This is a genomic window from Gordonia sp. CPCC 206044 (assembly GCF_048537895.1).
Taxonomy (GTDB): domain Bacteria; phylum Actinomycetota; class Actinomycetes; order Mycobacteriales; family Mycobacteriaceae; genus Gordonia.
On the sequence record NZ_JBCLVL010000022.1, the window covers coordinates 1 to 55,817 of the forward strand.

At 66.4% G+C, this 55,817-nt stretch carries 56 protein-coding genes (1 of these 56 running past the window's edge); 37 read left to right on the top strand and 19 right to left on the bottom strand.

The window, feature by feature from the left end:
• Nucleotides 1-1,770, bottom strand: a 1,770-nt coding sequence (locus tag AAFP35_RS24455; RefSeq protein WP_419224279.1) for an MFS transporter, incomplete at its 3' end; no start/stop codon positions are given.
• A gap of 99 nt (nucleotides 1,771-1,869) precedes the next feature.
• Here AAFP35_RS24455 and AAFP35_RS24460 point away from each other — a divergent pair.
• Both AAFP35_RS24460 and AAFP35_RS24465 read left to right on the top strand, forming a co-directional pair.
• Nucleotides 1,870-2,349, top strand: coding sequence for a MarR family winged helix-turn-helix transcriptional regulator (locus AAFP35_RS24460; protein ID WP_419224280.1), 480 nt, complete (start codon nucleotides 1,870-1,872; stop codon nucleotides 2,347-2,349).
• A gap of 94 nt (nucleotides 2,350-2,443) precedes the next feature.
• Nucleotides 2,444-3,304 (top strand): SDR family oxidoreductase, encoded by an 861-nt coding sequence (locus AAFP35_RS24465; RefSeq protein WP_419224281.1) that lies wholly within the window; start codon nucleotides 2,444-2,446, stop codon nucleotides 3,302-3,304.
• 338 nt (nucleotides 3,305-3,642) lie between these two features.
• On the opposite strand, the gene AAFP35_RS24470 is transcribed toward AAFP35_RS24465, so the two are convergent.
• Together AAFP35_RS24470 and AAFP35_RS24475 are read right to left on the bottom strand one after the other, a co-directional pair.
• Complete coding sequence (locus AAFP35_RS24470; protein WP_419224282.1) at nucleotides 3,643-4,296, bottom strand: O-methyltransferase; 654 nt, start codon at nucleotides 4,294-4,296, stop codon at nucleotides 3,643-3,645.
• Between the two features lie 9 nt (nucleotides 4,297-4,305).
• Complete coding sequence (locus tag AAFP35_RS24475) at nucleotides 4,306-6,351, bottom strand: alkaline phosphatase family protein (RefSeq protein WP_419224283.1); 2,046 nt, start codon at nucleotides 6,349-6,351, stop codon at nucleotides 4,306-4,308.
• Between the two features lie 34 nt (nucleotides 6,352-6,385).
• Here AAFP35_RS24475 and AAFP35_RS24480 point away from each other — a divergent pair, with 34 nt between their 5' ends.
• The 3 genes from AAFP35_RS24480 to AAFP35_RS24490 all read left to right on the top strand — a co-directional run bounded on the left by AAFP35_RS24480 (nucleotide 6,386) and on the right by AAFP35_RS24490 (nucleotide 8,998).
• A complete protein-coding gene (locus AAFP35_RS24480) occupies nucleotides 6,386-7,213 on the top strand; it encodes an MBL fold metallo-hydrolase (RefSeq protein WP_419224284.1) in 828 nt (275 codons plus the stop codon).
• A 118-nt stretch (nucleotides 7,214-7,331) separates the two neighbouring features.
• Nucleotides 7,332-8,162 carry a sulfurtransferase gene (locus tag AAFP35_RS24485; RefSeq protein WP_419224285.1) on the top strand — a complete coding sequence of 277 codons (831 nt, stop codon included), beginning with the start codon at nucleotides 7,332-7,334 and terminating at the stop codon, nucleotides 8,160-8,162.
• Nucleotides 8,163-8,287: 125 nt separating this feature from the next.
• Nucleotides 8,288-8,998, top strand: a complete 711-nt coding sequence (locus AAFP35_RS24490; RefSeq protein ID WP_419224286.1) for a type 1 glutamine amidotransferase domain-containing protein — start codon at nucleotides 8,288-8,290, stop codon at nucleotides 8,996-8,998.
• A 94-nt stretch (nucleotides 8,999-9,092) separates the two neighbouring features.
• Here the strand turns inward: AAFP35_RS24490 and AAFP35_RS24495 are convergent, their stop codons facing one another.
• Nucleotides 9,093-9,815, bottom strand: a complete 723-nt coding sequence (locus AAFP35_RS24495) for a hypothetical protein (RefSeq protein WP_419224287.1) — start codon at nucleotides 9,813-9,815, stop codon at nucleotides 9,093-9,095.
• Between the two features lie 216 nt (nucleotides 9,816-10,031).
• On the opposite strand from AAFP35_RS24495, the gene AAFP35_RS24500 reads away from it, so the two are divergent.
• Both AAFP35_RS24500 and AAFP35_RS24505 read left to right on the top strand, forming a co-directional pair.
• Complete coding sequence (locus AAFP35_RS24500; protein WP_419224288.1) at nucleotides 10,032-10,265, top strand: hypothetical protein; 234 nt, start codon at nucleotides 10,032-10,034, stop codon at nucleotides 10,263-10,265.
• A gap of 260 nt (nucleotides 10,266-10,525) precedes the next feature.
• A complete protein-coding gene (locus tag AAFP35_RS24505) occupies nucleotides 10,526-10,948 on the top strand; it encodes a PPOX class F420-dependent oxidoreductase (protein WP_419224289.1) in 423 nt (140 codons plus the stop codon).
• A gap of 28 nt (nucleotides 10,949-10,976) precedes the next feature.
• On the opposite strand, the gene AAFP35_RS24510 is transcribed toward AAFP35_RS24505, so the two are convergent.
• Both AAFP35_RS24510 and AAFP35_RS24515 read right to left on the bottom strand, forming a co-directional pair.
• Entirely contained in the window at nucleotides 10,977-11,855 is an 879-nt protein-coding gene (locus tag AAFP35_RS24510) for a siderophore-interacting protein (protein WP_419224290.1), read from the bottom strand.
• A gap of 92 nt (nucleotides 11,856-11,947) precedes the next feature.
• Complete coding sequence (locus AAFP35_RS24515) at nucleotides 11,948-13,021, bottom strand: GlxA family transcriptional regulator (protein ID WP_419224291.1); 1,074 nt, start codon at nucleotides 13,019-13,021, stop codon at nucleotides 11,948-11,950.
• A gap of 37 nt (nucleotides 13,022-13,058) precedes the next feature.
• On the opposite strand from AAFP35_RS24515, the gene AAFP35_RS24520 reads away from it, so the two are divergent.
• From AAFP35_RS24520 to AAFP35_RS24550, 7 genes are all read left to right on the top strand, one after another.
• On the top strand, nucleotides 13,059-14,390 hold the full coding sequence (locus AAFP35_RS24520; RefSeq protein WP_419224292.1) for a DJ-1/PfpI family protein: 1,332 nt from the start codon (nucleotides 13,059-13,061) through the stop codon (nucleotides 14,388-14,390).
• Between the two features lie 155 nt (nucleotides 14,391-14,545).
• A complete protein-coding gene (locus tag AAFP35_RS24525) occupies nucleotides 14,546-15,334 on the top strand; it encodes a hydroxyethylthiazole kinase (RefSeq protein WP_419224293.1) in 789 nt (262 codons plus the stop codon).
• A gap of 11 nt (nucleotides 15,335-15,345) precedes the next feature.
• Entirely contained in the window at nucleotides 15,346-16,698 is a 1,353-nt protein-coding gene (locus AAFP35_RS24530) for an LLM class flavin-dependent oxidoreductase (RefSeq protein ID WP_419224294.1), read from the top strand.
• Nucleotides 16,695-17,564 carry a sulfurtransferase gene (locus AAFP35_RS24535; RefSeq protein WP_419224295.1) on the top strand — a complete coding sequence of 290 codons (870 nt, stop codon included), beginning with the start codon at nucleotides 16,695-16,697 and terminating at the stop codon, nucleotides 17,562-17,564. The genes AAFP35_RS24530 and AAFP35_RS24535 overlap by 4 nt, the downstream gene beginning before the upstream one ends.
• A complete protein-coding gene (locus AAFP35_RS24540; protein WP_419224296.1) occupies nucleotides 17,507-18,193 on the top strand; it encodes a GntR family transcriptional regulator in 687 nt (228 codons plus the stop codon). Before AAFP35_RS24535 ends, AAFP35_RS24540 begins: the two co-directional genes overlap by 58 nt.
• Before the next feature lie 84 nt (nucleotides 18,194-18,277).
• Nucleotides 18,278-18,529 (top strand): DUF3263 domain-containing protein, encoded by a 252-nt coding sequence (locus AAFP35_RS24545; RefSeq protein WP_419224297.1) that lies wholly within the window; start codon nucleotides 18,278-18,280, stop codon nucleotides 18,527-18,529.
• Nucleotides 18,526-18,828: a WhiB family transcriptional regulator gene (locus tag AAFP35_RS24550; RefSeq protein ID WP_419224298.1), complete on the top strand. Its 303-nt coding sequence runs from the start codon at nucleotides 18,526-18,528 to the stop codon at nucleotides 18,826-18,828. Before AAFP35_RS24545 ends, AAFP35_RS24550 begins: the two co-directional genes overlap by 4 nt.
• Before the next feature lie 443 nt (nucleotides 18,829-19,271).
• Here AAFP35_RS24550 and AAFP35_RS24555 read toward each other — a convergent pair whose 3' ends face one another.
• Complete coding sequence (locus AAFP35_RS24555) at nucleotides 19,272-20,528, bottom strand: DUF222 domain-containing protein (protein ID WP_419224299.1); 1,257 nt, start codon at nucleotides 20,526-20,528, stop codon at nucleotides 19,272-19,274.
• Between the two features lie 677 nt (nucleotides 20,529-21,205).
• Here AAFP35_RS24555 and AAFP35_RS24560 point away from each other — a divergent pair.
• The 10 genes from AAFP35_RS24560 to AAFP35_RS24605 all read left to right on the top strand — a co-directional run bounded on the left by AAFP35_RS24560 (nucleotide 21,206) and on the right by AAFP35_RS24605 (nucleotide 31,968).
• Nucleotides 21,206-22,600 carry an NtaA/DmoA family FMN-dependent monooxygenase gene (locus AAFP35_RS24560; protein ID WP_419224300.1) on the top strand — a complete coding sequence of 465 codons (1,395 nt, stop codon included), beginning with the start codon at nucleotides 21,206-21,208 and terminating at the stop codon, nucleotides 22,598-22,600.
• A 5-nt stretch (nucleotides 22,601-22,605) separates the two neighbouring features.
• Nucleotides 22,606-23,826: an acyl-CoA dehydrogenase family protein gene (locus AAFP35_RS24565; RefSeq protein WP_419224301.1), complete on the top strand. Its 1,221-nt coding sequence runs from the start codon at nucleotides 22,606-22,608 to the stop codon at nucleotides 23,824-23,826.
• Nucleotides 23,823-25,763, top strand: coding sequence for an ABC transporter permease (locus AAFP35_RS24570; RefSeq protein WP_419224302.1), 1,941 nt, complete (start codon nucleotides 23,823-23,825; stop codon nucleotides 25,761-25,763). The genes AAFP35_RS24565 and AAFP35_RS24570 overlap by 4 nt, the downstream gene beginning before the upstream one ends.
• A complete protein-coding gene (locus tag AAFP35_RS24575; protein WP_419224303.1) occupies nucleotides 25,750-26,541 on the top strand; it encodes an ABC transporter ATP-binding protein in 792 nt (263 codons plus the stop codon). The genes AAFP35_RS24570 and AAFP35_RS24575 overlap by 14 nt, the downstream gene beginning before the upstream one ends.
• Nucleotides 26,538-27,263, top strand: a complete 726-nt coding sequence (locus tag AAFP35_RS24580) for an ABC transporter ATP-binding protein (protein ID WP_419224304.1) — start codon at nucleotides 26,538-26,540, stop codon at nucleotides 27,261-27,263. Before AAFP35_RS24575 ends, AAFP35_RS24580 begins: the two co-directional genes overlap by 4 nt.
• Before the next feature lie 44 nt (nucleotides 27,264-27,307).
• Nucleotides 27,308-28,501 (top strand): ABC transporter substrate-binding protein, encoded by a 1,194-nt coding sequence (locus AAFP35_RS24585; RefSeq protein ID WP_419224305.1) that lies wholly within the window; start codon nucleotides 27,308-27,310, stop codon nucleotides 28,499-28,501.
• Between the two features lie 89 nt (nucleotides 28,502-28,590).
• Entirely contained in the window at nucleotides 28,591-29,775 is a 1,185-nt protein-coding gene (locus AAFP35_RS24590; protein WP_419224306.1) for an SfnB family sulfur acquisition oxidoreductase, read from the top strand.
• A gap of 38 nt (nucleotides 29,776-29,813) precedes the next feature.
• Nucleotides 29,814-30,980 carry an LLM class flavin-dependent oxidoreductase gene (locus AAFP35_RS24595; protein WP_419224307.1) on the top strand — a complete coding sequence of 389 codons (1,167 nt, stop codon included), beginning with the start codon at nucleotides 29,814-29,816 and terminating at the stop codon, nucleotides 30,978-30,980.
• Nucleotides 30,977-31,474 carry an NADPH-dependent FMN reductase gene (locus AAFP35_RS24600; protein WP_419224308.1) on the top strand — a complete coding sequence of 166 codons (498 nt, stop codon included), beginning with the start codon at nucleotides 30,977-30,979 and terminating at the stop codon, nucleotides 31,472-31,474. The genes AAFP35_RS24595 and AAFP35_RS24600 overlap by 4 nt, the downstream gene beginning before the upstream one ends.
• Complete coding sequence (locus tag AAFP35_RS24605; RefSeq protein ID WP_419224309.1) at nucleotides 31,471-31,968, top strand: flavin reductase family protein; 498 nt, start codon at nucleotides 31,471-31,473, stop codon at nucleotides 31,966-31,968. The genes AAFP35_RS24600 and AAFP35_RS24605 overlap by 4 nt, the downstream gene beginning before the upstream one ends.
• A 9-nt stretch (nucleotides 31,969-31,977) precedes the next feature.
• Here the strand turns inward: AAFP35_RS24605 and AAFP35_RS24610 are convergent, their stop codons facing one another.
• The 5 genes from AAFP35_RS24610 to AAFP35_RS24630 form a co-directional block, all read right to left on the bottom strand.
• Nucleotides 31,978-32,619, bottom strand: coding sequence for an LppP/LprE family lipoprotein (locus AAFP35_RS24610; protein ID WP_419224310.1), 642 nt, complete (start codon nucleotides 32,617-32,619; stop codon nucleotides 31,978-31,980).
• Between the two features lie 112 nt (nucleotides 32,620-32,731).
• A complete protein-coding gene (locus AAFP35_RS24615) occupies nucleotides 32,732-33,775 on the bottom strand; it encodes an NAD(P)-dependent alcohol dehydrogenase (RefSeq protein ID WP_419224311.1) in 1,044 nt (347 codons plus the stop codon).
• The gene (locus tag AAFP35_RS24620) at nucleotides 33,726-35,075 is read right to left on the bottom strand and encodes an acyltransferase (protein WP_419224312.1); all 1,350 of its coding nucleotides are present in this window, start codon (nucleotides 35,073-35,075) and stop codon (nucleotides 33,726-33,728) included. Before AAFP35_RS24620 ends, AAFP35_RS24615 begins: the two co-directional genes overlap by 50 nt.
• 168 nt (nucleotides 35,076-35,243) lie before the next feature.
• Nucleotides 35,244-35,663 (bottom strand): SRPBCC family protein, encoded by a 420-nt coding sequence (locus tag AAFP35_RS24625; protein WP_419224313.1) that lies wholly within the window; start codon nucleotides 35,661-35,663, stop codon nucleotides 35,244-35,246.
• A complete protein-coding gene (locus tag AAFP35_RS24630; protein ID WP_419224314.1) occupies nucleotides 35,660-35,977 on the bottom strand; it encodes an ArsR/SmtB family transcription factor in 318 nt (105 codons plus the stop codon). Before AAFP35_RS24630 ends, AAFP35_RS24625 begins: the two co-directional genes overlap by 4 nt.
• A 131-nt stretch (nucleotides 35,978-36,108) precedes the next feature.
• On the opposite strand from AAFP35_RS24630, the gene AAFP35_RS24635 reads away from it, so the two are divergent.
• Together AAFP35_RS24635 and AAFP35_RS24640 are read left to right on the top strand one after the other, a co-directional pair.
• Nucleotides 36,109-36,627, top strand: coding sequence for a VOC family protein (locus AAFP35_RS24635; RefSeq protein WP_419224315.1), 519 nt, complete (start codon nucleotides 36,109-36,111; stop codon nucleotides 36,625-36,627).
• Nucleotides 36,628-36,923: 296 nt separating this feature from the next.
• Entirely contained in the window at nucleotides 36,924-38,507 is a 1,584-nt protein-coding gene (locus AAFP35_RS24640) for an AMP-binding protein (RefSeq protein WP_419224316.1), read from the top strand.
• A 7-nt stretch (nucleotides 38,508-38,514) separates the two neighbouring features.
• Here the strand turns inward: AAFP35_RS24640 and AAFP35_RS24645 are convergent, their stop codons facing one another.
• From AAFP35_RS24645 to AAFP35_RS24660, 4 genes are all read right to left on the bottom strand, one after another.
• Entirely contained in the window at nucleotides 38,515-39,045 is a 531-nt protein-coding gene (locus tag AAFP35_RS24645) for a hypothetical protein (RefSeq protein WP_419224317.1), read from the bottom strand.
• Between the two features lie 28 nt (nucleotides 39,046-39,073).
• A complete protein-coding gene (locus AAFP35_RS24650; RefSeq protein ID WP_419224318.1) occupies nucleotides 39,074-39,874 on the bottom strand; it encodes an ABC transporter permease in 801 nt (266 codons plus the stop codon).
• 42 nt (nucleotides 39,875-39,916) lie between these two features.
• Nucleotides 39,917-40,879, bottom strand: a complete 963-nt coding sequence (locus AAFP35_RS24655; RefSeq protein WP_419224319.1) for an ABC transporter ATP-binding protein — start codon at nucleotides 40,877-40,879, stop codon at nucleotides 39,917-39,919.
• Between the two features lie 171 nt (nucleotides 40,880-41,050).
• Nucleotides 41,051-41,740 carry a response regulator gene (locus tag AAFP35_RS24660; protein WP_419224320.1) on the bottom strand — a complete coding sequence of 230 codons (690 nt, stop codon included), beginning with the start codon at nucleotides 41,738-41,740 and terminating at the stop codon, nucleotides 41,051-41,053.
• A 79-nt stretch (nucleotides 41,741-41,819) separates the two neighbouring features.
• Between AAFP35_RS24660 and AAFP35_RS24665 the strand changes: the two genes are divergently transcribed.
• Nucleotides 41,820-42,938 carry a sensor histidine kinase gene (locus AAFP35_RS24665; RefSeq protein WP_419224321.1) on the top strand — a complete coding sequence of 373 codons (1,119 nt, stop codon included), beginning with the start codon at nucleotides 41,820-41,822 and terminating at the stop codon, nucleotides 42,936-42,938.
• A gap of 377 nt (nucleotides 42,939-43,315) precedes the next feature.
• Here the strand turns inward: AAFP35_RS24665 and AAFP35_RS24670 are convergent, their stop codons facing one another.
• Nucleotides 43,316-43,816 carry a VOC family protein gene (locus tag AAFP35_RS24670; protein ID WP_419224322.1) on the bottom strand — a complete coding sequence of 167 codons (501 nt, stop codon included), beginning with the start codon at nucleotides 43,814-43,816 and terminating at the stop codon, nucleotides 43,316-43,318.
• A gap of 252 nt (nucleotides 43,817-44,068) precedes the next feature.
• On the opposite strand from AAFP35_RS24670, the gene AAFP35_RS24675 reads away from it, so the two are divergent.
• On the top strand, nucleotides 44,069-44,533 hold the full coding sequence (locus AAFP35_RS24675) for a hypothetical protein (protein ID WP_419224323.1): 465 nt from the start codon (nucleotides 44,069-44,071) through the stop codon (nucleotides 44,531-44,533).
• 60 nt (nucleotides 44,534-44,593) lie between these two features.
• Here the strand turns inward: AAFP35_RS24675 and AAFP35_RS24680 are convergent, their stop codons facing one another.
• The gene (locus tag AAFP35_RS24680; RefSeq protein WP_419224324.1) at nucleotides 44,594-45,139 is read right to left on the bottom strand and encodes an AAA family ATPase; all 546 of its coding nucleotides are present in this window, start codon (nucleotides 45,137-45,139) and stop codon (nucleotides 44,594-44,596) included.
• A gap of 189 nt (nucleotides 45,140-45,328) precedes the next feature.
• Between AAFP35_RS24680 and clpB the strand changes: the two genes are divergently transcribed.
• A complete protein-coding gene (gene clpB, locus AAFP35_RS24685) occupies nucleotides 45,329-47,881 on the top strand; it encodes an ATP-dependent chaperone ClpB (RefSeq protein WP_419224325.1) in 2,553 nt (850 codons plus the stop codon).
• A gap of 97 nt (nucleotides 47,882-47,978) precedes the next feature.
• Here clpB and AAFP35_RS24690 read toward each other — a convergent pair whose 3' ends face one another.
• A complete protein-coding gene (locus AAFP35_RS24690; RefSeq protein WP_419224326.1) occupies nucleotides 47,979-49,610 on the bottom strand; it encodes a dihydroxyacetone kinase family protein in 1,632 nt (543 codons plus the stop codon).
• Nucleotides 49,611-49,796: 186 nt separating this feature from the next.
• Here AAFP35_RS24690 and AAFP35_RS24695 point away from each other — a divergent pair, with 186 nt between their 5' ends.
• From AAFP35_RS24695 to kdpB, 8 genes are all read left to right on the top strand, one after another.
• A complete protein-coding gene (locus AAFP35_RS24695; RefSeq protein ID WP_419224327.1) occupies nucleotides 49,797-50,393 on the top strand; it encodes a DNA-3-methyladenine glycosylase I in 597 nt (198 codons plus the stop codon).
• A gap of 47 nt (nucleotides 50,394-50,440) precedes the next feature.
• Nucleotides 50,441-50,872, top strand: coding sequence for a DUF4440 domain-containing protein (locus AAFP35_RS24700; protein ID WP_419224328.1), 432 nt, complete (start codon nucleotides 50,441-50,443; stop codon nucleotides 50,870-50,872).
• On the top strand, nucleotides 50,865-51,245 hold the full coding sequence (locus AAFP35_RS24705; RefSeq protein WP_419224329.1) for a PPOX class F420-dependent oxidoreductase: 381 nt from the start codon (nucleotides 50,865-50,867) through the stop codon (nucleotides 51,243-51,245). The genes AAFP35_RS24700 and AAFP35_RS24705 overlap by 8 nt, the downstream gene beginning before the upstream one ends.
• A gap of 76 nt (nucleotides 51,246-51,321) precedes the next feature.
• Nucleotides 51,322-52,077 (top strand): Asp/Glu/hydantoin racemase, encoded by a 756-nt coding sequence (locus AAFP35_RS24710; protein WP_419224330.1) that lies wholly within the window; start codon nucleotides 51,322-51,324, stop codon nucleotides 52,075-52,077.
• A 5-nt stretch (nucleotides 52,078-52,082) separates the two neighbouring features.
• Nucleotides 52,083-52,484, top strand: coding sequence for a PPOX class F420-dependent oxidoreductase (locus AAFP35_RS24715; protein ID WP_419224331.1), 402 nt, complete (start codon nucleotides 52,083-52,085; stop codon nucleotides 52,482-52,484).
• Between the two features lie 322 nt (nucleotides 52,485-52,806).
• Nucleotides 52,807-52,905 carry a potassium-transporting ATPase subunit F gene (locus AAFP35_RS24720; RefSeq protein ID WP_419224332.1) on the top strand — a complete coding sequence of 33 codons (99 nt, stop codon included), beginning with the start codon at nucleotides 52,807-52,809 and terminating at the stop codon, nucleotides 52,903-52,905.
• Between the two features lies 1 nt (nucleotide 52,906).
• On the top strand, nucleotides 52,907-54,718 hold the full coding sequence (gene kdpA, locus AAFP35_RS24725; RefSeq protein ID WP_419224333.1) for a potassium-transporting ATPase subunit KdpA: 1,812 nt from the start codon (nucleotides 52,907-52,909) through the stop codon (nucleotides 54,716-54,718).
• A 194-nt stretch (nucleotides 54,719-54,912) separates the two neighbouring features.
• Nucleotides 54,913-55,817: the start of a potassium-transporting ATPase subunit KdpB gene (kdpB, locus tag AAFP35_RS24730; RefSeq protein ID WP_419224334.1), read on the top strand. 1,213 nt of this gene lie beyond the right edge of the window; 905 of the gene's 2,118 nt are visible here — the first part of the coding sequence; it begins with the start codon at nucleotides 54,913-54,915; the stop codon falls past the right edge of the window.

The window sequence follows — 55,817 nt, forward strand, 5'->3', positions numbered from 1 at the left end:
GCCGTCGGTGGCGACGCTGGCGGTGCCTGCTTGGTGGCCGCGGGTGTCGGTGACCGTGACGGCCGCGGTGTCGAGTACCGCGCCGTCGGGTGCGGTGATCCGACCCGCGATACGCGGGCGGTCTCCCGGGCGTTCATCGGGGACGGGCGACGTCAGCCGGTGTCGTGCACGGCCTGGGTCGGTGTCCTCGATGGCGTCCGTGATCGGTGCCGGGTCCACGCTTTCCGTCGGTGCCGAGACCGCGGCGACCTCGGCCTCGGTGGGCTGGGGTCCGGTGGGTTGGGCTTCGGTGGGTTGGGTTTCGACGGCGTTGGCGGCCCGCTTCTTTGCAACGGGGATGAACAGGGTGATCGCGACACCGACGAAGGCGGCGATCGCACCGATCAGGAAGCACCACTGGAACGCGCTGTGACTCGGCACCTCCGCCGGGCCGAAGGTCACCGTGGAACTCGTCAGGACCAGTGCCATCACGGCCGACGCGCTGGTGGTGCCGATCGAACGCATCAGGCCGTTCAGGCCGACGGCCGCGCCGGCCTCCTTCATCGGCACGGCGCCCATGATCAGCGTCGGCATCGCGGCGTAACCGATACCGACACCGGCCGAGCTGATCACCGCGGCGAGTCCCAGCTGCCAAGGGGCATTCATCAGCATGAATGCGCCGAGGTAGCCCACGCCGAGAACGGTGGCGCCGATCGCCAGGGTGAACTTGGCGCCGATCGTGTTGATCAAGGTGCCCGACACCGGAGCGAACACCAACATCATCAGTCCGCCGGGTGCCATCCACAGACCTGCGGCGAGAAGCGACTGTCCGAGACCGCCGACGGCTTCGGGCATCTCGAGCAGCTGCGGGACCACGATCATCTGCGCCATCATGCCGAAGCCGATGGCGATAGCCGCGACGTTCGTCAGCAGCACTGCGGGACGAGCGGTCGTCCGTAGATCGACGAGCGGCTCGGAATGACGCAGCTCGAAGATTCCCCAGATGATCAGCACCGCGAGCCCGCCGAACAGCACGCCGAGAGTGGTGCCTGAGCTCCACCCCCAGTCGTTGCCCTTCGAGACACCGATCAGCAGACCGGCCAGACCGATCGCCAGTCCGATGGCGCCGATGACATCGAAATGTCCGCCCGAGCTGTCGTTGACGTGGGGGACCATCAGCGCCACGAGGATCGTGACCACGACCGCGAGGCCGCCGGACACCCAGAAGAGCGCGTGCCAGTCGAACTGCTGCGCCACCCATGCGGCCAGCGGCAGCCCGATGGCGCCGCCGACGCCCATCGTCGCGCTCATCGCGGACACGGCCATCGACGTGAGGCGCGGGGGCGTGACCTCGCGCATCAGGCTGATGCCGAGTGGGATGAAGCCCATGGCCATGCCCTGGATGGCACGACCGACGATCATCGGGACCAACGACGAGCTCAGGGCGCACACCAGGCAGCCGATGATCAGCAGAATCGAGCTGGCCAGAATGACGCGTTGCTTGCCGAGCATGTCGCCGAGGCGGCCGGAGATCGGCATCGCGACGGCCGCGGCGAGCAGTGTGGCGGTCACGACCCACGATGCGTTCGACGGCGTCGTGTTCAGCAGTTCGGGCAGCTCGGGCTGGATCGGGATGATCAACGTCTGCATCAGTGATGCGACGAGGCCACCGAAACACAGCACGGCCACGACTGCCATGGCTGCGCCGGTGTGCTTGTCGTCGGTCAGTTCACTGTCCACCGGCACGGTCTGATCCGTCGCCGGGGCCTCGCCGGTTGGCGTAGTGGTCATTGGGCACCCTCCTTGGGTTATGTACCCTACATATGTATGGTGCACATGCCAACTCGAGGGTATGTTGGCCGTTGAAATCGGACATGGGAGGTCGCAGGTATGCCCGGTGCGGGGGATGAGACGTTCTGGGAGTCGCCTGTGTTCCGAGACCTGGCCGAGGAACTACTCCGGATGAGCAGGCGGCGCACGAACATCTTCACCGGCGCCCGGTTGGAGAACTCGGCCTTCAGCATTCTCTGGACGTTGTCCGACGGCCGACCGCGCACCTTGCGCGAGCTCAGCGACGAACTCGATCTCGAACAGTCGACGGTGAACCGGCAGGTGAACGCGGCGATCAAGCACGGATATCTCGAGCGTTTCGAGGTGCCGGGTCAGCTGAGTCGGCTCATCCGTCCGACCGCGGAGGGTTCCGAGGCCTTCGAGCACGACGGAATGCTGCGTGCTCAGCGACTCATCCGGGTCTTCTCCGATCTCGCGCCCGGGACGCCGGAGTCGTTGCTCCACGAATTGCGGGCGTTCAACGACGCGTACGAGCGGACCGACGCCCGCCAGCATCACCAGGAACCAGCCGCCCGCTGACGACGTCGGTGGACGTTCGCCGACCGAGGTGAGTCGGTGCCGACGATCCGGCCACATGCGGCGTCGGTGGGGGAAATCGCACGAAGGGGTGGCAATGGGTGTTCACGCGGTGACCGGGGCTGCTTCCGGCATCGGGCGCGCGGTGGCCGATCGGCTGCGGGCCGATGGGAATCGAGTGGTGACCGTCGATTTGCACGACGCGGACGTGATTGCCGACCTGTCGACTGCGACGGGGCGCCGGGCGGCGATCGAGGGAGTACTCGACAGCGCCGGCGGCCGTCTCGACGGTGTCGTGCTGGCGGCGGGTCTCGGGCCTGCCAAGGGACGTGAACGGATGATCGTCGAGGTGAACATGCTGGGCGTCACCGAGTTGTTGGAGGGATGGCGGTCGGCGTTGGCGACCGCAGGTGATGCGAAAGTGGTTGTCTTCGGATCAAATTCGACCACCACGACACCGTTCGTGCCGCGTCGCGCCATCGGCGACCTGCTCGACGGCGACGTCGACGCCGCGGTCCGCAAGGTCCGTCGTCGCGTGGGTGTGTCCGGTCCGGTCGCCTATGCCACGTCGAAAATCGCGGTGACACAGTGGAGTCGGTCGAAGGCGGTCGCCGACGAGTGGGCGGGTGCGGGTATCCGGCTGAACGTGATCGCGCCGGGCCCGGTGCTGACGCCGTTGCTGCAATCCCAGCTGGACAGCTCGACCGGCTCTCAGGTGCGCTCGTTCCCCTTGCCGAGCCGCCGCTTCGGCACACCCGAGCAACTCGCCGACTGGGTTCTGATGATGCTCTCGCCGTCGGCCGATTTCTTGGTGGGCAGCGTCATCGTCGTCGACGGTGGCACCGATGCCCTCATCCGGACCCGATCCTGGCCTCGGCCCCTGCCGGTTCGTGCGGTGCCTCGGTTCCTCTGGCAGATGTACCGGGCACCGCGAGACGGGCGTGTCGCCACGTACTGATCCGGCCTTGATCTCGATACGCGTCCTCGGCTGGCGCCTCGGTCGCTACTCGATCAGCGGGTCTTGTGCTGTCGGGTCGGTGCTTCGGTGGCTGTTCGATCAGCTGGTCTTGTGCTGGCCGAGTAGGCGAGATCTTCTGCTAGTCGAGTTGGCATCGTGCGCGGTGATGGTGCCGGTGTCTTTTGCTGATCCAGTAGGCACCGAGCGCAACTATCGCGCTGGAGTCTCTTGCTGATCGAGTAGGCACCGAGCGCGGCGGTGGCGTCGGTGTCTTTTGCTGATCGAGTAGGCACCGAGCGCAGCGAGGCGCCGTATCGAGATCTGGGGGGCGCGATCGGTCACACCCGGCAGGAGAGCTCCATCGTGTCGGCGCGTTTGCCCGGGAAGTTGATGCTCGTGTAGCCGTTGCGTGGATCGCGCACTCGATCCAGATACGGAGCGGCGGCAGGGCTTTCGGTGTTGTCGGCGACGAGGAGCGTCCCGACGGGCAGCCGTGGTTCCAGCAGTTCGAGGACCGGCAGGTACATCTCTTTCCAGCCGTCGAGGAACACGAAACCGACGTCGCCGTCGATGGTCGCGAGGGTTTCGAGGGCGTCACCCTCGAGGATGGTGACCACATCGTCGAGTCCGGCCTCGACGAACGTCGACGACGCGGCCGCGATCTTCTTGGCGCTCAACTCGGTCGTGTAGACACGTCCGAAACCGTTGTCGCGCACCGCGGCTGCCAGATGCAGTGTCGAGATGCCGTAGGACATACCGAACTCCACCACGATCTCCGGTCGGGTGGCACGGATCAGTGAGTACATCATCTGCGCACCGACCGGGCTGACAGGCATGTAGATGTCCTGCGCCTGCTCCGCTCGCTCGGCGGCCGAGCCGGTCATCGCGGGCCGAGGCTGTCCGGGCGGACGGTCGGCGAATTGTGCGGCCGCGTTGTCATAGAGGCGGGCGACGATGCCCGCGACGGGTTCGGTGTCCAGGGTGGTCGTCATGACCTCACGCTAACCAACGTGGCTGTCCGGCCGCTGTGTATCGGCTGTGTCGGCGGCCGCTGTCACCACATCGCCGTGTGCGCGGACCTGTCTCAGGTCACGCCAACCGACCAACACCCGATGGACCGCTTCGGCGCCGTGCAGCGGATCGGGTGGATCGGGCAGCGTGATCGGGTGGAGCAGGAACGGGGTGCTCTGCGGTCCGCCCATCCCGCCGTGGGAGCCGACCTGTTCCTCGAAGGCGGCGATTTCGTCGGTCTCCGGCCAGTAGGCGCCACCGACCATGATGTCGGCGACGTTGTCGAACGTGTCGGTGCGCCGGATCTTGTCGAGGGCGTCGGCACCGAAGCCGGCAAGCGGATCGACGCCGGTGACGTCGCCGGTCGCCACGTCCACCGTGCCGTCGGCGCCGAGGACCACCGAGCCGCCGTCGCGGCGTGCGACCAACAGGAAACCGATACCGGGGTGGGTGCGTAACGCGTCGAGAAGTCCGGGAAAGCTGCTTTCGATGGCGGTGACGTCGGCGCGGCCGGGGATCGTCGGAAAGCTGACGAGTCCGAGATTTCCGGAACCGAGAACCACCGGGCGGGAACCTTTTTCGACTGGCTCCTCGGTGGTGCTCGACCCGATGCTGGCCGTGGCGTACAGCCTGCCCTCCGCGTCGGCCTGGGACGTGCCTGAGGCGTCTGCCGACGGTGACGGGTCGCCGGCGAGTCGATGGACGAGCTGTCGCAGGGACTCACCGTGACGTTGTCGAAACGTCGCCCCCTGGCTTTGCCCGTGGTCGGAGAGCAGAACCACGTTGTACTCCCGATCTGCCTGCTCCACCGCAGCCAAGAGGAGGCGCACCGTCTCGTCGATCTTGGTCAGTACCGCAAGGGTTTCCGGGCGAGAGATGCCGGAATGATGGGACACCTCGTCGTAGCCGATGAGGTCGGCGTAGATCACGCTGCGGCCGTTGATCAGGTCACGGACGACGGCCGCGACGGTGACGTCGCCGGCGACGACAGTGGTGAATGCGCGGACGAACGGGTAGACGCCGCCGCGCGGGACGCGGGGTCGGATGTCGCGTCGCCGTTGTCGCCACGATTGCCGGAGCTCGCGTTGGATCTCGGCCACCATGCGCACCACGGTGCGCAGCGCGTTCGACGGGTCGAGGAAGTAGGACGAGTACCCGGCACCGCCGCCGAGCCGTGCCCCGCGCATCCTGCTCACCACGAGCACGTTGTCGTCGGCTCCGCCGGTGAAGAGGTTCCCGCGGCTCGCCCCGTCGGTCGCGAGCAGTCCGGGGATGTCGGCACGTTCGATCTCGCGCTCCTCGTTACTGCGCGGGTCGCTGAACACCGCGATGGTTCCGGTCGTCTTGTCGTACCACCGAAATGCCGGCACGTTGTGGTTGGAGCCGTGCAGGATTCCGAGTTGGGATGCCCCGGTCTGACTGCTCCAGTCGGTGTGCCACGGCGTCAAACGGTGGGTTTCGCGGACGAGTTTGGCGATGGTCGGCGTCACGCCGTCGGCGATGGCACGCCGCAGGACCTCGTGGCCGAGGCCGTCGATCTGCAGACACAGGAGTCCGGGTTCGCGGTGTACCTCCGCGAGATTTCGTCGTCGAAAGCGTTGTCGGCGCACCTGCATGAGTCGATAGGACGTGTCCGACCGGGACGCGATGGCACCGCCGACGATGGAGGTGAACAACGACAGCAGCGCCGCCATGATGAAGACGTCGACGGTGTCATGGACGGTGGCGATCGGCACCAGCCACAGCGCGAGCAACAGCAGTGCGCCACCGGAGGCGAACACCAGCCCGAACAGCACCACCGGCCCCACCCATGCGATGGTCCGCACGATCGCGGGCCACAACAGCGCATTGAGCACGCCGAACACCAACGCCACCACCAATGCCGCGGGCAGGGTGGTCGCCTGGCCGCCGACGGTCAGCGAGTCGAGGTCCACGCCGTCGAGGATCGAGTCCAGGACGAGCAACGCGAGGGCCGACGACAGCCACAACACGAGGAGCTCGATGCCGAGACCGAGGATTCTGGCTGTGCTGCGCATGGCGTCCTTCCGCTTGCCTTGGGATGGTAGTGGTATGGCACAGACATCGGGGGCGCACACGGATGGCGGCTCTCGGCTGCGCTGGCTCGGTCACGCCACCGCACAGATCACCGACCGCGGCACCACCGTGCTCACCGACCCGGTGTTGACCTCGCGGGTGGCCCACCTGCGTCGTCGCCGGGGCGCCACCCCGTCGACAGAGGTGACGCAGGAGACCGATGTGGTGGTGCTGTCGCACCTGCACGCCGACCACACGCATGTGCCGTCGTTGCGGAAGATCGGTGACGACGTACCGATCGTGGTGCCGCGGAGGGCTCCTGATGTGTTGCCCGCTTTGCGCGAGGTCGGGTCACGGCTGGTCGAGATGTCGTCGGGAGACGAGTTGCGCTTGGGCGACATCGCGATCCGTGCGGTGCCCGCAGAGCACGACGGACGCCGCTGGCGCCACGGGCCGCACGTCACGATGGCGCTCGGATATGTCGTGGTGGGGGATCGGACCACCTATTTCGCCGGTGACACCGACGTGTACCCGGAACTCGACCAGTGGGTGCATCGGCCGGATGTGGCGTTGTTGCCGGTGGGCGGCTGGGGTCCGACGCTCGGCCACGGCCACATGGATCCCGAGCGTGCGGTCACCGCAGCGCAGGTCATCGAGGCCGACTTGGCGGTGCCGATCCATTTCGGGACCCTCTGGCCGATCGGGTTGGACCGCGTGCGGCCGTCCCGCTTCCACGATCCGGGTGCGGAGTTCGTCGGACTCGCCGAGGAGCGTGGCGTCCGTGCTGTCGAGTTGTCGCCGGGCGACGGACTCGACGACAACGACGACGCAGAACACGGCGACACAGAAGACGACGACGATTGACGATGCTGGGGACGGCTGCGACAGCATCGACACGGGGGAACCACCCGGTACAGGCCCGGAGTCGGTGATGCGCAACCGCCGCGAGGTCGTCGGTGCTCGCAGATGCGATGATCGGTTGATGCTGATCACCGTCGACGAACTCACCGAGGCCATGCTGTCCGATCGTCCGCCGGTGGTTCTCGACGTCCGATGGCAGTTGGGTGACGACCGCGGTCGGGATCACTACCGAGACGGCCACATCCCGGGCGCGGTCTACGTGGATCTGGACACCGAACTCGCGGCGCCGGCATCGGCGGCTCGGGGCAGGCATCCACTGCCCGATGCGGCCGAGCTGCAAGCTGCGGCGCGACGCTGGGGGATCGACGACGGGTCGCCGGTGGTGGTCTACGACGACATCGGCAATCTCGCCTCCGCGCGCGCCTGGTGGTTGTTGCGCTGGGGAGGTCTCACCGACGTGCGCATGCTCGACGGCGGGTTGGGCGCTTGGCGGTCGGCCGGCCTACGGCTGTCCTCAGGCGACGCGACACCGCGATCGGGCTCGGTCACGCTGTCGTCCGATCGGATGCCGGTCGTCGACATCGATCAGGTCGCCGACACCACGGCAGTCGTGGTGGATGCCCGTGCGCCGGAACGATATCGGGGTGAAGTGGAGCCGGTCGATCCGCGCGCCGGGCACATCCCTGGCGCGCGCAGTGCACCCACTGCCGCCAACCTCGCCGCCGACGGCACGTTCCTGTCCCCCGATCGTCTGCGAGAACGATTCACCGAGTTGGGAATTCGAGACGGCGACGACGTGATCGCCTACTGCGGATCCGGAGTCAACGCCGCGCATGAGATCGCTGCGCTCGAACTCGCCGGGATCCCGGCCGCCTTGTTCCCGGGATCGTGGTCGCAGTGGTCGGCGGATCCGGCTCGTCCGGTGCACGTCGGGCAGGACGCGGATCGCTAGCGGCGTCCGTGCTGGGCACGCCTGTGCAGGGACCGACGCGGGCCCCCGACGTCGGAGATCTCGGTACGTTGGCAGTGCAGGGTTCAACAGCCGACCGAATGATCCCGACGAGCGAGGAGAATCCCATGCCTCACAAGGTGCTGTTCATCATGACCGGGTCCGACCACTGGACGCTGAAGGACGGAACCCGGCATCCGACCGGATTCTGGGCCGAGGAAGCGGTCGCACCGCTCGAGATCCTGAAGGACGCGGGCGTCGAGGTGACTGTCGCGACGCCGGGCGGGGTGCGACCGCCGGTCGACCAGGGCAGCCTGACGGCCGAACGCACCGGGTCCGAGGAGGCAGCCGCGCACATCCGCGAGGTGGTCGAGACGGCGCCGGAGTTCCAGGCCCCCGTCGCGCTGTCGGATGTCCGGGTCGACGACTACGACGCGATCTTCGTACCCGGCGGGCATGGCCCGATGGAAGACCTGGCCGCAGACTCCGACGCCGGCAAGGCTCTGCTGGCCGCGGACAAGGCGCACGATCCCATCGCCATCGTGTGCCACGGGCCCGCGATCCTGCTCTCGGCCGCTGATGCCGACGGTGCCAACGCCTTCGCCGGCCGCACCATCACTGCTTTCACCAACGATGAGGAGGAGCAGGGCGGTCTCGCCGACCAGGCGTCCTGGCTGCTGGAGGACCGTCTCACGGATGCCGGGCTCGACGTGGTCGTCGGGGAGCCGTGGGTGCCGCATGTGCAGGTCGACGGAAATCTGCTCACCGGGCAGAATCCCGCATCGTCGGCGCCCCTGGCGAAAGTACTTCTCGAGCGACTCGGAAAAGGCTCCGGCTGACGCTGATCTGACCCACCCCCGGTACCGACTGCTCATCGTTCGTGGTCGCCGCGCGAGCATTTCGCGGACGAGGGCTCGTTGCGAGCGACGTCACTCACTTCTTCTGCCGTCGACTACCGCCGTGCCAGTCCTCCTGCTCGCCGACATCGTCGACGTCCACACCGAAGGCCTTGAGTTGCGGCTTCTCGCGCAGGCTGCGCTTCAGCTCGGCGAACCCGGGGAAACCGGCGAGTCCGATGACGTGGTCCCACAGCCGTACCGCGTCGTCGTCATCGGGTAGTCGGCTGATCACCGGTCCGAAGAACGCCACCCCTTCGGGTGGTTGGAAGTGGATGATCGGCGTCCCGACGTCGCGTCCGGTCAAGGCGAGTGCCCCGTCTGTCTCGGCTCGGATCTCGTCGTCGAAGGACGGGTCGTCGAGCGCGGCCAGATGATTCGACGGTAGGCCCAGTTCGGCGAGAATCGGGGCGAGAAAACCCTCGGTGCCCCGGATATCGTCGTCGCCCTGCATGTAGGTGCCGGTGTGGCTGTCGAAGATACGGGTGCCGAACGCGCTGTAGAGCGCGTCGATCGGCGCGCGCCCGTGCTCGCGGCGAATGCTCGCGGCTGCTCGCAACAGCCGCAGGCCCGCCGTGTGTCCGGCCTCGTACTCCGGCGGGAAGTGGGAGCGGTAGTCGATGTGCGCGTTGAGTATTCGTAGCGAGATGAATCGCCAGTCGACGGTGTAGTCGCGCTGTGCCTGTACCTTGCGAACCCATTTGCTGGTCATCCAGGCGAACGGGCACACCGGGTCGAAGTAGAAATCGATGTCGGCCATGGCGTGACCATACGCGCCGGACGGGGTGGTCGGGCGGGATCGGGACGTGTGTGCTCGTGGTTCGAGTTGCCCAACCGTCGCTGTGACTCGTTCCACACCAACGAAATTGGCGCTGCGCGCGGCGGGTGTGGAGCCAGGTCGACGCCGCCGGTCATCGGGGCAGGCGGTAGCCTGCGGGACAACGTATGCACGACCGGTGAGGGGTCAGGGGGAGAGATGACAGGAGCCACGCTCAGCAGTCGGTACGAACTGGCTGTCTACGTCCACACGGGTACCTCGAGTGGCGACGGTGGTGATGGATTGTCGGACTGGGTGATCGGTCTCGGTGGAGCGCTCGCCCTCATCGGCGTTCTCCTCGTCATCGCGCTCTACCTGGTCAAGCGCGACAAGAAGACCGACGGAGAAGAGCTAGACACGCGCTCGCAGGCGGCGAGATCACGGGAGCGCTGATCCACGCAGCGTCCGTGTCACGCCCACGTGGGCACCGATGACCTTGCCGCGCGCCAGGTGGCGTCCACGCCTGCCGAGTAGATCGGCGGGCCATGGGAGCCGCGTTCGGCAGGCAAGTCAACTCGATGCCGTCGAACTCCCGAAGCGGTAGGGCGATGTGAGTACGGTGGGGACGTCGACAGCTCTCACCTCGGTGATCGCCCGGCAGCGGTGATCCGCAGTGGAAGCGAACCGTCGCGGCCGTACCGAAAGGACCTCTCATGTCCAAGCCACCTCTCCCCGATGCCGCGAAAGAGCTGCTCGCCAAGCCCAATCCGGCGGTCATGGCCACCGTGCGCAAGGACGGTTCGCCGGTGTCGGCGGCGACCTGGTATCTGCTCGACGGCGACCGGGTGCTGCTGAATCTGGACAACGGCCGGGCCCGCCTCGGACACTTGCGCAACGATCCGCGCGTCACGTTGACCGTCCTCGACGAGGGGAATTGGTACACGCATGTGACGCTGATCGGTCGGGTGGTGGAGTTCCGTGACGACGACGCATACGCCGACATCGATCGGCTGTCGCGACATTACGGTGGCAACGAGTACCCGGATCACGTCCGGCCGCGGACGACTGCGGTGATGGAGATCGAACGCTGGTACGGCTGGGGTGCGCTGAAGGACAACGACCAGGCATCGGGATGACCGAACGGCCTGAGTAGAGACGCGCTCGTCAGAGACCGGCTCGTTCGAGTGCTTCGTCGAACTCCTCGGCGGCTTCTTTCTCGGTTTTCCCTGCGGCGATGGCGCCCTGGTACACCGCGAACAGTTCCTCCCCGTGTTCGGCGTACCGGCGGCCCCACAGCTCGCCGTCGAATCGCCAATAGCCGATGATGTCGTAGGCGTCGCGCCCCCAGCGATGGTGGTGGCGAAGGTGTTTGCGCACGGCACGCGACTGGGCGGCCTCGGCGCCGAACCAGCAGTAGCCGTTCTCCGCCGGGAGTTCGATGTCGGCGACGGCGTCCCCGAGACGGCTCGGCCCCGTCCCGTTGCCGCTGCCGACCAGCGCGGTGACGTCGATGCCGAAGTGATCGTCGATGTAGTCGAGGTCGTCGTCGGAGACCACCTCGACGACGGCCCGCAAGCGTTCCGGGGCGGGGTGTTCCTCGACGATCCGTGCCAGCGCAGGTAGTCCGGCAAGGTCGGCGACCAACAACTCCCACGCCGTCGCGACCGGTGGTCGGTACCAGCCGCGAGCATGCGCCATGACCACCTGCGCGCCCGGCGCGGCGTGCTGGGCCCACAGGGTCGCGGGGCCGCGCGAGTGCACGACGAAATCGACGGACATCGATCGCGTGTGGTGGTCGACACGACGGACCGAGTAGTTGCGGCCCTCCGGGGCCGGGGTCACGTCGTGGTGGGCCCAGGCGCCGTTGCGGAACTGCATCGGTGGCACGGTCTGTTCGCCCGGGCGGGGAAAGTAGATGCCGACGGCTTCGTCCGGTTGGCCGGGCAAGCCGAGGTCTGGAAGATCAGGCACCTCGAAGCGCACCCGACGCAACCTCTCGTTGACGTCGACGACCTCGGTGACACGCGCATACGAAAACCCCATGACGCCGCCAGCGTACGCGGGACCCGCAGCCTCCGAAGGCGTGGTGGGTCCCGGTGAGAGGGCGCAAGCGGCAGCGGACGACGTGACCGTGGTCAGTGCGTCGCGACGCGATGGGTGGTCCGGAACCGTGTCGGTGCGGTGCCGAATCGTGCGACGAAGGATTGGCGCAGGGCCTCTGCCGAGGCGAAGCCGCAGTCATGCGCGATCGCGGTGGCCGAACGGCTCGTCTCGGCCAGCAGTCGGGCCGCCGCGTCGAGACGGATGTCGCGTACGAGTTTCGCAGGGGTGCGGCCCAGGTGTTCGGTACACAGCCGGGCAAGGTGCCGCTCGCTCACCCCGGTCACGGTCGCCAACGACGACGTGGACAGATCGTCGGACAGGTGGGTCAGGATGTGGTCGAGGACCCGTCGGGCGTGCGGTTGGTCGGTGCTCGGCAACGTCGTGTACATGCTCATCTGCGCTTGGTTCCCCGGCCGCTGCAGGTAGGTGACCATGCCCATCGCCACTCGTCGGGCCAGGTCGGCGCCGTTGTCCTCCTCGATGAAGGCCAGGGTGAGGTCGAGTGCCGAGGTGACGCCGCCGGATGTCGCGATGGAACCGTCGCGGATGTAGATGGGTGTGGGATCGACGGTGACGGCGGGGTACCTCCGGGCCAACCGGTCGGCGTAGTGCCAGTGAGTGGTGGCGCGGCGTCCGTCGAGGAGGCCGGCCGCGGCGAGAACCGTTGCGCCGGTACACACTGCGGCGACGCGACGTGCCAGCGGTGCCACCCGGCGCAGATGACCGACGAGGCGGTTGTTGTCCGCGGCATCCTCGTGACCGAGGCCGCCGGAGACCACGAGCGTGTCGAACGGTGTGGTGATGGCGTCGAGTCGGCGTTGTGCGCGCAATTCCAGACCGGAATCCGTGCGCAACGGTCTGCCGATGAGCGTGGCGACGGTGATGGCATAGGGCGGGGTGGCACCCATCCTGTTCGCCATCTCGAAACCACTGGTCACACATGCCACGTCGATCAGCTCGACTCCGTCGTAGCCGAGGACGACGACGCTCCGATCGTCCATGTCGACAAGCGTAGGACGATCCTGCTCGCGGCTGAAGGACGAGTTTCCCAGGATTCCGGACATGAACTCGTCGGGGCCGTGGCATGTGTCGGCGGCTGTGGACACGCTTGATCCATCCGGTTCGACAGAGAGGTGATCCGCCATGGCTCGGTGGAAGGCGATTCTGGTGGTGCTCGGTGTCGCGATCGTCGCCGTTGCCGTGCCGGTGGCGGTCGGGGCGGTCGGCGCGATGTCGGCGGCGCGGGGCGTGTACCCCGAACGCGCCGACGCGGTATCCCTTGCGCATACCGAACCCGCCCACGATCCGACGAAGCCGACGGTGGCCATCGTCGTGGGGCCGACAGGCGCCAACATCGCCGACACGCTCGCGCCGTTCGAGGTGTTGGCTGGCACGGGCGCGTTCAACGTGTACACCGTGGCCCCGACGATGCGTGCCATCACACTCACCGGTGGACTCGACCTGGTACCGCAGCTGGACTTCGCGGGTCTGGATCGGTTGCTGGGACACAGCCCCGACGCCGTGATCGTCCCCGCCCTCCCCGGTGCGGGTGGGCGGGACACCGCGGTCGTGGAGCAGTGGTTGACGCGGCAACGGGCCGATGGGCTCCCGGTGGTGGCCAGCATCTGTGTGGGAGCGGAGGTGTTGGCGTCGGCCGGTATCCTCGACGATCGTCCGGCCACCGCACATTGGTTGGGGCTCATCGGGTTACGTCGCGACTATCCGGACGTAGGGTGGCGCAACGGGGTCCGTTATGTGGACGACGGCGATGTGATCACCTCTGCGGCCGTGCTCTCCGGTGTCGACATCGCCCTGCGCATCATCGAACGCACCCGCGGTACGGCAATGGCACAGGCTGCCGCGCACCGTGTTTCATGGCCCGGCTACACCGCAGGCCGTTCGGCACGGATGTCGCAGTCGGGATTGTCGCCTGCCGACTCCGTCGCGCTCCTCAGCGCCGCCTACCGGTGGGATCGGGGAGACGTCGGGGTGCTGCTCTCCGATGGCGTCGGTGAGATCGAGCTCGCCGCAGCCTTTCGGCCGTACACCGAGTTGTCGTATCTCGCCGAACCGCTGGCCATGTCCGCTGGCTCGCAAGCGGTCACCACCCGGCACGGTCTGACGGTCGTCCCACGAGCCGGCACCGATGCCGACGTGGACCGGGTCATCGTCCCGGGCACCGACGCCGCGGCACGACGTATCGCGGACGGACAGATCGACGAGCGGTCGGTGACCTACCTCAATGACGAGCCGGGGTTCGCTTTCGACGGTGCGCTCCGCGACATCGCACGCACCTACGACGCCGCGACCGCGCGCTGGGTGGCCAAGTCGATGCAGTACCCGGACACCGGCGTCGAGCTCGCCGGTCCCGCCTGGCCGTGGCGGCTGACCGTACGGCCGCTTCTTCTCGCGGTCACCGTGGTGGTGATCGCCATGCTCGTGACTGCACTCGTCGTGCAACGGCGACGGTCCTGACCCGCGTTCGTGGACGATCTCGTTCTGCGCGGATCGCGCAGTTGTCGAAGGTCACACGCCTTTCGATCGTCGTGCGTGAAACGACGCGAACCCTCTGTATGCATCTGTATACAGAAATCGTCAGCGCGAACGACGGCCCGAGAACGAGGAGCACCATGGGCGAGATCACCTACGACGATGTCGAGGTACAGAAGGCATACCGGGCCATCGGGGACAATGGCCCGTTCGTGTACGGCCTCACCAATTACATTGCGGCAAACCTGAACGCCAACGTGCTGCTGGCGGCCGGTGCGGGTCCTGCGATCGGTGCAGGCTCCGATTGGCCATCGGTCTTCCCGGCCGGGGCCGCGGGGGTGTGGGTCAACACCGCCGCGGTGATGAGCAACCCCGAGGACGTGCTGCGTACGGTGGCGTCGACCGCCGCGACAGCGGGCACACCCTGGGTGCTCGACCCGGTTGCGCACGGTTCCGGAGCCGTCGGCTACGACGCGTTCGTGCGGTCCCTGCTCGAACTGGGGCCCACGGTGATCCGCGGTAATGCCAGCGAACTCATCTCGTTGGCGGGTGGCGAGATCACCGGGAAGGGTGTCGAGACGACCGTGGGGTCGGATGCCGCAGTGCCCTTCATCGAAGAACTGGCTCGCTCGACCGGCGCGGTCATCGCGGTCAGCGGGCCGGTCGATCATGTCACCGACGGCCGGCGGACCACGTCGATCCCCGGTGGCGATCCCCGCCTCACCAAGGTCACCGGTGCAGGGTGCAGCCTGGGCGCTCTGACCGCCGGTGCTGCTGCCGTGGTTGACGATCCGTTCCTCGCCACGGTGGCCTCGCACGCAGCGTTCGCCCGTGCGGCGGAGAACGCCGCCGCCAGATTGGGCCCCGATGGCGGCAGCGGTTCGTTCGCCGTAGCCCTGGTGGACGAACTCTACGCACTCGCGAATTGAGGTCGAGCAGTATGCATCTTGCAGCATTTCTCAACGCCGGACCGCAGGGCACTGTCGGCTGGCGTCACCCCACGGCATCGCCGGCATTCCTCTCGGCCGGGCACTACGCGGGCATCGCGAGAACCTTGGAGGGTGCGGGTTTCGATCTCGCATTCGTTCCAGATTCGCTGGCAGTACCGCGAAGTCTCGGCAACTCCTTCGATCCCGCGGTGCAGTGGGGGACCGGAACGCCGCGTATGGACCCGATCCCGGTGGTCACCATCATGGCCGCCGCGACCACTCATCTCGGTGTCGCTGCGACCTCGTCGACCGGCTATCAGGAGCCTTACCACGTGGCCCGCACCTTCGGGAGCCTCGACCATCTCACGGGAGGACGGGCGGGCTGGAACGTCGTGACCAGCTTTCAGCATGCCGAAGCGCAGAATTTCGGCCAGGATCGTCTCCCGGATCGAGCCACCCGGTATGAGCGGGCCGAAGAATTCCTGGAGGTGACCACCCGCCTGTGGGACAGCTGGTCCGACGATGCCGTCGTCGGTGACAAGATCTCCGGCGTCTTCGGTCGTCCCGACCAGGTGGAGGCCATCGACCATCGGGGAACCCATTTCACAGTGCAGGGCCCGCTGGGTGTCCCACGGCCGCCGCAGGGGTATCCGGTGATCATCCAGGCCGGGGCGTCGCCTGCAGGGCGAGACTTCGCCGCGCGGTGGGCCGACGTCATCTTCTGCAGCCACGAATCGCTCGACTCCGCAGTCGATTTCTACCGCGACATCAAGGCACGTGTGGCGGCCCGTGGGCGAGATCCGCAACAGGTCCGGGTGCTGCCGGCGGCGACCACCGTCGTCGGCGCCGACCATGCCGAAGCAGTCGCCAAACACGCGGCATTCGCCGATCTGGTGACCCCCGAAGCTGGGTTGTCGCGGATGGCGTATCACGTCAACGTCGACCTGACGCGCTACGACCTCGATGGCCCACTTCCGTCGCTCGACGAGGTCGGCGTGGAAGGGCATTATCGCGAGATTGTCGAGTTCGCGCAGCGCGAGAAGCTGACGATCCGTGAGATAGGCAGATGGTATGGCGCCCGAACCGAGGGTGACATGGTCGGATCGGCGTCGGAGATCGCCGACACCATGGAGCAGTGGCTGTCTGCCGGAGCCGCTGACGGTTTCATGGTCCAGGCAACCCACGTTCCCGATGCGTTCGAGGATTTCGCCGCTCAGGTGGTCCCTGAACTGAGGCGACGGGGGCTGGTCCGCGACGAGTACGTCGGGACCACGCTGCGGGAGAATCTCGGGCTGTCCCGACCCGAACGCGGCGAGTGGCGTCATCGAGCGGCGTCGACCGCGGCGGCGTCGGCGGCCTCATGACGGACACGGCACTCGTCTCGGTCGAGTGGCTCGACGAGCATCTGTCGTCAGTGGTGCTCCTCGATACCAGTATCCGGCGCGGCAGTGTGGGTGAGTTGCCCTTCAGCAACGGCCGCGAAGGCTTCGAGCGCGGTCACATTCCCGGTGCACGGTTCGCCGACATGTTCACCGAACTGTCCGACCCGACGGCGGTCGCGCGATTCATGAGGCCGTCCGAGTCGCAGTTCGTCAGCGTGGCACGGGCACTCGGGATCGACGACGACGCACATGTGGTCGTCTACGACAGCCTCAACGGTGCCTGGGCGGCACGTGCGTGGTGGGTGTTGAGGTCCTTCGGCCTGTCGTCGGTCCAGGTGCTCGACGGTGGGCTGTCCGCGTGGCGGGCAGCCGGACTTCCCGTCGGCACCGGCCCGGGTGTCGATGCACCCGCGTCGGGCGCGCTCACCGTGATCGACCGGAGCGACCTGGTCGTGGGGATCGATGATGTCCTCGAACTCGTCGGGGCGCAAACGGATTCCGGCCGCCCACTGGTGTGCGGATTGCGCGCCGAGGAGTTCCGCGGTGACCCCGATGACCCGCAGTCCGGCCACATTCCCGGCTCACTAAACCTGCCTTACGCCGACACTCTCGACGAGGCCGGTCGGGTCTCGCGGACACGGACCCGCAGGCTCGCCGCGGAACTCGGCCTGTCGACACGGCGGGCGCCGGTTCTCTACTGTGGCGGTGCTGTCAATGCCGCGGGAGTCGCATTGGCGCTGCACCAGATCGGGATCGACGACGTCGGTGTCTACGACGGTTCCCTCTCGGAGTGGCGACTGGACCCCCGCCGACCGCTGCAACAGACGCCGAAGGAGGACGGCCGCTGAGCGCGCGTGATGAGGTCTACGAAATCGTCCGGACACGTCTGACCTCGGGACACTACGGTCCCGAGGACGCACTCGTCCCCGGAACGTTGAGCGCGGAGTTCGCGGTGTCGAGGACCCCGGTCCGCGAGGCGCTGGGACTGTTGGAGCGCGACGGGCTTCTGAAGGGCACGTCTCGTGGCTTCGTGCCGTGGATCAGGTCGGACGAGGAGGTTCTGGAGATCTTCGAGGTGCGGGCGATCCTGGACTCGTCAGCTGCCGCCGCGGCGGCGCAACGGCGGACCGATGTCGATCTGGCCCGACTCGGCGAGATCTCGCAGCGTGCGCGTGACGCCGGCGACATCGTCGATCTCCGGGCATATCTCAACCTGTGGCACGATGCCGTCCGTCGTGCGGCGCACAACGACACCATCAGCAGTTTGTTGCACACACTCGAGGCCCATGTGAAGGTCGCTGCCCCTTGGCATCCCGGCGACAGCACGACGACCCGACCGGCCGAAGACCGGCTGGCCGAGCACGACGCCGTGTTGGCAGCGATCGTCGATCGTGATTCGGAGCGGGCACGGACCTGCATGCTCGATCACCTGGCGCACGACCAACGGGTCCGTGTCCGTCAGCGCGCACTGCGCTGACGTCGCAGACCGGACCTGCACGATTTCCAACCTGGCCGATCGCAACCATGTTGCGCAGGCGGACCGGGTCCCAGACTGCTTGGCATGAACGGGACACGTATCCGCCGAACGGCTCCGACGAACGTCGACACCACGGATCTCCTCGACTACGGAGTGCGGTGGTATCGGCACGGTGGCGGATCGGACCGCGAGATCTGGGACCGGTTCGGTCTGTCGCCGCGCGAGTACTTCGGCCGGATGCTCTTCGTTCTGGACAGCCATGCCGCCGACCTACCGCCGACGACGGTCGACGGTATCCGGATGGTGGCCCGTCGACGTCTGTGGTTGGCATCGTGACGGGCACCAGAGCGACGGCCGATACGGTCACCGACGACATGGGATGGCGTCAGCGAGCGCGCTGTGGCGGCGCGTCGGCACACCTGTTCATCGTCGACCAGCGGGAGACCAAGCGTCAGCGCCAGCATCGTGAGGCGATGGCGAAGGCACTGTGCCTGTCATGCCCGGTGCGGGAACGTTGCCTTCGATACGCCCTCGACGTCGACGAGGAGCAAGGTATCTGGGGTGGATTGAGTCCGGCGGAGCGGGAAACGCTCAAGAGTTCGGACGCTCCGGACTGGGCTCGACGCAGTGCGTGAGTACGGCGCCGGACCGGTGACACACCGTCGGCTCCTGCGCCTTGTGCCTGCGCCGAGAATTGACCGTGTGAGCATCCAGGATCCGACAGGTGGCTTGCGGCCGTCACGACGTGGCCACCTTCGGGTGCCCGCCAGTATCAACTGGTCGGCGGGCACCCGAAGGCATTCCCATTCACACTATGGAGTTCTCAAGGGTCGTGCACGTCCCGGGGTCGCCCGGGTCGCTGGTCTAGGCGTTGGTGAAAGTTGTGGTGGGTCAGCCTGTTTCGGCTACGTGGGTGCGCTCGGTATCGAGTCCGTGCCCGGGATGCTCACCCGCCGCCGATCGAGTAGCGCGCGAGGCGCCAGCCGAGCGAGCGTATCGAGATCAACCTCCTGACTGTGCTTTCACTGCGGGCCGTGGCCGCAGGGACCGGGGCAGGCGGGCGCTCGGTCGGGGGTGGTCAGGCGGCAAGCGTCATGGTGCGCCTGTTGTAGGCCGGTAGCGGTGTGCGTGTGGGATCGACGTCGACCGGTGGAATCAGCCAGGGATGTCGGTCGGCGCCCATGATGATCTCCCAGTCCGACGCATGGATTTGGGCGTGGCACGAGGTGCACAACAGGCAGCCGTTGTCGATGACGGTGGCACCCCCGTGTGACCAGTAGATGATGTGATGGCACTGCGTATACCCCGCGGCGGCTCCGCATTTCACACAGCATTGGTCCCGCACGATGAGTGCTTTACGTTGTTGCGCGGTGAACAGCCTCGCTGCGTTGCTCACGTCGAGGGGTGCACCGTGCTCGTCGAGGTCGAACACGGTGACGGCGGCATCACACGCCACCAGATGGGCGGTGGTCTGGGTGACCGGTCCCAACCATTCCAGCGTTGCCCGATCGGGGTGGTCGGCGGGCACGGTCAGATTCACCTGTGTTTTCGGGGCGACCACCATGTCGGCGTCACCTGTTCTGGTGGCTTTGGCCGCGGCGTCGAGGATCATTTCCAACGCATCAGCGCGCCGCTGCCCGGCTGATCGGGCGTCTTCGGATCCGTCGGGTTCTGGCCGTTTGCGGGACAGGGATTCGACGGCGGACACGAGTTTTTCGCCGGTGACGATGTCGAGGTTGGCGAACACCTCCAACCGACCATCACCGGCCACGGTCGTGGAGACCTCGTTGATCGTCCGGTCCTCGGCGGCCGGCACACCGTCCTGGTCGTCGGCGATCTGATTGCCGCGTGAGCGTGCCACCGCGAGTACTTCGCGTGGGGTGGCGCCGGAGAAGGCTTGGGCGATCAACGCCAGTTCGTGTTCGATCACCGACCCCGCCGATAGTGGTTCGGGTGCCCGTTGGTCGATATGCGCCATCCCCCGCACCAACGCATCCACATGCTCGCCGGAGAACACGCCGTCCGCAGAGTAGGCAGCGACCCGTTCCAGCCGGTCCAGGGCGGTGCCGATGCGTAGCCAGCGGTCGGCGACCGCGGGAGCAGCCCCCATTTCGATCAACAGTCCTCGGGTGCGACCGCCGGACCGTTGCGCCACCCCCAACCTGTCCATCGCCACAGCGTGCACGGCCAACTGGTGGTCGACCAGGTTACGTACGTCCATCAAGGTCTTCGTGGTGTCGAAGACCTGGCGACCGGACGCGTCAGCGTCGATCGTCACCTCACGCAGCAGGGGTATCAGGGTGTCCAACGGCATGACTCGATTGTAGTCGAACATACGTGCCCAGGGAAGAGTTCATCCACAGTTATTAGACTGTGCTGCAATGTCTTTCACCACTGCAGTCGTCATCTCATTGCCATTGTAGAGGTGCCCTCCGACAGATTCGGCGCGGTGAGTCCCGTTGGTGCACAGGGGTAGGCCCTGCGCTTGCTGATCGAGTAGCGTCCGAGCGCCGCGAGGCAGTGCTTAATCGCCGATCGAGTAGCGCCCGAGCGTAGCGAGGCCGCGTATCGAGATCCCCTGCCGGAGCGTTGGTCTCGATATGGTGCCTCGGCTGGCGCCTCGGCGCCTACTCGACCGGCGGTGGGGTGAGTCGTGTGGCTGCTGATCGAGTGGCGTCCGAGCGTAGCGAGGCCGCGTATCGAGATCTCGTGCCGGGTCGTTGGTATCGATCCGGCATCCCGGTCGGCGCGTGACTGACAAATGTGCGGGTCCGGGCGATCGCTGCATTGAGGACGGCCGGGCCACTAGCACTTTTGGCACACCGAGACAAAACTTTTGTGTGCTGTGATCGGTAATCGTCGATCATCGCTGTCGGGCTTGGCGTGCACCGCCGGCGGGTCCGATACTCGAGGACGGAATCAAGCACGGCTCCCGCGGAACACGACAACCCAAGGTGACGCCATCGACTTGGCGCCATATCTGACGAGTTTGCCCGCGAGGGAAGGTATTCCATGCCCAGGCCACCGATCTACAATGCGTTCCTCCATCTGACCCCGAATCACCACAGCCATGGGTTCTGGCGTACCCCGGAGGGGCGCGTGCAGTACGGCTACAAGGATCTCGACCCGTACATCTCGGTGGTCGAAACCCTCGAGCGAGGGCGCATCGACACGCTGTTCATCGCCGACGTCGTGGGTGTCTACGACCTCGACTTCGGCGACGGTGCGACGACGATCCGTGCCGGTTCGCAGTTTCCGGAGAATGATCCGATCACCATCGTCTCGGCGCTGGGCCATGTGACGGAGCATCTCGGTATCGCCGTGACCAGCAATATCATTCAGGATCATCCCTTCTCGTTCGCTCGCAGGCTGTCATCCCTCGATCACTTCACGAATGGTCGGGTGGCATGGAACATTGTGACCTCCTACCTCAGTAACGGGTTCCGCAACTACGGGTACGACACCATCGTGGGTCACGACGACCGCTACGCCTGGGCGCAGGAGTACGTCGACGTCACCTACAAGCTCTGGGAGCACTCATGGGAGGACGGCGCCGTCCTGCACGACCATGAGACGGGGCGGTTCTTCGACCCCGACAAGATCCACACCATCGATCACGAAGGTCAGCGTTATCGGGTCCAGGGCCCGCACCTGGTGGAGCCCTCACCGCAGCGGACGCCGGTTCTGTTCCAGGCCGGGAACTCCCCTGCGGGGAGGGATTTCGCGGTCCGTAACGGCGAGGTGACATTCCTGCCGTCGTTGACGCCGGACACCGCCCGAGCAGACATCGCGGTGCTCGACAACCTCGCCCGCAGCGTGGGGCGGGCCCCGTCGGCACTGAAGAAGATCGTGGCGCTGTCCACCGTCATCGGGTCCACCGAGGAGGAGGCCCGACGCAAACAGGAGTATTTCCGCGACAACATCGATTTTGATGCGTTGCAAGCATTCTGGAGTGGTGGCAGCGGAATCGATCTGTCTTCCGTGGATCCGGACACCCCGTTGGCCGAACTCGCCGAACGGGTGCAGCTCGGCGACCACGTCCGGTCGATCTTCCGGGCGGCGGCCGAGTCCCAGGTGGACCCGGCGACGGTGTCGTGGAGGGATTACCTTTTGAACCACGGATTGCTGCCCGGCAAGTTCGCCGGCACGCCGGAACAGATTGCCGACCATGTGGAGCAGTGGGTGGCGGCCGGTGTCGACGGGTTCAACGTCGTACCGATCACCACGCTCGGTTGGTGGGACGAGTGGGTCGACAATGTGGTGCCAGTGCTCCAAGCGCGTGGGCTCGCCCAACGCGAGTACACTCCAGGATCATTGCGGCACAAGATCTTCGGTGACGGAGATCGGATCGACTCGGATCACAGAGCACGCACGATCGACATCGGCTCCACCGTCGGAATCGGGTGACGACGATGACCGTTCAACTCGAGACCACCTCATCGCTGGACGTCCTGCGTGAGCGTTTCGCGCCGGTGTTCAACCGGATCGCGGACAGCGCCGTGGAACGTGATGGTTCCCGGATCGTTCCTTTCGACCTCGTCCGAGAACTCGCGCAGGACGGTTTCGGTGCGCTACGGGTGCCGTCGGAGTTCGGTGGTTCCGGCATCTCGGTGGCCGTGCTGACCGAATTGCTCCTTGACCTCGCGGCTGCCGATTCCAACTTTCCGCAGATCCTCCGGGCGCATTTCCTCTATACCGAGGCATTGCTGCTGGCTCCGCCTGACGCCGATCGTGACGCCTGGTTGGCGCGTATCGGTGCGGGCGAATTGTTCGGTGGCGCATACACCGAACGCACCGCAGGCAATCAGACGCATTTCTCGACCACGATCACCGACCATCCGGACGGCACCCGGACGGTCGACGGCCAGAAGTACTACAGCACGGGATCGCTGTACGCCGACTGGATCATCACCGCCGGGGAAGGGCCCGACGGTATCACCCATGTCGTCGTGCCCAAGGACGCATCGGGACTGGAGTTGGTGGACGACTGGAGCGGATTCGGACAACGTCTGACGGCCAGTGGCACTACCAGGTTCCACGACGTCGACATCACCGGCACACCCCAACTGCCCGCGACGGTGTCGCCGGGCAGCTATGGGACATCGCTGGCCCAGTTCTGGCACATCACCACGATCGCCGGGATCTCCCGTGCCCTGCACACGGAGGCTGTCGACTACGTGCGAGAGCGTCGGCGTTACTTCAGTCAGGGCGGAGGGGTGGCGCCACGTGAGGACCCGGTCGTCCAGGGCGTCGTCGGAGAGGTGAGTGCGGCACGCTATGTCGCCGAGACCATCGCACGCCAGATCGGTACCAGGCTCGACGACCTGGCGGCCGCCGTCCTCGACGGCACGGTGACCGACGATCGGTACGACGCCGTCGAGATCGAGGTCTACCGGGCCCAGGTCAGCGTCATCTCCACGGTGCTCGCCGCGGCCGCACGGGTCTTCGACGTCGGCGGTGCCTCGGCACTGGACGCGAGCAAAGCGTGGGATCGCCACTGGCGCAACGCCCGCACGCTCGCCAGCCACAACCCGACGCCCCATCGCCTGGTCAGCATCGGCGACCACGATCTCAACGGGACGTCACCGTTTCGGACCTGGCTGAGCGGAATCGATCTGCGGAATCGGATATGAACCTGCTGACCTACGCGTCTCTGGGGTTGTCCACCGGCGGTGCCTACGCGCTGGTCGCGTTGGGATTGGTCGCCGCCTACCGGGGAACCGGGGTGATCAACTTCGCGCAGGGTGCGCTGGGCATGTTCGGCGCCTACGTGTTCTGGAAGTCGTACTCGCAGAGCGGTATCCCGCTTCCGGTCGCGATCGTGCTCGGCGTCGCGGTGAGCGCGGCGATCGGCGTGGTGTTCTACGCGCTGGTCGGACGTCGGCTCGCGCATGCTCCGGCGGTCACGAAGATCCTCATCACCATCGGACTCATGCTGGTGATCGAGGCCGTGGTCCGAATCGTCTGGACAAACCATCAGGAGACCGTCGAACCCTTCCTGGTCAGTGGGGGATTCGAGATCGCGGGCATTCGGGTGCAGCTGATCAGCATCCTGTTGGCAGTGGTGGCGGTGGTCGCCGCTGCCGGGTTGCATCTGCTGTTCACCCGTACCGCTTTCGGACACATCACGACGGCGTTGCGTGACACCGACCTCGGTGCCCAGGCCATCGGACTCAATCCCCGCCTGTGGGGATCGCTGGCTTGGGGGCTGGCGGGTGCACTCGCCGCGGTCAGCGCGATTCTTGTCTCACCCATCACCCAACTGTCCCCGACCTCCCTGACCACCCTGTTGGTGCCGGCGCTCGGCGCGGCGCTGGCCGCACGGTTTGCGAGCTTTCCGATCGCACTGGTCGTCGGATTGGCGACCGGGATCGCCGAGGGGCTGTTCACCGGGCTGATCAACGCACAGGTCGCACGCGCGGTCCCGTTCGTGATCACGGTGCTGGTGTTGCTGGCCACAGCGCGCACGGACATGGCACGAGGCACACGGGAGGTTCAGGCGGTCTTCCACGTGGGGACCGGACGCATCCGTTGGATGTGGACCGCGATCGCGAGTGTCGTCGTCCTGATCGTGATCGTCACCGCGAAGAGCACGGTGGTCGACGCGCTGAGTCTCACCGCCATCTTCGGCCTGGTCGCCCTGGGGATCGTCGTATCCATGGGCTACACGGGCCAGGTGAATGCGCTGCCGCTCGGCATCGCGGGCGTCACGATGATCGTCTTCGGTGCCGTCAGTGACAGCGGGGGATCGCTGCTGTTGTCTGCCCTCGCCGCGATCGCGGTCGCCGTGGCGGCCGCTTCGGCACTCAGCGGGCTGTTCGTCAACGCCCGGATCTACGAGGTGACGATCGGCTCGCTGGCCATCGCCTCCATCCTGCAGACGGTGGTGTTCTCCGTCGACTTCTTCTTCAACGGTCGAACGGGATGGACGATCGGGGATACGGACCTGTTCGGGATCGACGTCAGCAACATCACCGAACCACAACATTTCGCGATCCTCGCCTGGGCCGTCCTACTGGTCGCGCTCATCGTGGTGGCCAACCTGCGTCGTTCGGCAACGGGGCGTTACATCCTGTCGGTGCGACAGGATGAACGTCTGCCTGCTGCGCTGGGCATTTCGGCGCCGCGTGCCAAGTTCCTGGGGCTGCTGACGTCATCGACGTTGTGGGGGGCGGCCGGAGTCCTCCTCGCCTTGCAGCGCGGATTCATCGCCAAGGGGGACATCCGACTCGAAGGATTCAGTTACTCGGATTCGTTGGCGCTCATCGCCTTCGTCATCCTCGCCGGATCGGGATACCTGGTCGGTGCCGTGCTGGCCGGGGCATTCGCGCCGGGCGGACTGCTGTCGAGCGTCTTGTCGTTCACGCCGGACATCAACGACTGGTTGTCCCTGTTCTTCGCCGCCAACATGATCTGGATGCTCACCGTCGAGCCCGACGGCGTGGTCGGCCAGTTCCTCCGCGGTCGCACCGCCGTCCTCGGCCGTCTGACTAGCCGGTCCGGCCGATCTGGACGGGCCGCATCGGACGGATCGTCGCTCGAGAAGGGAGAAGTCGATGTCGCACCTTGAGATCCGCGACCTGACAGTCGACATCGCAGGCACCCGCATCCTGTCCGACGTCGACCTGGACGTGCCCGAGGCCACGGTGGTGGGTTTGTTGGGCGCGAACGGCGCAGGCAAGAGCACCACGATCGACGCGATCAGCGGATACCAGAAGATCGAGTCCGGGTCGATCAGCCTCGACGGCCGAGCGCTCACCCGATTGTCCGCGGCGGCCCGGGCGCGCGCCGGGATCACCCGCACCTTTCAGGACTACCTGCTGTTCGAGGATCTCACCGTGGAGGAGAACCTGCTCTGCGCGGCCGAGATCGGGGTGCGAAAGATCTTGGCGCGAGACCTGTTCGGGTTCGGCCGTGCGAACCGGTCTGCCCACGCCGCTGTCGAAGAGGTCATCGATGCACACGGGTTGGCGAGATATCGCGCCACGAGGGTCGAACAGCTCTCGCTCGGGTGGCACGCGCGGGTGAACCTGGCCCGGGCCGCGGTTCAGCATCCGCGGGTGCTGCTGCTCGACGAACCGGCCGCGGCGCTCAGTGTGGACGCGCGGCAGGCCATCGTGGCCACCATCGCCGCGCTGCGAGATCGTCAGGGACTCGGCGTATTGCTCGTCGAACACAACCTCGATGTGGTTCGGGCCGTGTGCGATCGCGTGTACATCCTGGAGAACGGTCAGGTCGTCGCGGACGGGCCGACCGCCGACGTCCTGTCCTCGACGTTGGTGCGCGACATCTACTTCGGGGAACAGCCTGACGAATCGGAATCCGAACACGCGGGAGTGGCGCGATGACCCGGGAGCTGACATCGCCGACGGCGGTGACCGCCGAGCGCAGCGGGCTCGTCGTCGAGGGTCTCACCGTGGACTACGGCAACGGCTCCGGGCTGTGGGATTTCGATCTCGCGGTTGCCCCCGGTCAGGTGGTGTGTGTCATCGGACGCAACGGTGCGGGTAAATCCAGTGCCCTCCTGGGTATTTCCGGATTCGTCACCCCGGATTCGGGGACTGTCTCGGTCGGCGGGCACCGGATCACCGGAGCGCCGTTCAAACGGTGTCGCGAGCATTTGTCGCTGGTGGTGAAAGGGCGTTCGCTGTTCGGAAGTCTCACCCTCGCCGAGAATCTGGCACTGGCCAAGATCGACCCCGCGGAGTTCTTCGGTCTCTTCCCGCAACTGGAGGCCCGTCGGGACGTGCCGGCGGGGCACCTCAGCGGCGGTCAGCAACAACTGGCCGCAGTCGGCAGGGCGTTGCTACGCGATGTGCGTGTGGTGCTTCTCGACGAACTCACGTTCGGCCTGAGCCCAGCGGTACGTTCCTTGATCGCCCGGGTCGTCCGGGCCGAGGCGACCCGACGTGACCTCGCGGTGGTGGTCGTCGAACAACATGTCGAGACAGCGCTGGCAATCGCCGATCGCACGGTGGTCCTTTCCGAGGGGCGAACGGTGCTCGACCTGTCCGGTGATCAATTGGCCGTCGACGCCGACCACATCGAGTCGACGTATCTGCATCCTTGAAACGCCCAGTGCGTGAACGTGTTCGAAGAAAGAAAGTAGTCATCATGTTCCCTGGCAAGTGGTTTGCCGCAACCGTCGCGTCGGTCGCCCTGGTGGGGGTGGTTTCGGGCTGCTCGTCCAGCAGCGACGACTCCGACACCATCAACGTAGGTTTCGTGGCACCGCTGTCGTCGTCGGCATCGGCGTTCCAGGACCCGGCCCTGGTGGCCAAGGTCGCGGAGAAGGCGGTCAACGATCAAGGCGGCATCAACGGCAAGAAACTCAACGTGATCGTCTACGACACAAAGGGCCAACCCGCCAACGTCGTCGCGGGGGCTCGCAAGCTCGTCACCGAGGACAAGGTCGTGGCATTCATCGGCGGAAACAGCAACGACGGCCTGGCCGAGATCGGCAAGAAGGCCGGTGTGGTCAACTGGTTCCCGATGGGTTGCGCGGCCTCCGACGTCACCAACGACCTGTCCATGATCGCCGCATTGAACTGTGCGGGTGCGGCGCAGGGCACCTATCTCGGTGGTCTCCGCTTCAAGCCGAAGAAGGCCGTCTACGTTGCCTTCGCCGGCAACACCCCGTACATCGAGAACGCCAAACTCGGCTACCGCAACGCCGGTGTCGACAACGTGCAGATCGTCGAGGTTCCGCCGGAGACCACCGACTATGCGCCGATCATCGCGCAGGTCAAAGCGGCCAAGCCGGACGTCTGGGGCGGCATGATCTTCACCCCGGAGAAGCTCACCGCATTGCTGCGTGCGGCCGTGGACCAGAACCTGCGGATCCCGTTGGTGCTCAGCAACAACGTCATGGAGGACGCCACCATCAAGTTGGTCTCCGATTCCGGAATCCCCAATTCGGTCGCATTGGAGAAGGGTGAGGACGCCAACCGTTTTCCGACGTGGAAGCTGTATGAGGAGCAACTCGCGAAGTACGATCCGCAGCACGACATCAAGACCCCGCACGATGGCAGCGTGACCACCGACTGGCTGGCCGTGTGGACGTTTGCCCAGGAGGCGCGCAAACTGCAGACGGTGGACGCCGACTCCTTCCGGGAGCACGCCGAGGGACTGACGGACTTCAAGACCGACGTCCTGCACGACATCGACTTCACCAAGAACGGGCCGGTGCTGACCGCACCTCGACAGGCCAACCTGTGGGCTTTTGCCGGTCACATCGCCGACGGTCGGATCGTCGTCGACAACCCGACTCCGTACAGCGCGTTCCTGAAGACCTCGATCACCGGTTGACCGGTTGTATTCAGCGTGAGGTTAAGGGTGGTCGGCAGCTCCGGCACGGCGTTTGATGTGAAGGTTGTCCGACGAGCGAGGAGTGAACGATGAGCAGGGTGGCGGTGCTCACCAGCGACGAAGCCGTGTCGAGGGCGTCGGAACTCGGCGCTGAGTTCGCCAAGGGGGCTGCCGAGCGAGACCGGGACAAGGTGCTGCCGCGTGAGCAGATCGCGCAACTGGCCGCCAGCGGGCTGCTGGCCATCACCGTCCCGTCGGAGTTCGGAGGTGCCGGGTTGCCCGCCGTCACGGTCGCCGAGGTGTTCCGGCTGATAGCGCACGGCGATCCGAACATTGCGCAGATCCCGCACAGCCATTTCGTGTTCGTCAACCAGTTGCTGCTGCAGGGCACCCGCGATCAGCAGGCTCGCATCCTGCCGGAGGTGCTGGAGGGCAGGACGTTGGGGAACGCACAGTCCGAGCGCGGGACGAAACACATCCGCGACTATCGGACCACTCTTCGCCGCGACGGCGACGCGTGGCGGCTCGACGGCACCAAGTTCTATTGCACGGGAGCACTGTTTGCCGACTGGATTCCGACACTCGCCCACCTCGGGGAGGACGGACCGTTGCACGTCGCCTGGGTTCGTCGCGATGCGCAGGGGGTCGAGGTCATCGACGATTGGGACGCACTCGGGCAGCGTACGACCGCCAGCGGCACCGTTCGACTCGACGGCGTACGTGTGACCGACGATCTCATCACCGATTTCTCCGCCACGTTCACCGGCCCGACGACGTACGGGGCGTTCGCTCAGTTGTTGCATTCGGCGATCGACGCCGGTATCGCCCGCGCGGCGTTGTCCGACGCCGCTCAGTTCGTCACCACCAAGAGCCGCCCGCACCCGGATGCCGGGGTGGACCGGGCCGCCGACGACCCGTTGGTGGTGCACGCGTTCGGCGAGATGGAACTCACCGTGCGGGGCGCCGAGGCGCTGCTGGCCGACGCCGGGCGTGCGGTCGACCATGCGAACGCGAATCTCGACGAGCACACCAGCGCGGCTGCCACCCTGGCGGTCGCGGCGGCGCGTGCGGCGACCACCACGACATCGGTCGACGTGGCCAGTCGGCTGTTCGAGGTGGCCGGGACACGCTCGGTGGTCGCCAAGGAGTCGTTGGACCGACACTGGCGAAACGCGCGAACGCACACATTGCACGATCCGGCCGCGTGGAAGGTGCAGCACCTCGGGCGCTGGGCCGTCGACGGCACCCTGCCGCCCCGCACCGGGCAACTCTGACACCGTAGTCCGATACGTAAAGGATGTGATCGAAACCCATGAGCGCCTTGAAGTTCCATTGGTTCCTGCCGACCAACGGCGGTGATGGCCGCAACGTCGTCGGTGGCGGCCACGGCGTCTCGGCGGGCGCGGCCGGTCGGCCGGCGTCGGTGCCGTATCTCGGCCAGATCGCGCGAAGCGCCGAACAACTCGGGTTCGAGGCCGCGCTGACCCCCACGGGCGCGTGGTGTGAGGACGCGTGGATCACCACCGCGATGATCAACAGTCTGTCCGAACGATTGAAGTTCCTGGTCGCGTTCCGGCCGGGCGTCGTCGCGCCGTATCTGGCCGCGCAGATGGCGGGCACCTTCCAGAATCTGTCCGGTGGTCGGCTGCTGCTCAATGTCGTCACCGGCGGGGAAGACCACGAACAGCAGATGTTCGGTGATTATCTCGGCAAGGACGACCGTTACGCGCGCGCCGACGAGTTCCTGGAGATCGTCCGGCGTCTGTGGACGGGCGAGACGGTCAACTTCGAGGGCAAGTACCTGTCGGTCACCGACGCCGTGCTCCAACAACTCCCGGACCCGTTGCCGGAGATCTACTTCGGTGGTTCGTCGCCTGCCGGGATCGCGGTGGCCGCCAAACATGCCGACGTCTATCTCACCTGGGGTGAGCCGCCGGAGGCGGTCGCGGAGAAGCTCGATCGGGTGCGCAAGGCGGCCGCCGACGTCGGGCGCGAACTGAAGTTCGGTATCCGTCTGCACACCATCGCGCGCGACACCTCCGAGGCGGCGTGGGCGGAGGCGGATCGTCTTCTGGAGAACATCTCCTCGGAGGAGATCGCCCGTATCCAGGCCGGACTCAAACGTTCGGCATCCGAAGGGCAGCAGCGGATGCTGGCGCTCAACAAGGGCTCCAAGGACGGTCTCGAGATCTACCCCAACCTGTGGGCGGGTGTCGGACTGGTACGTGGCGGTGCGGGCACCGCGATGGTCGGTTCGCACAGCGAGATCGCCGACCTCATCGAGGCTTACCAGGCAGTCGGCATCGAAGAGTTCGTGCTGTCGGGCTATCCGCACCTCGAGGAGTCCTACTGGTTCGGTGAGGGAGTGCTGCCCGAACTCACCCGCCGCGGGCTGTGGGAGCACCCTGCCCCGGTCGCCTCGCGTGCCGCCGTACCGTTCGGTGCCGCGGCGCCGACGGTTCGGGTGGCGGCGTCGTGACCACGGCCGTCGTCGTCGGGAATCCCAAACCGGCGAGCCGCACGCTTGCCGCCGCCACCTATCTCGCCACACAGTTGACCGGTGACGAGCCGGATCTCGTGATCGATCTGGCCACCCTCGGCACCGCGATCCTGGACTGGTCGGACGAGACGGTGGCCGGACTCGTCGAGCAGGTCGGCAAGGCTGATCTCGTGGTGTTCGCCAGCCCGACCTACAAGGCCGCCTACACGGGTCTGCTCAAACTGTTCCTCGATCGATTCGCCGGTGGCACAGGGTTGTCGGGGTTGGCGATTCCACTCATGCTGGGTGGCAGTCCGGCACATTCGCTCGCACCGGAGTTCACCTTGCGTCCGGTGCTCACCGAGATCGGTGGCACCGTGCCGGGTCGGGGCCTCTACGTGGTCGACTCCGCCCACGACGACCCCGCGGCCTACGCGGATTGGCTGGCTGCCACCCGGCCCACGGTCGCCGCACTTCTGGGAGACCGATCATGACCGAGTTCTCGACGAATCAGGATCTCGATCCTGCCAAGCTGCGCAACGCTTTCGGCGTGTTCCCGACCGGTGTGGTCGCTGTTGCCGCCGAAGTCGACGGCTCGCCGACCGGGCTGGCGGCGAGTTCGTTCACCAGCGTCAGCCTCGATCCGCCGTTGGTGTCGTTCTCGGTCGCCAACACCTCCAAGACGTGGCCGGATCTGCGGCGTGCCAAGCATCTCGGTGTCACCATTCTCGCCGACCATCACGGCGAGGTCTGCCGTCAATTGGCCGGTCCGGTGGAGCGCCGCTTCGACGGTGTGGCGATCAAGGCGTCCGACGACGGTGCGGTGACCCTCGACGAGGGACTCGCCCAGTTCGACACGACGATCTACCGCGAGGTGGAGGCAGGCGATCACATCATCGTGCTGCTCGAACTCCATGCCGTCGAACACCCGCAAGCGGGAAATCCGTTGATCTTCCACCGCAGCGGATTCGGCAAACTCGCGGTCTGAGGCCGGCGGTCAGCACTGACCACGGGTGAGCGCTGCAGGCAGATCGCCGTTCATCTGGACTCCCGAGCCGGTCCACGTGAACGACACATCAACGGTGCCGGTCGGATTGGCGCTGATGTCACCGGGGTTCAGGTACCGGTAGTTGACGTCGACGGAGTCGGCCGTCGCGCCTGTGACGGTCTGATAGGCGAGGTTGCATTTCACCGCGGTGCCCACGAAGGAACCCTGATGGAACAGCAACAGCTGCATCGGTGACGACGCCGTGGCGCCCTCGGTGCCCAGCGTCGCGTAGCTGAGGTCGTTGCAGGTGTTGAAGTTCGTGGCACCGTCGTACACCCAGGGGACTCGGGGATTCGCGGCCAGCGGCGGAGGGATCTGCGAGGCGGCCGCGCCGATGGCGGACTGTCCGTCGGTCGAGCAGGAGCGGGTCGGTGCGGAGGTCGCCGGGGGTTGCGCAGATGTCGGTGCCGGCGACGAAGGCGCGGCCGAGGCGACGGTCGGTGACCCGGATGCCGATGCGGCCACGGTGGTGTCGGCACTGCTCGCGACGGCGTCGCGGGGTGCGACGATGGAGTCGGTGAACGAGTTGCCGCATCCGGCGAGAGCCAGCACGGCCGCAATGGCCATCACCTTGTGCGCAAGTCGTCGCATCGGGCACTCCTCGTGTCGGCACCCCGGACTGTACCGGTACCCGCGCACCATTCCGGTGCCGCTCATCGGAGTCGAGTGATCGGCAACGAGGACAGTGCGCAGGACCGACGGTTCAGTCGGGCACAACCACGGCCCGTCCGCGCAGCTTGTTCGCTGCCAGCTTCCGGTATGCCTCGACACCGTCGTCGAGGGAGAACCGCTCCACCGCGACGTCGAGCACCCCGTCGCGGGCGAGGTCGATGACCTCGATCAGCTCGCTGCGGGCTCCCCAGTAGGGCGCCCGCACCGACACCTCGTAGGGCTGGGCCCAGATGCCTACCTTGGCGGCCGCCACGCCATCACCGATGCCGACGATCGTGACGTCGCCCATGGTGCCGACGACACCCATCGCGATGTCGATCGTCGGCTGATACCCGACGAAATCGAACACCGCCGTGGCACCCTCCTTGCCGGTGATCGCCCTGACGTTGGCGACCGCGTCGGCGTTGCTGAGGACCGCCTCGTGCGCGCCAACCGACTTCGCGAACTCGAGCTTCTCGTCGGTGACGTCGAGAGCGATGATCCGGGCGGGACTGAGGTGCCGCAACATCTGGATGGCGATGTGCCCGAGCCCGCCGGCGCCGAGCACCACGGCGGTGGAGCCGCCGACGAGCTTCGGCAGCGACGGCTTGATCGCGTGGTACGGGGTGAGGCCCGCATCGGTGAGGGGCACGGTCTCGATCGGGTCGAGGTCGCCGATCGGCACGAGGTGTCGAGGATCGTCGACGATCATGTATTCGGCCATCGCGCCGGGGGCACCGAGACCGGGTGGTGAGATCTTCAGTTCCGCGGCGTTCGAGCAGTAGTTCTCGAGGCCGCGCGAGCAGAACGCGCAGACGCCACAGCCCCACGGCCCGTAGACGACGACCGACGTGCCCTCGCTCACGGAGGTGACGCCCGAGCCCACCTCGGCGACCACGCCCGCACCTTCGTGCCCCAGCGTCATCGGGATCGGATAGACGAAGCCCTCGGCGGGCAGATTCATCACGAAGTCGTCAGAATGGCAGGCACCCGCCGCGGTGATCTTCAGTAACACCTGGCCGGGCCCGGGGGACGGCTTGTCTATGTCACGCAGTTCCGGTTCGGCTTGCGGCTTCACCAGTTGGATCGCCTTCATCGACACCAGCTCCTCGGGTTGTGCGACCCCCCGAGGTCCGTCTTACCCCATTCCACAGTTTGCGGAGCGTTGTTGGCGTGACGGGAATGCGATCGCGTGCGACGAGCCACCTGCTCAGCGGGGTACGCAGCAGGATGTCGACGACGACGAGAGAGATGGCGAGCACCGTGGCGGTGAGGACAGTGGTGCGGATGGCCGCGGAATGCGGGAACCAGTCGAAGAGCAGCCCGAAGAATCCGGCTCGCGCGAGGATGTCGAGGATGAGCGGGTGCACCGCGAACACTCCGAAGGCGCGGAAGGTCGCGTAGGTCACGGCCTTGGAGGCTGCGGCGCGGCCCGATTCGCGGCGGCTGTTCCACGCCATCGCGATCAGCCACAGCAGCACCAATCCGCCCACGTACCAAGGCAGCGACGCCGGGTTCCACGGTGTGTTCGACTGCAGCGGGACATTGCCCGGCGACGTGGCGAGCACATACGCACCGATGGTGAATGCGGCGCAGACGGTGACCATCGAGATCACGGCGACGGCATGGTCGCGCAGCCATTTGCTCACCGCCTCGTGGTGGATGCCCGCGAGCATCCCGATCGCGACGAAGACGGCGTACATCGGCAGGGTCTTCCACAGGTTGTCGTAGACGGTGACCCAGGTGTCCCCGGCCGGTCGCGGAAGATACTGATACAGAACGAACATGGCCATCTGGATCACGAAGGCGGTGCCGAGCGTCCACCAGGGCCGGTGCGCGGTGCGGTTCACGATCCAGGAGAGCACCGGGAAGAACAGATAGATCTGCATGGAGATCAGCAGGAAGTACAGCTGATACTTGCCCTCGCCGGTGACCGCGTCGTGGGCGAGATCGGTGAAGAAACGGCCCGGCGACGGGAACGGATTGCCTTCGATGATCACGTGGTCGGTGACGGAGTAGATCAACGTCCACACCAGGTAGGGCCAGACCACCAGACCGAATCGTCGGCGCCAGAACTGCACGGGCGACATCGATCGTCCCTGCATGCTGAGCACCAGGACGAACAGGGTCACGGCGACGAAACCGTAGCGGGTCAGATGGCCGAGCGTGCCGACCAACTGGGCCGACCGGACCACATCCGGGGTGGTGTTGATGGAGTTGACGCTGTGCGCGACGACGACACCGGCGAACAGGACGACGCGGACGAAGTCTGCGGTGTGGGCACGTCCCTTGGACTTCTTCGGGGGCTTAGGGGGAGCTTCGACGCGTTCGACGACCTGTTGGGTCGTCGAACCGCTGTGAACTTCTTCAGCCTTTTCCTCACCGACGGTCTGCAACCGCACCCTCCCCGAATCGGGTCACTTGTCTCCGACTCCGGGCAGTGTACGGATGCTTCCTGGGAGCGACCTGTACGTCGGGGTGGGTTTGGTGAGCGCGGCCACACCGCAGTGGATGCGGCGCGTGACCGCCACAAGTGCTGATCGGCAGCGGCCGGGATCGTCGTATCAGGTGGTCGCGACGGTCGCCAGGCGTGGCAGCACGGTGTCCCGCCAACCCGGTCCCATACGTTCGAAAGCCGAGGCCATCCGGCTGTCGTCGAGGTCGAACCCGGAATGGTCGAGGAACAGCCGGGTGCCGGTGCCCTCGGCGACGAGCGTCCACGTGAGCGTCCAGTTCGCGGTGAAGGTGTAGACGAACCGGTTCGGCGGGTCGGCCTCGAGAACACGGCAGGGTTGGGCCCCGAACCCGGGCATGTCGAGAGTGAACTCGTGCCCGACGACGGGGGCGATGTCGCCGGCCGCCCACCAACGGGCGACGAGGTCCGGTTCGGTCAACGTCCGCCAGACGGTGGCCGGCCGTGCGGCGATGAACTGATCCACGTGGATCGTCGCCCACCGGTCGGTGGATGGGGAATCGTCGGTCATGTGTCGAGGTCCTCCGCGAGGTCGGCGATGTCGGACAGACGGCGGCGCCAGAACCGTTCGAACGGGTGGAGCCAGGCGTCGAGTGCAGCGAGCGGTTCGGCGGTCAGGTGATAGACGCGCTGGCGGCCACGGGCCTCGTCGGTCACCAGCCCGGCGTCCTTGAGGACCTTCAGGTGTTCGGTGACCGACGAGCGGCTCAACGCGAACCGTCCGGTGAGATCGCCGGCCGGGGCCGGCTGCTCCGCCAGGATCTCGAGGAGCTGTCGTCGTATCGGACTCGCGAGCGCTGCGAAGACCTGGTCCGCGGTGTGCACCCCGAAACAATATGACGGAAAAATCCGACATGTCAATGGAGTGCGAAACGACCCGCCGCGGCTGACGACCGAGGCGACTACCGTGACAGGGGGCGGTCGTCGTATCAGCGAGGTGCCGGAAGGGCAGGGCCATGAGTACCAGTGAGGACACGCCGGAGGCCGAGCGAAAGCGCCGGTTCTCGGCTCAGCGGGATCGTCTGCGCGAGGACTATCTGCGCTCGCCGGAGTCGCGGCCACCGTCGTCGGCCCGCGGGCTCCACCACACCGCACTGGTGAGCAGCGATGTCGAGCAGACGATCCGCTTCTATCAGGAGCTGCTCGAGTTCCCTCTGACCGAACTGATCGAGAACCGCGACTACCCCGGCTCGACGCATTTCTTCTTCGACATCGGCAATCACAACCTGTTGGCGTTCTTCGACTTTCCCGGACTCGACGTCGGTCCGTATCAAGAGGTGCTCGGCGGACTGCACCACGTGGCGATCAGCGTCGAACCGACCCGATGGCAACGCCTGCGCGACAAGCTGACCGAGGCAGGCGTGGATCTCGTCGAGCACAGCGACGTCTCGCTGTACTTCCGTGACCCCGACGGCGCACGGCTCGAGCTGATCGCCGATCCGCTGGGGGAGATGTACGGCGATCACGTCCTCTGAAGCGCTGTCCCGCCAGCCGAGATGGATCATCGCGTATCGCGGGTGGATCGCTAGCGTGAGCCCTCGTCTGTTCCGGTGATTGTGCTCGGTGAGAGAGGCGGCAGGGTGTCCGACAACGTGAACGAACCAACACGTACCCAGAAGATCTTGGCAGCGGTGGTCATCAAGGTCTACCAACTCAAGGAGAAGGCCAAGCAGCTGCGCTCGCGCACCTAAGCGACACGGTGCGAACATCTCCGGGCGACACGGTGCGCGCGCACCCAGATCACACCGCGCGAACGCACCCAGGTGACACCGTGCGATCGACGGTGCGGCACGCCGATCCGCTGCCGGCTCCGCTCCGGATGCTCGACTGCGTCACCGCGATCGCTTCGGCCGGCCGGGAATTCGGCGACGTCCCGGTGTACTATGTCGAACGCGGTGTCACGTCCACCACCACCGTGGGGGAGCTCGTCGACTCGGCGATCGCGGTTGCCGGGTCACTGCAGAACATGGGGGTCGGCGCGGGAGACCGTGTCGTCGTACAGCTTCCGAATGGGCGGCACTGCTCCATCGCCTACCTGGCGGTGCTGTTGACCGGCGCGACGCTGGTGCCGGTGGTGCACATCTACGGTCCCGCCGAGGTCGGCTTCATCGTCGACCAATGTCAGGCGAGCGTGATCGTGGTGCCGGATCGGGTGGGTACGACCGATCACACCGCGCGCTACGCCGCTCATCTGGCGCATACCTGCGTTCGGCATCTGGTCATGGTCGGGTCGGCGACCGTGAGCGAAGCCATGTCGTGGTCGGACCTGGAGGGCAACGCGGCATACTCGGCGCCCGCAGTGCGTCCCGAGGACACCGGCCTGGTCGTCTACACGTCGGGGACGACCTCCGAGCCCAAAGGTGCGCGTCACACGCACGGTTCGATACTCGCCGAGCAGCGTCATGGTCGGCGCATGCTGCGGATGGATTCGGATGCGGTGCACCTCGTCGCATTCCCGCCCGGTCACATCGCAGGTGTGCACAACGTGCTGCGGCCGATCCTGCACGGCCGCACCGCGATCTATCTGGATTCCTGGGACCCGGTGATCGCCGCCGACATCATCGAATCTCATCGCGTGACGTCGACCGCGGGCACACCGTTTCATCTGCGGGCCCTCCTCGAAGTGCCCGGTGCGACAGGGAAATTGGCGTCGCTGTCGGAGATGATGGTCGGGGCCACCGGGGTGCCGGCCGCGCTGGGGCGAGAGGCCGCGGCCGCCGGCATCGCCACCTTTCGGTGTTATGGCTCCACCGAACATCCGACCGTCTCCTGCGGTCGGGTCGACGACACCGAGGAAACACGTGTCCGCACCGACGGATACATCCTGCCCGACGTGGCGGTCCGGATCGTCGACGACGGCGGTCGCGAGGTCGCCGACGGTGACGTCGGCGAGATCCAGACACGCGGTGACGACCGCTTCGTGGGATACCTCGACTCGCGTCTCGACACGACGGCCTTCACCGTGGACGGATGGTTGCGCAGCGGTGACCGGGGTTTCGTGGACACCGAGGGGCGGCTGACCGTGACCGGCCGGATCAAGGACGTCATCATCCGGGGCGGCGAGACCATGTCACCGGCCCAGATCGAGGACGTGCTGAACACCCATCCGGCGATCGCCGACGGCGTCGTCGTCGGGGCACCCGACGAGAGATACGGCGAGATCGTGGTGGCCGTGGTGATCCTGCGGCCGGGCCACGCTCTGGACACCGACGACCTCCGTGCACACTTCGCAGAAGCGGGACTGGCGAGACAGAAGACCCCACAACGGATCGTGGAGGTCGACGAGTTCCCCCGCACGGCACTCGGCAAGATCCAGAAATCCGTGTTGCGTGACCGGTTGAGAGCAGGCAGCTGAGCGGGCCTCATCGACGTGGCGATCGTGCGGGAGCGGCGCGCCACCGCCCGCCCGGACGATAGATCGACAACACCACCGCGAGGATCAGCGCCAGCCCGGACACCAGCGGTGGTGCCAGCAGGTCCTGCACGGAGACCCCTGCCCGCACCGCGTCGGCGCCGAGGCGTGGATCGGGAATGTCCACCGACAGCGCGGTGGGCAACAACAACGCACCGACCAGAACCGTGAGGACCGTCCCGATCGCCAGTTTGGTGGTCACCCACTTGTAGGTGATCAAGCCCCAGGCGGTGCCGACACCCAGCACGACGCCTGTTGCGAGCATCGTTGCGGCGAGCGCGGGCACGACCGCGGGAATGATCGCGGTCACCGCCTCGACCCCCGCCGCGGCCACGGCACCGTCGTCGGTGAGCAGTGTCATCGCGAGCAGCGCCAGCAACGCGAGATCGACGCCGAACCACGACACCGACGAGATGATGTGCAGGGACAGAACGGCTTTGCGTGTGCGGCGACGCTTCTGGAGGAACTGATGTGTCGACATGGTGTGTCTCCGGGTCCGGTGACCGCGCTCAGGCGGTCACGTCACGTCGGGTCACGACGGCGATCGTGGCTATCGCGGCCACGGCATAGATCGCCAGTGCTACAACGACCTGCGTTGGCTGCGTGCCGGCGGGAGTCGGGGTGAGGACGTTGCGCAGCAACAGTCCGGGAAACCAATCCCGCGCCCAGGCGCGGCCGTCGCCGAGAATGTTCTCCACCGGTCCGAACCACACCAACAGCACGCCGAGAGCGATCGGGGTGGACCGGATGACCGTCGCGACAGCCGTTCCGATGAGCGCGTACATCGCAACGAACACGATGAGCCGCACCAGGTTCTCGGCCGTGGTCGTCACCGTGGTGACCGATGCCCACGCGCTGGTGTCGAGGTCGCGCGAGAGCGCGATGAGCTGGGTGGTGACCGCGCCGGCGACCATGGCGGCGGCCAACACGATCAGCGCCACCGAGACACGTGCGGCGAGTCTTCCGGTGATCAGTACGCCTCGGCTGCGTTGGCGCAGAAAGGCGGTGCGCAGGGTTCCGCGGGCCAGATCGTTACCGGCGGCGGCGGCGAACGCGGCGACGACGAGCAGAGCCGTGAATCCCATCGCGGACATCGTTGCGGCGGTGGCGCCCCCGGTTCCGGTGACCGCGTGCACGTCGAGTGTGACGGCGGTTTGTCCCCGTCCCATCGTCGTCGACGTCGCGACGAGCAGCCAGGTGACGAGAGCGGCCAAGACGACGGCGGTGCCGACGAGGCCGAACCAGAGGCGACGGCGGCCGAGCACGATCCATTCGGCGGTGAACGCGTGGGTGAAGGTGGAGGGGGACATGATCGCTCCTGTGAGTAGTTGTCGGATGGGTGAGAGGGCAGGTCAGCGTGTGGACGACACCAGCTCGAGATATCGGGACTGCAGATCGTGATGGTGTCCGGAGATCTCGGTCAGTGTGATCCCGGCGTCGTGCGCATCGGAGTTGATCCGCCCCGACAGCCGATAGGCGTCGTCGTGGGCGGGAACCGGAACCGCGACCGCATCGCCATCGGGGGTCGCGTCGGACACGACACCGGTGATGATCGACGTCAGTCGGGACAGTTCGGACTCGCTCGTCGGACGAATCCGCAGTGAGATCGACGTGTTGCCAAGCGATTCGGTGGCTCCGGCGTATCGGACGCTACCGTGTTCGACGACGATCAGGTCGTCGCAGCAGGCCTCCAGTTCGTGGAGCAGATGCGAGGAGATGATCACGGTGCGTCCGCCGCGGGCGATCTCCGAGATGATCTCGTGGATCTCACGCATGCCCACCGGGTCGAGGCCGTTCGCCGGTTCGTCGAGCACGACCAGTTCCGGATCGCCGAGCAGCGCGGCGGCGATCCCGAGTCGTTGCTTCATGCCGAGCGAGAACGTTGCGTAGGTGTCGTCGGCGCGGTCGGCCAGCCCGACCGTGGTGAGCAGGTCGTCGATGTCGTGGCCGGATTGTCCGGCGAGCGCAGCGGTCGCGGCCAGGTTGGCGCGTGCCGACACCGAGGGATGGAATGCCGGGGATTCGATGAGCGCGCCGACGCGGGGCAGATACTGATCACGCTGTGCCGGTGTGTATCCGAGAACCTCCACGTGCCCGGAGGTCGGGCGAACGAGTCCAAGCATCATCGCCATCAGCGTGGTCTTTCCCGCGCCGTTGGGTCCGATCAAACCGGTGACCGATCCGCGTGCGACGGTGAAGGTGGCGTGATCGACCACGGTGCGCCCGCGGAAGGTCTTGGTGAGATCGGTTGCGGTGACAGCGGTCGTCGCGGTGGTCGGCCGGTCGGGGTGGTGTGTGAGGGTGCTGTTCGTCATGACGACAACGGTGCTCCGCTGCGGCTGCAGAGTCGTCCGTCGAGCGTGGAGATCGTGCTACGTCAGTTGTTGAGCGGACTCGTCATGGCGTCCGCACCCCGGGGAACGTCTCGGTATCGCGCGAGGTCGAGGGTGAGCGTCTCTCATCTCCCGACGATCGTGCTCACGTGGTCAGGTCCGCGGTGGTGTGGCCAAGCCCAGGCGGTACGCGAACACCACGAGTTGTGCACGGTCCCGAGCGGCGAGCTTCGTCATCGCCCGGCTGACGTGGGTGCGGACGGTGGCGTTGCTGACCACCCAGCGTTGCGCGATCTCCTCGTTCGACAACCCGTCGGCGACCAGACGCACCACGTCGGTCTCGCGTTCGGTGAGGGAGGCTGCGGGTCCGGTGTCGGGCGGCGTCGAAGGAGTGTCCGGCGGCGGCGTCGAACTGGTGAACCGGCTGATCAGACGCCTGGTGACGCTTGGTGAGAGCAGTGCGTCACCCGCCGCGATCACCCGCACCGCCCGGATCAGTTCGTCGGGTTCGGTGTGTTTGACGAGGAAACCGCTGGCTCCGGCGGCCACTGCCTCGAAGACATACTCGTCGAGCTCGAAGGTGGTGAGGATGAGCACCTTCACGTCGGCCAGGTCGGGATCGGCGGTGATGGTGCGTGTCGCAGTGAGCCCGTCGGTGCCGGGCATCCGGATGTCGAGGATCGCCACGTCCGGGTGGTGCGCCCGGGCCAGGCTGATCGCCTCCGCGCCGTCGCCGCCCTGCGCGACCACTGCGATGTCGTCCTCCGCATCGAGCAGGGCTCCGAAGCCGGACCGCACGAGAGGCAGATCGTCGGCGAGCAGGACGCGGATCTCGGAGGCCACGTCTCGACCGTGCCACACCGGTCGCGATCTCAACACCGGTATGACGCCACCGGGCGTGGTCGCGGCATACCGTCGGGACATGACCCGAATCCGGTGGATCGACTGGCTGATCGTCACGGCGCTCGTCGTGGTGATCGTCCTCGGCACCCCGAACGCGCCGGTTGCCGCGGGGACCACCCGGCCCGGCCTGCTGGCGATACTCATCGGCACCATCGGAGCGCTCACCCTTGTCTGCTGGCGAGCATTGCCGGTGGTACCGGCCGTGGCGGTCCCGGTCGCCGTCTTCACCTACCTGGCACTGGGGTACCCGGGTGGGCCGGTACTGCTCATCGGTCCCGTGGCGATGGCGTTGGTCGGATTCGCGGCGACCTGGCGGGTGGCTCTCGGGGCAGCGTGCGCGATGACGGTGGCCGTGGTGGCGGGGCAGTTGGTAGGGATCGGTGAGCTCGGTGGCATCGGGATCGCCGGACCGGCATGGGCTTTCGCTCTCGCGGCCGGTGGTCAGCTGGTCGCGATGTGGTCCGAACGTGCTGCCGCGCAACGTGAACGCGTCCGGATGCTGGAGCGGCAGGCGGTCGATCGGCAACGCCTCGAGATCGCACGCGATCTGCACGACTCGGTCGCGCATGCGCTGGTCACGGTGACCGTGCAGGCCGATGTGGCAGCCAAATTGCTCGACCGTCGTCCGGAACAGGCGCGTGCGGCACTGGCCGCGATTCGGCAGGCCGGTGCCGACGTGCTCGACGACCTCGGCGCCATCCTGGGCGCGTTGCGCGACGATGCGGCTGTGGCCGAGCGGTTGCCGGCACGTCGACTCGCCGATGTGGGGGAGCTGGCCGACCGGGCCCGTGACGTCGGCTCGTCGGTCGACCTCGTCGTCGACGGCGATCTCACAAGCGTTCCGTCGGCGATCTCCGGGGCCGGGTACCGGTTGGTGCAGGAGGCGCTCAGCAATGTCGCCAAGCACGCCGGGCGCGGTGCACGCGTGACGGTTTCGGTGGTGGTGGCTGGTCCCCGCACGGTGACGGTGCACGTGGTCGACGACGGAGGGTCGGTCTCCGCCGGCCTGACGGCGAACTCGGGTGCGGGACTGGGGCTGATCGGTATGCGTGAACGCGTGGTCCTCACCGGTGGCACATTCTCGGCCGGGAGGCGTACCGGTGGTTCGGGTTTCGAGGTTCGCGCGGTGTGGGAGTGAATGCGTCAGCGGTCATGCGCAAGTCGTCTCGGCACCCTCCGACGCTGACAGTTCAACCCGTGCAGCCCATTCGCTCGCTAGCGCCGATACCCCGATGAGCTGGGGTGGCCCCCGAGAGACGCGGTCACCATCGCCACCGGACGCTGTGACATCGCGAGATTGTGGCGTTCCTCCGGAGTGAGTGGTGCATGTCGACGGAAGGGGTGCGCTCCCGCACACCGGCGCCACGCAGCGGTCAGAGACATGAAAGCCATCGTGATCCTCCTCGAGCAGGTGGTGGAATCACAACATCTTGCGGCATCGTGAATCGCAGCGGCGTCATTTCGAGGAACAACCCGATTCCGGCGTGTACTCCGGAGATATCGGCGATAATGCGGTCAGTCGCGGTGCGCGTTCGCCTTGATCTCCGCGTAGAACGCGCGCATCGTCGGCGAGATCTCCGCCAACTCGATGTAGGGGACACCCGCTGCCGAGCAATCGAGATACGCGAAACGCATCGTGCCGTCACCGATCTCGCCGTGCAGAGGAATCGAGATGTCCCGTCCTCGTGCGTCGTCGACCGCATTGTCGAAATCCTCCGGTTCGAAGCACACATGATGCAGCCCCGGGCCGCTGCGTGCCAGGAACTCGGTGTAGACGCTCTCGCCCGATACCGGCTCGATGAGTTCGAGTTGCATGTCGCCGACATACGACAGCGAAACATGTGTCACGAAATCGGCTGGATTGCCGCGGTATTCGCAGTTGGCGCCGAACTCCACATTCGGCATCCGCATCCACCGGCCTGCGCCGCACAGCCCCGTCAGCAGCTCTTCGGTGGCCGCGATGTCCTCGACCACCCAGGCGACCTGGGTGATGGGTCCATAACTCTTGTCACTCATCGTGTCCGGACCTCCGGGGGGCAGGTACTGCGGTCGTCACCGACAGCATGCCAGGTGTCGACGAACGTGCTCCGGTCGGTCCGGCCATGGATTCCTGCTGTGAAACCGGGTTCATCGAGATATTTGGCGCGACGCGTCCTGCCGTTTTGTGGGTGGCAGTAACGCGCGACCGGCGAAATCGGATAAAACGGTCAAGATTCCGTCGGGGGCGTTCCGTGGGGTCTGTCATCCGTTCTGCCCGAGGAGACTTGCATGCGAAGGACGATCGGAACCATCGGCGCCCTCGCGGTGGCGGGAGCTGTCACCACCGGGGTCGGTGCGGCACACGCGGCGCCTGTCCCCGTTTACCAGATACCGGCCAGTGCGGTTGCGGTCAGCGGCCTGGTCGTTCCTGGTCCCTACTTCGCCAACGTCACCGCGGCGACCACCGGTATACGCGGCGAAACCGCGTTCTCGGCGCCTGCGAGTCCGTCGATCTGTTCGAGTTCGGCCGCCGGTGCGCTGGTACGCATCGGATATCTCAATACCGCGACGGGCCGTAGTGGTGTCACGACAGTGAAACCCTGCCCCTACTACCTGAATCCCACACCCGTGGTGTCAAAGGTCCGCACCGGCAGTGGACAGATCATCGTGACCGTTCAGGTCACCGGTTCCGCCGCGTACCCGAATGCCGGGCAACCCTCTCTGCCCGGGATCGGAACCTTCACCGCGCCTTGACCGACTTCGAGGGGCAGCAATAATCCGCGGGATGCGCGGACTATTGCTGTGCATCTGGATTCAGTCCGGTGACGCGAGGCGAAATGCGCTGCCCGCCACGGCATCGCGGACCATCTGAAGCGTCTGTCCGGGTGTCTGGTCGCCAGTATCGAGGACGTGGCGCTCGAGGTTGCCGAGGTCGGCGAATTGGTCCCACATCGCGAGGATCGGTTCCGCGTCGGTCAGGTCGTCGGGGCCGCTTCGGCCGACGGCACGCGCGAGGGCCGTCTCGCGGGAGGGGCGCAAGACGAGGTAGTGGACCGTGATGGCCTCGCGCACGGCGGCGTCGAAGTGGTGCAGCATCCATGGGCCCACGACCCCGTCCACGACAACCGTGTACCCGCCCTCGGCGTAGGTGACCGTGGTCAGGGCGATCGCGCGCATGGCGGTCTGGTTCTGCTGATCGGATTCGGGAAGATACGGCGGTATCGCGCCGGAAACGATGTAGTGCCAGAAGTCGTCGGTGTGCAGATGGACAGATTTCTCGAATCCGGCCGCCAATGCGGCGGCGGTGGTGGACTTGCCTGCTCCGGGAGGCCCGGTCAGCAGCACGATGTCGCCTCGCATGCACCAGACCCTAACGGCTGACGCTCCCCGTCCTCGTTCTCGCTGACTCGGTGCGGTGTGCGGGAGCAGAATGAGTGAGCGGGACCCGCACAATGTGACTTGAGCGGAATACGCTCAACTTTGCTGGCGTTGGACCACTCGAATGGCTCATACTTGAGCCTGTTGGACTAAAGAGAAAGGTACACGCGAGTGGACAGCTTCAACCCGACCACCAAGACACAGCAGGCGCTGAGTGCTGCCGTGCAGGCCGCGGCCGCTGCTGGCAATTCCGACGTGCGTCCGGCTCACATCCTGGTCGCCCTGCTCGATCAGTCCGACGGCATCGCGTCACCGCTGCTCAAGGCGGTCGGCGTGGACCCGTCGAGCGTTCGTGCGCAGGCCCAGGCACTCGTGGATCGTGCACCGACGGTCTCCAGTGCAAGCGCGCAGCCGCAACTGAGCCGCGAGTCGATCGCGGCGATCACGGCTGCCCAGCAGCTCGCAGGCGAACTCGACGACGAGTACGTGTCGACCGAACACATCCTCGCCGGCCTGGCGACCGGCGACTCCGACACCGCCAAACTGCTGGCCAACGCGGGGGCCACCCCGCAAGCGCTGCGTGAGGCATTCGTGACCGTGCGCGGTAATGCCCGGGTCACCTCGGAGGACCCCGAGTCGACGTATCAGGCGCTGGAGAAGTACTCCACCGACCTGACCGCCGCCGCTCGCGAGGGCAAACTCGACCCGGTCATCGGCCGTGACGCCGAGATCCGTCGCGTCGTGCAGGTCCTGAGTCGCCGCACCAAGAACAACCCGGTCCTCATCGGCGAGCCCGGCGTCGGCAAGACCGCCGTCGTCGAGGGCCTGGCCCAGCGCGTGGTGGCCGGAGATGTGCCCGAATCCCTGCGGAACAAGACGGTGGTCTCCCTCGATCTGGGATCGATGGTGGCCGGCGCCAAGTACCGCGGCGAGTTCGAGGAACGACTCAAGGCCGTCCTCGACGAGATCAAGGGTTCGGCAGGCGAGATCATCACCTTCATCGACGAGTTGCACACCATCGTCGGCGCCGGCGCCACCGGCGAGTCCGCGATGGATGCGGGCAACATGATCAAGCCGATGTTGGCACGTGGTGAACTGCGCCTGGTGGGCGCGACCACCCTGGAGGAATACCGCAAGTACATCGAGAAGGATGCCGCTCTGGAGCGGCGGTTCCAGCAGGTGTACGTGGGTGAGCCGTCGGTGGAGGACACCATCGGCATCCTGCGTGGACTCAAGGACCGCTACGAGGTGCACCACGGCGTGCGTATCACCGACTCCGCATTGGTCTCGGCGGCAACGCTTTCCGATCGGTACATCACTTCGCGCTTCTTGCCGGACAAGGCCATCGACCTGGTCGACGAGGCCGCCTCGCGGCTGCGCATGGAGATCGACTCCCGTCCGGAGGAGATCGACGCGGTCGAGCGTGTGGTCCGCCGCCTCGAGGTCGAAGAGGTTGCGCTGCAGAAGGAAACCGACGCGGCGTCGAAGGAACGACTGGAGAAGTTGCGTCAGGAACTGGCCGACGAGAAGGAGAAGCTCAGCGAGCTCTCGGCACGTTGGCAGTCCGAGAAGTCGGCGATCGATGCGGTCCGTGACCTCAAAGAGGAGCTGGAGACGCTTCGCGGCGAGGCTGATCGGGCCGAGCGCAACGGTGATCTGGGACGCGCCGCGGAACTGCGCTACGGCAAGATCCCCGGCTTGGAGAAAAGTCTCGAGGCCGCGCTGGAGAAGACCGGTACCGATCCCGGCCAGGACGTGATGCTGCAGGAGGAGGTCGGCCCCGACGATGTCGCGCAGGTCGTGTCGGCGTGGACCGGCATTCCCGCGGGACGCATGCTCGAAGGTGAGACCGCCAAGCTGCTGCGCATGGAAGACGAACTCGGACACCGGGTCATCGGTCAGAAGAATGCCGTGCAGGCGGTCTCCGATGCGGTGCGGCGTGCGCGTGCGGGTGTCGCGGATCCGAACCGTCCGCTCGGGTCGTTCATGTTCCTCGGCCCCACCGGCGTCGGCAAGACCGAGCTGGCCAAGGCGCTCGCGGAGTTCCTGTTCGACGACGAGCGGGCCATGGTCCGGATCGACATGAGCGAGTACGGCGAAAAGCACAGCGTTGCACGACTCGTCGGTGCCCCTCCGGGTTACGTCGGCTACGAGGCCGGGGGACAGCTGACCGAGGCGGTACGGCGTCGTCCGTACACGGTGGTGCTCTTCGACGAGATCGAGAAGGCGCATCCGGATGTGTTCGACGTGCTGTTGCAGGTGCTCGACGAAGGACGTCTGACCGACGGTCAGGGACGCACGGTCGACTTCCGCAACACCATCCTGATCCTGACGTCCAACCTGGGTGCGGGTGGAGACAAGGAACAGGTGATGACGGCGGTCCGTAGTCGGTTCAAGCCGGAGTTCATCAACCGTCTCGACGACGTGATCGTCTTCGACGCGCTGAGCCCGGAGGAACTGGTGTCCATCGTCGACATCCAGATCGGACAGCTCAAGTATCGTCTGGCCCAACGACGTCTCGACCTCGAGGTGTCGTCCAAGGCGAAGGAATGGCTGGCCGAACGCGGTTTCGACCCGCTCTACGGTGCCCGGCCGCTGCGGCGGCTCGTGCAGAAGTCGATCGGCGACAGTCTCGCGAAGGCGTTGCTGGCCGGCGACATCCACGACGGTGACGTGGTACCGGTCAATGTCGGCGCCGACGGAGAGTCGTTGGTGCTCGGCTGATCTCGACCGAGATCGTCCCCGTGATGGTGCTCCGAGGAAACCCCTCGGCGCCGGTCACGGGGACTTTTCGGTTGCCGGTGGTGCCGTCGGCGGCCGGTCAGGTCTCGGCGGCGGCCCGGTACAACCAGGCGATGACCAGCGCGCCGGGATCGACGACGCCGCGGGCGTTCTCCCCGACGTAGCTGGCGCGACCCTTGGTCGCGATGGTCTCACGCGTCGACTCCGCTCCCTGCTCGGACCGATCGGCGGTGGCGCGCAGTGTTTCGGCGTTTCCCAGGGCATCCACGGCAGGTGCGAGGGCGTCGACCATCGTGTTGTCGCCGACCTGGGCACCACCGAGATCCTGGATCTCGGCAAGTGCCGCTGTGCTGCCGTCCCGAAGGGCCGCCGTGAAATCGTCCGCGCGGTCGAATGCAGAGGCCAACTCCCGGAACAGGTCCCCGAACACAGCGCCCGAGGTGCCGCCGGCGCGAACGAGGTACGACGTACTGATCGCGGTGAGGACCTCGGCATCCGAACCGCGCAACGGCAGCACGAAATGCTCGAGCGCGGCACTCATGTTCGCGCCGAAATCCCCGTCGCCCGCTTGCTGATCGAGCTGGGTCAGATCGTCGATCGACTCCATCACGCGTTGGACAAAGGCGGTCAGCCAACGACATTCGGGTCCCTCGTCTGCGGCGTCGCCGGGCTCGGCGGTGCTGGTGTCGACGAGCGTTCCCGACGGCTGCGGCACCGTCGACGGCCATGCCGGGGCCGTGGTCGGTGCGTCGAGCAGCGGCAGGAACTCGTCGTGCGCGCGCATCAGGGTGATCGAGAAGCCGGACATGTCCAGCGCGGTGACGAATGTGCCCACCATGGACCTCGCGATCGTGACGCCGCGACGGTCGAGCGCAGCGACCGCCTCGCCGAAGGCGAGATACAACTCCAGCGGATGCGCCGAGCCGAGGCCGTTCACCAGGCAGACAACCGATTCGCCGTCGGACAACGACAACGACTCCGCGACCCTGTCGACCATCCGGTCGACGAGTTCTGCCGCGTCGACCTTGTCGGTCCTCTCGGTGCCGGCCTCGCCGTGGATCCCGACGCCGAACTCCATCTGTCCCGGAGCGAGTTCGAACGTCGGTGCGTCGGAGCCCGGCAGCGTGCATGCCTGATAGGCGACGGCGATGCTGCGTGCGTCGGCCGCTGCGCGCCGACCCAGAGCGGCGACCTCGGCCAGCGTGTCACCACGCAGTGCTGCTGCGCCACAGATCTTTTCGACGAGAATCGTGGCACCCGTGCCCCGGCGACCGGGTCCGGTGTCGGATTCGGTAGCGACATCGTCGTCGACCAGGACGTGGTCGGTGGCCACCTCGTCGCGCAGCAGATGACGCGCGATCCGGAAGTTCATGACGTCACCGGTGTAGTTCTTCACCACGTGCAGTACCCCGGCGCCGTGGTCGGCCCACCGTGTGGCGCCCGCGATCTGCAGCGCGTTGGGAGAGGTGAACACCAGCCCGGGGCAGGCGGCGTCGAGTATGCCGTCGCCGATCATCGCGGCATGCATCGGTTCGTGGCCCGATCCACCACCGGAGATGACCGCGACGCGCCGTGTGTCGTCGGGGTCGCGACGGTGCAGGAACCCCGGATCGCGCTGCCAGGCGATGGTCGGGTGGGCGGCGACCAATCCGCGCAGGGCGTCGGGCAGGAAGGTGGACGGTGAGTTGAGGACGTAGTCGTGGGCGCTCACGCCTCCCCACGGTAGATGAGGGCGTGGTCGCCGGGACCGGATCACACCGCTGGTGTACGCGTGCTGTTCGCTCCCTCGTTTCGTGTTCGCTCCTCGGATCTGAGGAGCGAACACGAAACCGGGGAGCGAATTCGGTCTACGCGCGGAGCGACCGGGTTGTCGGGCGCCGACGATAGGCTGGCCGACATGGCGAACGTGATCACTGACGGCGACGGAGTGACCCGGTGTGCGTGGGCCGCGGTCGAGCCCGAGACCACCTATCACGACGAGGAGTGGGGCTTTCCACTCGCCGACGACACTGCGTTCTTCGAACGCGTCACGCTCGAGGGCTTCCAGTCCGGTCTGAGCTGGCGGACGATCCTGAACAAGCGGGAGAACTTCCGAGCGGCTTTCGCCGGTTTCGACATCGAGAAGGTCGCCCGTTTCACCGACGCCGACGTGTCGCGGCTGCTGGCCGACGCCGGCATCATCCGACACCGCGGCAAGATCGAGGCCGCCATCAACAATGCACGCCGCGCCGAAGATCTGATCGACGGCGAGGGATCGCTGCATACGTTCTTCTGGGGGTACGAGCCGGCGACCGAACCCGAACCGCACACCCAGACGACGTCGCCGGAATCGGTTGCCCTGTCCAAGGAACTCAAGAAGCGCGGTTGGCGGTTCGTCGGCCCGACGACGATGTTCGCCCTGATGCAGGCCAGCGGCATCGTCAACGATCACGCATTCGAGTGCGTGACGCGCACCGCGGTCACCGATGCGCGTGCGAAGGTACGGCGCAACTGACTCGTGTGCTTGACCTCAAGCGCGCTTGAGGTCTTAGCGTCGCGTCCATGACCAACACACGAAGCGCACTCGATCGGCCCGCCGTCGACCGGGCACCATCGCCCGTCCCGATCGCGGTCGACGCACTGCTCGCGCATCTGCAGGACGGGCTCGACACCGGGGCGGCCGACGTCTACGACGCCATGTTCACCGACGACATCCTGTGGGGGACCCCCAAAGGCGAAGTGTTGCAGGGCTACCGCAAGCTCAACACCATCCATCACCGACTCCTGGCCGAAGGTGTGGCGCCTGCGTCGGACTTCGAGGTCGCACAGACCATCACGCCGGCGCCCGGTGTGGTGGTGACTCAGATCCGCCGACGCGCACGTGCCGGAGGCTTCTCGGAGATGGCGATGTACGTGCTCGTCCAACGCGGCGGGCAGTGGTGGGTCGCAGCCGTCCAGAACACCCCGATCTCCGCCGGTGTCCGTCATGGATGACCGACGACTCGACGACGCCGACGTCCTCGATTACCTGGCCGGCCAGCGCCTCGGCCGGTTGGCCACCGTCGACAGGCACGGAGCACCGCAGAACAGCCCCGTCGGCTTCCGGATCAACCGCGAACTGGGCACCATCGACATCCGCGGCTGGAATCTCACCAAGAGTCGCAAGTTCCGCAACCTGGTCCACAACGACAGGGTGGCCTTCGTGGTCGACGACATCGCCTCGGTGACTCCGTGGCGCGTGCGCATGGTGGAGATCCGCGGGCGGGGTGAGCAGGTCGTCGGCGGAACGGACCCCACGGACGGAATCGACGATGCGCTGATCCGGGTTCACCCCGAGCGCGTCATCGTCTACGGGATCGGTGACTGACCTGCGCAGACATCGGTAACACAAACGTCACTCGAACAAGATTGTCGACAATCCGACGATATGCCATCATTCCTGCATGAGGCCGGTCGAACTCCCTGACATCCCACCGCAGCAGCAGGTGGGGATCGGTATGGTCTGCCCGTTCGACATGGCCCTCGATCGTGAGCTGTGGCGGTGGATGCCGGAGTCGGTGTCGCTGTACCTCACCAGGACCGGATTCCTCGACGCCCCGGTCGACGTCGACCTGTGTCGCGATCTCAACAACCACACCGAGGTCGCCGCCGCGGTGCGCAGCGTGCTCGCGGTGGAGCCGCGGGCGTTCGGATACGCCTGTGCATCAGGCAGTTTCGTCTATGGCATGGCCGGTGCGCGGGAGCTCTCGCACTGCATGCTCGCGGCGGGAGCCGCCGCCGCGGTGACCACCTCCGAAGCGCTGGTCCGTGCCCTCGACGCCATGCAGATCTCCCGTATCGCCGTCGCCACGCCCTACACGTCCACGCTCACCGGCCTGCTGTGCGACTTCCTCGCCGAAGCCGGTCGTAGCGTCATCGCACACGCGGAACTCGGACGCGACCACCAGATCTGGACCATTCCGTACCCGGTCACCTGTGAGCTCATCCGCGCCGCCGACCATCCGGATGCGGACGCGATCTTCGTGTCCTGCACCAACCTGTGGACCTACGACATCCTGGGGATCATGGAGGCGGAACTGGGCAAACCGGTGTTGTCCGCGAATCAGGTCACCGCATGGGCCACCCTCACCGACGCCGGGCTCGTCGCAGATTCCCTCTGCGCACATGATGGGCAGTCGCTGTTCGCCCGCGTAGCCTGAGGGACATGACCGACGCCGTGGACAACCCGTTCGGAGATGTGGCACAGGCGAAGTACGTCGTGCTGACGACCTATCGCAAAGACGGCACTCCGGTGTCGTCGCCGCTGTGGGCGGTGGCCGACGGCGACGAACTCCTGATGTGGACGCCGTCGGACTCGTGGAAGGTCAAACGCATCCGGCGAGATCCGCACGTGGTGGTGCAGGCATCCGACGCCCGTGGGAGCACGGTGCACGGGAATCCGGTGAACGCGACCGCACAGATCCTCGATGCGGCCGGTACCGAGCGGGTCCGACGCCACATCATCGGCAAGTACGGCCTCATCGGCCGACTGGTCGTCAAGGGTAGCGCCTTGCGGCGCGGTAAGTCGGGCACGGTGGGTCTCGCCATCACCGTCGCGACGCCCTGAGCCCTGGCCATCGTCTGATCTGACGCTCACACCGAGGTGTCCTGCGCTGGGCGCCTCGTGAGCGGCGTCGGAACGGCCGCGTTTTCTGCGGCGTGCATACGGGTCGTCAAGAAGTCGACGATGCCCGTATGAATCCCGTTAAGACCACTCGTCCACCCCACCCGGTGGGGTGATCCTGTCAGTCGCACCCGGCGCGGGCAGCGCACCGGGAGCAGCGATGACGAGGAGTGGAAGTGGCTGACGTGCTGTATCTGGTCGCGGCGGTCGTGGGCTTCGTGCTGTGCCTGCTGACCGTCCGTGGAATCGACGCGAGGATCGGTCGATGACCGCCGACGGCGTGACGAACGTCGTTCTGGTGGCGCTCGCGGCAGCGGTCGTGGTCTATCTGATCGTGGCGCTCGTCGCGCCGGAGAGGTTCTGACGTGTCCGCGACGGTGGCCGGCGTGGCTCAGCTGGCAATGGTGATCGTGGTGTTGGCCGCGCTCTATGTCCCCCTCGGCGACTACATGGCCCGGGTGTACGAGAGTGGCCGCGATCTGACGGTCGAACGTTGGTTGTACCGACTCGGCCGGATCGATCCGCGTCGTGAGCAGACCTGGAAGGGCTATGCCCTTGCCGTGCTGGCCTTCTCGTTCATCTCGTTCCTCCTGCTGTATCTGCTGCAACGGCTGCAGGGCGTGTTGCCGTGGGCGGACGGCAAACCCGGGGTGTCGCCTGCGATGGCGTTCAACACGGCGATCTCGTTTGTCGCCAACACGAACTGGCAGTCGTACTCGCCGGAGGTCGTGATCAGCAACATCACCCAGATGCTCGGGCTCGCGGTGCAGAACTTCGTATCCGCGGCGGTCGGCATGGCCGTCGCGGTGGCTCTGATCCGCGGCATCGTCAATCGTCGGGGTAGTGGAGAACTCGGTAACTTCTGGGTCGATCTGGTCCGCGGTGTGATGCGCATTCTGTTGCCGATGGCGTTCATCGTCGCGCTCATCCTGCTGACCCAGGGTGCCGTCCAATCGTTCCACACCGGTTTCGATTTCACGACGCTCGACGGACAACAGGCGCACAGTGTCGTCGGGCCGTTCGCCTCTCAGGAGGCGATCAAGGAGCTCGGCACCAACGGTGGCGGAACGCTTGCTGCCAACTCGGCACACCCGTTCTCCAATCCGACCCCGTTGTCGAACATCGTGGAGATCCTCGCGATCCTCGCGATCCCGGTCTGCCTGACCCGCACCTACGGCACCCTGGTCCGTGATCGGCGTCAGGGCCTCACCCTGGTCGGGGTCATGGCGGCACTGTGGGCGACGATGCTGACCATCGTGTGGATCTTCGAGTCGCGCACCGACGGAGCGGCGGCCCGGGCGGCCGGCGCGATGATGGAAGGCAAGGAACTACGGTTCGGCATACCGGGTTCGGTGCTGTTCGCGGTCTCCACCACCGGTACGTCGACGGGGGCGGTCAACTCCGCACACGACAGTCTGTCCGCGGCGGGCGGTGGCGCCGTCCTGTGGAACATGCTGCTCGGCGAGGTCGCGCCCGGCGGGGTGGGTTCGGGGCTCTACGGCATCCTGGTGATGGCGATCATCACCGTATTCGTCGCCGGCCTGTTGGTCGGTCGCACACCGGAATTCGTGGGCAAGAAGATCGGCCAACACGAGATCACCATGGCCGCACTGTATGTCCTGGTGATGCCTGCGTTGGTCCTTGTGGGAACCGGGATCACGGTGATCCTGGGGTCCACCACCGGATTCCAGGGCAACAGCGACGAGCCCGGCACAGCCGGTTCGATCCACGGTTTCAGCGAAGTGTTGTATGCGTTCGCGTCTGCCGCCAACAACAACGGGAGTGCCTTCGGCGGGCTGACCGTGACCAGTGACTGGTTCCAGACCTCGCTCGGTTACGCCATGCTGTTGGGGCGGATGCTTCCGATCATCTTCGTCCTCGCACTCGCGGGTCTGTTGGCGCGGCAGAAGCCGCGGGCCGGACGCGGCGATCTCGCCGACACGGCCGAGCCGGGCGACCCGGTACTCCCCGGAACCCCGGAGGCGAGCGCAAACGGTGGTACCGCGGTTGCCGTCCGTACCGAGACACGCTCCACCACAGTCGATAACGACCCGTCGACCTTGCCCACGCACGGCGTGCTGTTCGGACTTCTACTGGCCGGCACCATCGTCTTGGTCGCCGGACTCACCTTCTTCCCGGCCATGGCGCTGGGCCCGATCGCGGAGGCGTTTCTGTGAGAACTCGTAGTCGTGGCGATTCCCTTCGTGACGCCCAAACGCTCGCTCCGCAGGGGGCGGAAGGGGATTCGGACAGGTCACGTGAACAGGTCCCGGTGCCGGGGGATCGGACGGGTCGCCCGGTTTCCGAGGAGATCGGTGTAGGCGCGAGGACACACCGGCCGGCGCGGGCCGACAGCGGCGACGGCGCAGATGTGGTGAGCGCCGGTGCCTTCGACGTCCGGGCGCTGGTGACGTCGATCCCGCAGGCGGCGCGCAAACTGACGCCGCGCGATCAGGCGCGCAATCCGGTGATGTTCGTCGTCTACCTCGGTGCGATCGTGACCACGGTGTTGGCGATCTGGCAGTCGTCGTGGTTCGCCTGGGCGGTGGCTGCGTGGCTGTGGTTCACCGTGGTGTTCGCGAACCTTGCCGAGGCGGTGGCCGAGGGGCGCGGTCGGGCACAGGCCGACAGTCTCCGAAAAGTCAAGCAGGACACCATGGCCCGACGAATCGGTGACGACGGGTCGATCGCCGAGGTACCCGGCAGCGAGTTGCGTGTCGGTGATCGGATCGTGGTGGAGGCCGGTGAGGTCATCGCCGGCGACGGTGACGTGGTGGACGGGATCGCGACGGTCGACGAGTCGGCGATCACCGGAGAATCGGCACCGGTGGTCCGTGAATCCGGTGGTGACCGGTCCTCGGTGACCGGTGGCACAGTGGTGCTCTCGGATCGGATCGTCGTCGAGATCACCACGGCGCCGGGGGAGACCTTCGTCGATCGGATGATCGCCTTGGTCGAGGGCGCGTCGCGCAAGAAGACACCCAACGAGATCGCGCTGGACATCTTGCTGACGAGCCTCACGGTCGTCTTCCTGCTCGCCGTGGTCGCGGTGGGCCCGATGCAGCAGTACGCGGGGCAGCAGCCCGATCCGATCAAACTGATCGCCCTACTGGTCTGCCTGATCCCGACCACCATCGGTGCGTTGCTGTCGTCCATCGGTATCGCGGGCATGGACCGCCTGGTACAGCGCAATGTTCTGGCGATGTCGGGCCGCGCGGTCGAGGCGGCCGGCGACATCGACACCTTGCTGATGGACAAGACCGGCACGATCACCTT

What these genes read in the sequence shown, in the direction of transcription:
- AAFP35_RS24710 (WP_419224330.1), top strand. Translation starts at nt 51,322, where the DNA reads ATGAGGCCGGTCGAACTCCCTGACATCCCACCGCAGCAGCAGGTGGGG.
- AAFP35_RS24655 (WP_419224319.1), bottom strand. Translation starts at nt 40,879, where the DNA reads ATGACGAACAGCACCCTCACACACCACCCCGACCGGCCGACCACCGCG.
- AAFP35_RS24500 (WP_419224288.1), top strand. Translation starts at nt 10,032, where the DNA reads ATGACAGGAGCCACGCTCAGCAGTCGGTACGAACTGGCTGTCTACGTC.
- AAFP35_RS24715 (WP_419224331.1), top strand. Translation starts at nt 52,083, where the DNA reads ATGACCGACGCCGTGGACAACCCGTTCGGAGATGTGGCACAGGCGAAG.
- AAFP35_RS24595 (WP_419224307.1), top strand. Translation starts at nt 29,814, where the DNA reads ATGAGCGCCTTGAAGTTCCATTGGTTCCTGCCGACCAACGGCGGTGAT.
- AAFP35_RS24520 (WP_419224292.1), top strand. Translation starts at nt 13,059, where the DNA reads ATGGCTCGGTGGAAGGCGATTCTGGTGGTGCTCGGTGTCGCGATCGTC.
- AAFP35_RS24680 (WP_419224324.1), bottom strand. Translation starts at nt 45,139, where the DNA reads ATGCGAGGCGACATCGTGCTGCTGACCGGGCCTCCCGGAGCAGGCAAG.
- AAFP35_RS24580 (WP_419224304.1), top strand. Translation starts at nt 26,538, where the DNA reads ATGACCCGGGAGCTGACATCGCCGACGGCGGTGACCGCCGAGCGCAGC.
- AAFP35_RS24560 (WP_419224300.1), top strand. Translation starts at nt 21,206, where the DNA reads ATGCCCAGGCCACCGATCTACAATGCGTTCCTCCATCTGACCCCGAAT.
- AAFP35_RS24555 (WP_419224299.1), bottom strand. Translation starts at nt 20,528, where the DNA reads ATGTTCGACTACAATCGAGTCATGCCGTTGGACACCCTGATACCCCTG.
- AAFP35_RS24610 (WP_419224310.1), bottom strand. Translation starts at nt 32,619, where the DNA reads ATGCGACGACTTGCGCACAAGGTGATGGCCATTGCGGCCGTGCTGGCT.
- AAFP35_RS24700 (WP_419224328.1), top strand. Translation starts at nt 50,441, where the DNA reads ATGACCAACACACGAAGCGCACTCGATCGGCCCGCCGTCGACCGGGCA.
- AAFP35_RS24495 (WP_419224287.1), bottom strand. Translation starts at nt 9,815, where the DNA reads ATGGCCGACATCGATTTCTACTTCGACCCGGTGTGCCCGTTCGCCTGG.
- AAFP35_RS24465 (WP_419224281.1), top strand. Translation starts at nt 2,444, where the DNA reads ATGGGTGTTCACGCGGTGACCGGGGCTGCTTCCGGCATCGGGCGCGCG.
- AAFP35_RS24460 (WP_419224280.1), top strand. Translation starts at nt 1,870, where the DNA reads ATGCCCGGTGCGGGGGATGAGACGTTCTGGGAGTCGCCTGTGTTCCGA.
- AAFP35_RS24475 (WP_419224283.1), bottom strand. Translation starts at nt 6,351, where the DNA reads ATGCGCAGCACAGCCAGAATCCTCGGTCTCGGCATCGAGCTCCTCGTG.
- AAFP35_RS24585 (WP_419224305.1), top strand. Translation starts at nt 27,308, where the DNA reads ATGTTCCCTGGCAAGTGGTTTGCCGCAACCGTCGCGTCGGTCGCCCTG.
- AAFP35_RS24525 (WP_419224293.1), top strand. Translation starts at nt 14,546, where the DNA reads ATGGGCGAGATCACCTACGACGATGTCGAGGTACAGAAGGCATACCGG.
- AAFP35_RS24505 (WP_419224289.1), top strand. Translation starts at nt 10,526, where the DNA reads ATGTCCAAGCCACCTCTCCCCGATGCCGCGAAAGAGCTGCTCGCCAAG.
- AAFP35_RS24545 (WP_419224297.1), top strand. Translation starts at nt 18,278, where the DNA reads ATGAACGGGACACGTATCCGCCGAACGGCTCCGACGAACGTCGACACC.
- AAFP35_RS24675 (WP_419224323.1), top strand. Translation starts at nt 44,069, where the DNA reads ATGCGAAGGACGATCGGAACCATCGGCGCCCTCGCGGTGGCGGGAGCT.
- AAFP35_RS24650 (WP_419224318.1), bottom strand. Translation starts at nt 39,874, where the DNA reads ATGTCCCCCTCCACCTTCACCCACGCGTTCACCGCCGAATGGATCGTG.
- AAFP35_RS24480 (WP_419224284.1), top strand. Translation starts at nt 6,386, where the DNA reads ATGGCACAGACATCGGGGGCGCACACGGATGGCGGCTCTCGGCTGCGC.
- AAFP35_RS24635 (WP_419224315.1), top strand. Translation starts at nt 36,109, where the DNA reads ATGAGTACCAGTGAGGACACGCCGGAGGCCGAGCGAAAGCGCCGGTTC.
- AAFP35_RS24645 (WP_419224317.1), bottom strand. Translation starts at nt 39,045, where the DNA reads ATGTCGACACATCAGTTCCTCCAGAAGCGTCGCCGCACACGCAAAGCC.
- AAFP35_RS24695 (WP_419224327.1), top strand. Translation starts at nt 49,797, where the DNA reads ATGGCGAACGTGATCACTGACGGCGACGGAGTGACCCGGTGTGCGTGG.
- AAFP35_RS24565 (WP_419224301.1), top strand. Translation starts at nt 22,606, where the DNA reads ATGACCGTTCAACTCGAGACCACCTCATCGCTGGACGTCCTGCGTGAG.
- AAFP35_RS24490 (WP_419224286.1), top strand. Translation starts at nt 8,288, where the DNA reads ATGCCTCACAAGGTGCTGTTCATCATGACCGGGTCCGACCACTGGACG.
- AAFP35_RS24535 (WP_419224295.1), top strand. Translation starts at nt 16,695, where the DNA reads ATGACGGACACGGCACTCGTCTCGGTCGAGTGGCTCGACGAGCATCTG.
- AAFP35_RS24605 (WP_419224309.1), top strand. Translation starts at nt 31,471, where the DNA reads ATGACCGAGTTCTCGACGAATCAGGATCTCGATCCTGCCAAGCTGCGC.
- AAFP35_RS24485 (WP_419224285.1), top strand. Translation starts at nt 7,332, where the DNA reads ATGCTGATCACCGTCGACGAACTCACCGAGGCCATGCTGTCCGATCGT.
- AAFP35_RS24590 (WP_419224306.1), top strand. Translation starts at nt 28,591, where the DNA reads ATGAGCAGGGTGGCGGTGCTCACCAGCGACGAAGCCGTGTCGAGGGCG.
- AAFP35_RS24670 (WP_419224322.1), bottom strand. Translation starts at nt 43,816, where the DNA reads ATGAGTGACAAGAGTTATGGACCCATCACCCAGGTCGCCTGGGTGGTC.
- AAFP35_RS24665 (WP_419224321.1), top strand. Translation starts at nt 41,820, where the DNA reads ATGACCCGAATCCGGTGGATCGACTGGCTGATCGTCACGGCGCTCGTC.
- AAFP35_RS24720 (WP_419224332.1), top strand. Translation starts at nt 52,807, where the DNA reads ATGACCGCCGACGGCGTGACGAACGTCGTTCTGGTGGCGCTCGCGGCA.
- AAFP35_RS24625 (WP_419224313.1), bottom strand. Translation starts at nt 35,663, where the DNA reads ATGACCGACGATTCCCCATCCACCGACCGGTGGGCGACGATCCACGTG.
- AAFP35_RS24705 (WP_419224329.1), top strand. Translation starts at nt 50,865, where the DNA reads ATGGATGACCGACGACTCGACGACGCCGACGTCCTCGATTACCTGGCC.
- AAFP35_RS24470 (WP_419224282.1), bottom strand. Translation starts at nt 4,296, where the DNA reads ATGACGACCACCCTGGACACCGAACCCGTCGCGGGCATCGTCGCCCGC.
- AAFP35_RS24615 (WP_419224311.1), bottom strand. Translation starts at nt 33,775, where the DNA reads ATGAAGGCGATCCAACTGGTGAAGCCGCAAGCCGAACCGGAACTGCGT.
- AAFP35_RS24570 (WP_419224302.1), top strand. Translation starts at nt 23,823, where the DNA reads ATGAACCTGCTGACCTACGCGTCTCTGGGGTTGTCCACCGGCGGTGCC.
- AAFP35_RS24530 (WP_419224294.1), top strand. Translation starts at nt 15,346, where the DNA reads ATGCATCTTGCAGCATTTCTCAACGCCGGACCGCAGGGCACTGTCGGC.
- AAFP35_RS24575 (WP_419224303.1), top strand. Translation starts at nt 25,750, where the DNA reads ATGTCGCACCTTGAGATCCGCGACCTGACAGTCGACATCGCAGGCACC.
- AAFP35_RS24510 (WP_419224290.1), bottom strand. Translation starts at nt 11,855, where the DNA reads ATGGGGTTTTCGTATGCGCGTGTCACCGAGGTCGTCGACGTCAACGAG.